The organism is Lysinibacillus sp. NPDC096418 (genome assembly GCF_044762775.1).
GTDB lineage: Bacteria > Bacillota > Bacilli > Bacillales_A > Planococcaceae > Lysinibacillus.
The window spans coordinates 1-57,671 of sequence record NZ_JBIWEY010000020.1; the positions used below are offsets into that span (position 1 = coordinate 1).

At 35.3% G+C, this 57,671-nt stretch carries 52 protein-coding genes and 1 pseudogene (1 of these 53 running past the window's edge); 19 read left to right on the top strand and 34 right to left on the bottom strand.

Annotation, left to right across the window (positions count from 1 at the left end; genetic code table 11):
• Positions 1-121: 121 nt before the first annotated feature.
• From ACIQZG_RS14775 to plsY, 6 genes are all read right to left on the bottom strand, one after another.
• Positions 122-1,294 carry a GerAB/ArcD/ProY family transporter gene (locus ACIQZG_RS14775; RefSeq protein ID WP_402756209.1) on the bottom strand — a complete coding sequence of 391 codons (1,173 nt, stop codon included), beginning with the start codon at positions 1,292-1,294 and terminating at the stop codon, positions 122-124.
• A 54-nt stretch (positions 1,295-1,348) separates the two neighbouring features.
• Positions 1,349-1,585, bottom strand: coding sequence for a hypothetical protein (locus tag ACIQZG_RS14780; RefSeq protein ID WP_402756211.1), 237 nt, complete (start codon positions 1,583-1,585; stop codon positions 1,349-1,351).
• A 6-nt stretch (positions 1,586-1,591) separates the two neighbouring features.
• Entirely contained in the window at positions 1,592-2,788 is a 1,197-nt protein-coding gene (locus ACIQZG_RS14785; RefSeq protein WP_402756213.1) for a Ger(x)C family spore germination protein, read from the bottom strand.
• 30 nt (positions 2,789-2,818) lie between these two features.
• Entirely contained in the window at positions 2,819-4,372 is a 1,554-nt protein-coding gene (locus tag ACIQZG_RS14790; RefSeq protein WP_402756215.1) for a spore germination protein, read from the bottom strand.
• Between the two features lie 128 nt (positions 4,373-4,500).
• Positions 4,501-4,791: a HesB/YadR/YfhF family protein gene (locus ACIQZG_RS14795; RefSeq protein ID WP_402756217.1), complete on the bottom strand. Its 291-nt coding sequence runs from the start codon at positions 4,789-4,791 to the stop codon at positions 4,501-4,503.
• Positions 4,792-4,810: 19 nt separating this feature from the next.
• Positions 4,811-5,413, bottom strand: coding sequence for a glycerol-3-phosphate 1-O-acyltransferase PlsY (gene plsY, locus ACIQZG_RS14800; RefSeq protein WP_402756219.1), 603 nt, complete (start codon positions 5,411-5,413; stop codon positions 4,811-4,813).
• Between the two features lie 346 nt (positions 5,414-5,759).
• Between plsY and parE the strand changes: the two genes are divergently transcribed.
• Positions 5,760-7,736, top strand: coding sequence for a DNA topoisomerase IV subunit B (gene parE, locus ACIQZG_RS14805; protein WP_402756221.1), 1,977 nt, complete (start codon positions 5,760-5,762; stop codon positions 7,734-7,736).
• Positions 7,733-10,162, top strand: coding sequence for a DNA topoisomerase IV subunit A (parC, locus tag ACIQZG_RS14810; RefSeq protein WP_402756223.1), 2,430 nt, complete (start codon positions 7,733-7,735; stop codon positions 10,160-10,162). The genes parE and parC overlap by 4 nt, the downstream gene beginning before the upstream one ends.
• Before the next feature lie 748 nt (positions 10,163-10,910).
• Here the strand turns inward: parC and ACIQZG_RS14815 are convergent.
• The 5 genes from ACIQZG_RS14815 to ACIQZG_RS14835 all read right to left on the bottom strand — a co-directional run bounded on the left by ACIQZG_RS14815 (position 10,911) and on the right by ACIQZG_RS14835 (position 15,330).
• Entirely contained in the window at positions 10,911-11,090 is a 180-nt protein-coding gene (locus ACIQZG_RS14815; protein WP_402756225.1) for a hypothetical protein, read from the bottom strand.
• Between the two features lie 98 nt (positions 11,091-11,188).
• The gene (locus tag ACIQZG_RS14820) at positions 11,189-12,733 is read right to left on the bottom strand and encodes a solute symporter family protein (protein ID WP_402756227.1); all 1,545 of its coding nucleotides are present in this window, start codon (positions 12,731-12,733) and stop codon (positions 11,189-11,191) included.
• Entirely contained in the window at positions 12,730-13,068 is a 339-nt protein-coding gene (locus tag ACIQZG_RS14825; RefSeq protein WP_402756229.1) for a DUF485 domain-containing protein, read from the bottom strand. Before ACIQZG_RS14825 ends, ACIQZG_RS14820 begins: the two co-directional genes overlap by 4 nt.
• Positions 13,069-13,500: 432 nt before the next feature.
• Positions 13,501-15,054, bottom strand: coding sequence for a solute symporter family protein (locus tag ACIQZG_RS14830; protein WP_402756230.1), 1,554 nt, complete (start codon positions 15,052-15,054; stop codon positions 13,501-13,503).
• Entirely contained in the window at positions 15,055-15,330 is a 276-nt protein-coding gene (locus tag ACIQZG_RS14835; RefSeq protein ID WP_402756327.1) for a DUF485 domain-containing protein, read from the bottom strand.
• 640 nt (positions 15,331-15,970) lie between these two features.
• Between ACIQZG_RS14835 and ACIQZG_RS14840 the strand changes: the two genes are divergently transcribed.
• Positions 15,971-16,558: an SCO family protein gene (locus tag ACIQZG_RS14840; protein ID WP_402756232.1), complete on the top strand. Its 588-nt coding sequence runs from the start codon at positions 15,971-15,973 to the stop codon at positions 16,556-16,558.
• 349 nt (positions 16,559-16,907) lie between these two features.
• Here the strand turns inward: ACIQZG_RS14840 and ACIQZG_RS14845 are convergent, their stop codons facing one another.
• Together ACIQZG_RS14845 and ACIQZG_RS14850 are read right to left on the bottom strand one after the other, a co-directional pair.
• The gene (locus ACIQZG_RS14845; RefSeq protein WP_402756234.1) at positions 16,908-17,816 is read right to left on the bottom strand and encodes an ABC transporter ATP-binding protein; all 909 of its coding nucleotides are present in this window, start codon (positions 17,814-17,816) and stop codon (positions 16,908-16,910) included.
• Complete coding sequence (locus ACIQZG_RS14850) at positions 17,816-18,502, bottom strand: ABC transporter permease (protein WP_402756235.1); 687 nt, start codon at positions 18,500-18,502, stop codon at positions 17,816-17,818. Before ACIQZG_RS14850 ends, ACIQZG_RS14845 begins: the two co-directional genes overlap by 1 nt.
• Positions 18,503-18,735: 233 nt before the next feature.
• Here ACIQZG_RS14850 and ACIQZG_RS14855 point away from each other — a divergent pair, with 233 nt between their 5' ends.
• The 4 genes from ACIQZG_RS14855 to ACIQZG_RS14870 all read left to right on the top strand — a co-directional run bounded on the left by ACIQZG_RS14855 (position 18,736) and on the right by ACIQZG_RS14870 (position 22,228).
• Positions 18,736-19,464 (top strand): response regulator transcription factor, encoded by a 729-nt coding sequence (locus ACIQZG_RS14855; RefSeq protein WP_402756236.1) that lies wholly within the window; start codon positions 18,736-18,738, stop codon positions 19,462-19,464.
• Positions 19,464-21,188 (top strand): sensor histidine kinase, encoded by a 1,725-nt coding sequence (locus ACIQZG_RS14860; RefSeq protein WP_402756237.1) that lies wholly within the window; start codon positions 19,464-19,466, stop codon positions 21,186-21,188. The genes ACIQZG_RS14855 and ACIQZG_RS14860 overlap by 1 nt, the downstream gene beginning before the upstream one ends.
• Before the next feature lie 414 nt (positions 21,189-21,602).
• Positions 21,603-21,779 (top strand): site-specific integrase, encoded by a 177-nt coding sequence (locus ACIQZG_RS14865; protein ID WP_402756238.1) that lies wholly within the window; start codon positions 21,603-21,605, stop codon positions 21,777-21,779.
• 224 nt (positions 21,780-22,003) lie between these two features.
• On the top strand, positions 22,004-22,228 hold the full coding sequence (locus tag ACIQZG_RS14870) for a tyrosine-type recombinase/integrase (RefSeq protein WP_402756240.1): 225 nt from the start codon (positions 22,004-22,006) through the stop codon (positions 22,226-22,228).
• Between the two features lie 444 nt (positions 22,229-22,672).
• Here ACIQZG_RS14870 and ACIQZG_RS14875 read toward each other — a convergent pair.
• Positions 22,673-23,463: pseudogene (locus tag ACIQZG_RS14875) on the bottom strand (DUF2935 domain-containing protein).
• 286 nt (positions 23,464-23,749) lie between these two features.
• Here ACIQZG_RS14875 and ACIQZG_RS14880 point away from each other — a divergent pair.
• From ACIQZG_RS14880 to ACIQZG_RS24570, 5 genes are all read left to right on the top strand, one after another.
• A complete protein-coding gene (locus ACIQZG_RS14880; RefSeq protein ID WP_402756242.1) occupies positions 23,750-23,866 on the top strand; it encodes a YjcZ family sporulation protein in 117 nt (38 codons plus the stop codon).
• Between the two features lie 222 nt (positions 23,867-24,088).
• Positions 24,089-24,226 (top strand): YjcZ family sporulation protein, encoded by a 138-nt coding sequence (locus ACIQZG_RS14885; protein ID WP_402756244.1) that lies wholly within the window; start codon positions 24,089-24,091, stop codon positions 24,224-24,226.
• A gap of 557 nt (positions 24,227-24,783) precedes the next feature.
• On the top strand, positions 24,784-24,906 hold the full coding sequence (locus ACIQZG_RS14890) for a YjcZ family sporulation protein (protein ID WP_402756246.1): 123 nt from the start codon (positions 24,784-24,786) through the stop codon (positions 24,904-24,906).
• 220 nt (positions 24,907-25,126) lie between these two features.
• Positions 25,127-25,264, top strand: coding sequence for a YjcZ family sporulation protein (locus tag ACIQZG_RS14895; protein WP_402756248.1), 138 nt, complete (start codon positions 25,127-25,129; stop codon positions 25,262-25,264).
• A gap of 533 nt (positions 25,265-25,797) precedes the next feature.
• The gene (locus ACIQZG_RS24570) at positions 25,798-25,875 is read left to right on the top strand and encodes a hypothetical protein (protein ID WP_483869788.1); all 78 of its coding nucleotides are present in this window, start codon (positions 25,798-25,800) and stop codon (positions 25,873-25,875) included.
• Positions 25,876-26,428: 553 nt separating this feature from the next.
• On the opposite strand, the gene ACIQZG_RS14900 is transcribed toward ACIQZG_RS24570, so the two are convergent.
• The 3 genes from ACIQZG_RS14900 to ACIQZG_RS14910 all read right to left on the bottom strand — a co-directional run bounded on the left by ACIQZG_RS14900 (position 26,429) and on the right by ACIQZG_RS14910 (position 30,304).
• Positions 26,429-26,770: a hypothetical protein gene (locus tag ACIQZG_RS14900; protein ID WP_402756249.1), complete on the bottom strand. Its 342-nt coding sequence runs from the start codon at positions 26,768-26,770 to the stop codon at positions 26,429-26,431.
• A 506-nt stretch (positions 26,771-27,276) separates the two neighbouring features.
• Complete coding sequence (gene bluB, locus ACIQZG_RS14905; RefSeq protein ID WP_402756328.1) at positions 27,277-27,918, bottom strand: 5,6-dimethylbenzimidazole synthase; 642 nt, start codon at positions 27,916-27,918, stop codon at positions 27,277-27,279.
• A 184-nt stretch (positions 27,919-28,102) separates the two neighbouring features.
• A complete protein-coding gene (locus ACIQZG_RS14910) occupies positions 28,103-30,304 on the bottom strand; it encodes a peptidoglycan D,D-transpeptidase FtsI family protein (RefSeq protein ID WP_402756250.1) in 2,202 nt (733 codons plus the stop codon).
• A 1,381-nt stretch (positions 30,305-31,685) separates the two neighbouring features.
• Between ACIQZG_RS14910 and ACIQZG_RS14915 the strand changes: the two genes are divergently transcribed.
• The gene (locus tag ACIQZG_RS14915; RefSeq protein WP_402756251.1) at positions 31,686-31,877 is read left to right on the top strand and encodes a hypothetical protein; all 192 of its coding nucleotides are present in this window, start codon (positions 31,686-31,688) and stop codon (positions 31,875-31,877) included.
• Positions 31,878-32,007: 130 nt separating this feature from the next.
• Here ACIQZG_RS14915 and ACIQZG_RS14920 read toward each other — a convergent pair whose 3' ends face one another.
• From ACIQZG_RS14920 to ACIQZG_RS14965, 10 genes are all read right to left on the bottom strand, one after another.
• A complete protein-coding gene (locus ACIQZG_RS14920) occupies positions 32,008-32,343 on the bottom strand; it encodes a hypothetical protein (protein ID WP_402756253.1) in 336 nt (111 codons plus the stop codon).
• Between the two features lie 413 nt (positions 32,344-32,756).
• Positions 32,757-33,254, bottom strand: coding sequence for a GrpB family protein (locus ACIQZG_RS14925; RefSeq protein ID WP_402756255.1), 498 nt, complete (start codon positions 33,252-33,254; stop codon positions 32,757-32,759).
• A 544-nt stretch (positions 33,255-33,798) separates the two neighbouring features.
• The gene (locus ACIQZG_RS14930; protein ID WP_402756257.1) at positions 33,799-34,188 is read right to left on the bottom strand and encodes a VOC family protein; all 390 of its coding nucleotides are present in this window, start codon (positions 34,186-34,188) and stop codon (positions 33,799-33,801) included.
• Between the two features lie 847 nt (positions 34,189-35,035).
• Entirely contained in the window at positions 35,036-36,265 is a 1,230-nt protein-coding gene (locus ACIQZG_RS14935; protein WP_402756259.1) for an MFS transporter, read from the bottom strand.
• A gap of 863 nt (positions 36,266-37,128) precedes the next feature.
• Positions 37,129-38,835, bottom strand: coding sequence for a putative bifunctional diguanylate cyclase/phosphodiesterase (locus ACIQZG_RS14940; RefSeq protein WP_402756261.1), 1,707 nt, complete (start codon positions 38,833-38,835; stop codon positions 37,129-37,131).
• A gap of 244 nt (positions 38,836-39,079) precedes the next feature.
• Positions 39,080-39,673 carry a P-loop nucleotide/nucleoside kinase family protein gene (locus ACIQZG_RS14945; protein WP_402756262.1) on the bottom strand — a complete coding sequence of 198 codons (594 nt, stop codon included), beginning with the start codon at positions 39,671-39,673 and terminating at the stop codon, positions 39,080-39,082.
• Positions 39,674-39,856: 183 nt separating this feature from the next.
• Entirely contained in the window at positions 39,857-40,027 is a 171-nt protein-coding gene (locus ACIQZG_RS14950) for a transcriptional regulator (RefSeq protein WP_402756264.1), read from the bottom strand.
• A gap of 1 nt (position 40,028) precedes the next feature.
• Complete coding sequence (locus ACIQZG_RS14955; protein ID WP_402756266.1) at positions 40,029-40,184, bottom strand: transcriptional regulator; 156 nt, start codon at positions 40,182-40,184, stop codon at positions 40,029-40,031.
• A gap of 200 nt (positions 40,185-40,384) precedes the next feature.
• Positions 40,385-40,534, bottom strand: coding sequence for a transcriptional regulator (locus tag ACIQZG_RS14960; protein WP_402756268.1), 150 nt, complete (start codon positions 40,532-40,534; stop codon positions 40,385-40,387).
• 152 nt (positions 40,535-40,686) lie between these two features.
• A complete protein-coding gene (locus ACIQZG_RS14965) occupies positions 40,687-41,616 on the bottom strand; it encodes a tyrosine recombinase XerC (RefSeq protein WP_402756270.1) in 930 nt (309 codons plus the stop codon).
• A gap of 1,168 nt (positions 41,617-42,784) precedes the next feature.
• On the opposite strand from ACIQZG_RS14965, the gene ACIQZG_RS14970 reads away from it, so the two are divergent.
• The 3 genes from ACIQZG_RS14970 (at position 42,785) to ACIQZG_RS14980 (ending at position 46,110) form a co-directional block, all read left to right on the top strand.
• On the top strand, positions 42,785-44,275 hold the full coding sequence (locus ACIQZG_RS14970) for a circularly permuted type 2 ATP-grasp protein (RefSeq protein ID WP_402756272.1): 1,491 nt from the start codon (positions 42,785-42,787) through the stop codon (positions 44,273-44,275).
• A complete protein-coding gene (locus ACIQZG_RS14975; RefSeq protein WP_402756274.1) occupies positions 44,229-45,194 on the top strand; it encodes an alpha-E domain-containing protein in 966 nt (321 codons plus the stop codon). Before ACIQZG_RS14970 ends, ACIQZG_RS14975 begins: the two co-directional genes overlap by 47 nt.
• Before the next feature lie 61 nt (positions 45,195-45,255).
• Positions 45,256-46,110 carry a transglutaminase family protein gene (locus tag ACIQZG_RS14980; protein ID WP_402756275.1) on the top strand — a complete coding sequence of 285 codons (855 nt, stop codon included), beginning with the start codon at positions 45,256-45,258 and terminating at the stop codon, positions 46,108-46,110.
• Between the two features lie 44 nt (positions 46,111-46,154).
• On the opposite strand, the gene ACIQZG_RS14985 is transcribed toward ACIQZG_RS14980, so the two are convergent.
• Complete coding sequence (locus ACIQZG_RS14985) at positions 46,155-46,979, bottom strand: tyrosine-type recombinase/integrase (protein WP_402756276.1); 825 nt, start codon at positions 46,977-46,979, stop codon at positions 46,155-46,157.
• Between the two features lie 417 nt (positions 46,980-47,396).
• On the opposite strand from ACIQZG_RS14985, the gene ACIQZG_RS14990 reads away from it, so the two are divergent.
• Positions 47,397-48,191, top strand: a complete 795-nt coding sequence (locus ACIQZG_RS14990) for an enoyl-CoA hydratase/isomerase family protein (protein ID WP_402756278.1) — start codon at positions 47,397-47,399, stop codon at positions 48,189-48,191.
• Positions 48,192-48,240: 49 nt separating this feature from the next.
• Here ACIQZG_RS14990 and ACIQZG_RS14995 read toward each other — a convergent pair whose 3' ends face one another.
• Complete coding sequence (locus tag ACIQZG_RS14995; RefSeq protein WP_402756279.1) at positions 48,241-49,053, bottom strand: nucleoside/nucleotide kinase family protein; 813 nt, start codon at positions 49,051-49,053, stop codon at positions 48,241-48,243.
• Positions 49,054-49,291: 238 nt separating this feature from the next.
• On the opposite strand from ACIQZG_RS14995, the gene ACIQZG_RS15000 reads away from it, so the two are divergent.
• Positions 49,292-50,455 (top strand): aminotransferase class I/II-fold pyridoxal phosphate-dependent enzyme, encoded by a 1,164-nt coding sequence (locus ACIQZG_RS15000; RefSeq protein ID WP_402756281.1) that lies wholly within the window; start codon positions 49,292-49,294, stop codon positions 50,453-50,455.
• A 192-nt stretch (positions 50,456-50,647) separates the two neighbouring features.
• Here the strand turns inward: ACIQZG_RS15000 and ACIQZG_RS15005 are convergent, their stop codons facing one another.
• Positions 50,648-51,850, bottom strand: a complete 1,203-nt coding sequence (locus tag ACIQZG_RS15005) for an AI-2E family transporter (RefSeq protein WP_402756283.1) — start codon at positions 51,848-51,850, stop codon at positions 50,648-50,650.
• 74 nt (positions 51,851-51,924) lie between these two features.
• Complete coding sequence (locus ACIQZG_RS15010) at positions 51,925-52,884, bottom strand: LCP family protein (protein WP_402756285.1); 960 nt, start codon at positions 52,882-52,884, stop codon at positions 51,925-51,927.
• A 191-nt stretch (positions 52,885-53,075) separates the two neighbouring features.
• Here ACIQZG_RS15010 and msrA point away from each other — a divergent pair, with 191 nt between their 5' ends.
• A complete protein-coding gene (msrA, locus tag ACIQZG_RS15015; RefSeq protein WP_402756287.1) occupies positions 53,076-53,597 on the top strand; it encodes a peptide-methionine (S)-S-oxide reductase MsrA in 522 nt (173 codons plus the stop codon).
• A 58-nt stretch (positions 53,598-53,655) separates the two neighbouring features.
• Here msrA and recQ read toward each other — a convergent pair whose 3' ends face one another.
• From recQ to ACIQZG_RS15030, 3 genes are all read right to left on the bottom strand, one after another.
• The gene (recQ, locus tag ACIQZG_RS15020) at positions 53,656-55,419 is read right to left on the bottom strand and encodes a DNA helicase RecQ (protein WP_402756329.1); all 1,764 of its coding nucleotides are present in this window, start codon (positions 55,417-55,419) and stop codon (positions 53,656-53,658) included.
• A gap of 8 nt (positions 55,420-55,427) precedes the next feature.
• Entirely contained in the window at positions 55,428-56,528 is a 1,101-nt protein-coding gene (locus ACIQZG_RS15025) for a S1 family serine peptidase (protein ID WP_402756289.1), read from the bottom strand.
• A gap of 227 nt (positions 56,529-56,755) precedes the next feature.
• Positions 56,756-57,671 carry the 3' portion of an MFS transporter gene (locus tag ACIQZG_RS15030; protein WP_402756291.1) on the bottom strand. The gene runs 281 nt beyond the window's last position, so only the last 916 of its 1,197 coding nucleotides appear in the window; its start codon lies off the right edge, out of view; it ends in the stop codon at positions 56,756-56,758.

Genomic DNA, 57,671 nt, shown 5'->3' on the forward strand with positions numbered 1-57,671 from the left:
CGAACACCCTTGCGTTAAGCTAACTATTACTTCTGCCTTCACAGTTCGGGACTTGCACCCTATAGACTACACCCATGCTAGGCGCACATAAAAACCACCCTTTTTCATAAAAAGGGTGGTTTTACTCTGTTTGACTTTCTTTAATAGTCAGAGATTGCTCAGTCTTATCATTGTCGGAGTTACTTGTTTTTATGGTTGATTCTTTGCCTGGAATTTTTCGGATTTTTGCAACAATTAATAATAGAAGTGGTAGGAAGACAGCAAATATTGAGGAATAAGGTATCCAAATTTCCTTAATAAATATTTCTGAATGGACTATGTTTGGATGAACAATTTGAGAAAGTGCGACTGCAATCATCCCTAGTGGTAAAATCAGTGGCCTGTGATCTTTTATATTGAGTACTTGCCCTAAACCCTTTACTGATGCGTAAAAATAGATGAACGCTCTAATATATATTGTTATAATCCACATAGAGGCCATAATAATCTCAATACGCTGTAGAAAATTTCCTATTGAAATACTTTGAGCCAGTGTATAGCTTGGAAAAGTCCTTAAAGTTGTGTTCGTTGCTCCCAAGACTAAAATAGACAAAGCAATCAATATTATTAATATCAAACCTCCTACCAAAGTACCTATGTAAAATCCTTTTTGAGCTGCTTTTTTTACATTGACGGCAGAGGGAAAAATCATCAATAAAACAACTAACGGGAATGCGGAAGTACTAACGAAAAGTAAAATTCCATAAATAAATGAACCTGTAGTTGCTTCAAAGAGCGGTTGTATATTTTGAATCTTAATATCTGGAGAAATGAAAATAACAAATATAATAAAAAAGAACAAAAAAATAGAAAAAAGTATTTCTGCAGATCGTGCAAAGACTTCTAACCCTAAATAAGTTGCAAACATTATAATAAGCATAAACAATAGCACAAATGCAACTGTAGGAGTCTCAGGCATGACTTCAGTTTGCATAAAATTCCCAATGTAATATAGTAATTCTCCTGAAGATAGAAAAGTAAATAGTGTAAACGCGATAGATACAGCTTTTCCAATAAATTTCCCTAATATTTTTTCATTTGCTTCCACCAGAGATAAATCTGGCGTCGAATTGCCTACTGATATATATAACTTTACTAGTAAAAAGCTTAAGGCAACACTTATGATAGCTACAATCCAAGCATCCTGTTTAGTCACTTGTGCGATGCTTGATGGGATGATTAATATCGTTGAACCTATTGAACAGAGCAATGTAATTATTGTAAATTGACGAGCACTAATAACTTGTTTTTCCATAACTTATCCTCTTTTACTTTCAACTAAATTTCCTTCAATTTTATAGAAGAAGTCTTAAAACTTTAATAATGTTTTTAATAAATCTGCAATAGGCTTAAAAAGAGCGGTTATCCAGTCTAATGGATTAGGAATATTCGCATTTAAACCCTTCGCAATACTTAAGGTTGTTCCAAGAAATAGTAGGATAGAAAATGTCCAAATTGTTTTAGTATCATTTTTTTTTATTAATTTTGGTATTTCGAAGTAAATAATAAGGGCTGAAATAGCTAATATTCCTAATGTTATAAACATTTAAAATTACTCCTCTGATTTATTCGATATTGAATCGTTCGTAGTACCTACTCCAAGTGTACGAACTTTGACTTCAACCTTAACCTCTAACTCTGGAAATAATGTTGTCCATTCATCTTTTATTTTCTTCCATTCTTTAGGGTTTTCACGATGGAGGACTTCACTAAATCCTAAGTTATCCACTTTATATGTTTGTTGTATCGTATGAAGTGCCTGCTCTGCTTTATCCTTAATTAATTGGCTTGTTTTTTCATTAATCATTTGAATTGTTTCTTTCTCAGCTAAATTAATATTACAATCAACTTCTGCAACATTTTGCTCGACATCAATATGGATATTAATTTTTGGTATACCGTTTTCTATTTTGCCTTTCACTTTTGCTTTTGATTTTAATATTTCTGTTGATAGCTCTCCTTCTTTAGGGCAAGAAATCACTTCAATTGTATTCTTAATGTTATTATTCAAATAATTATAACTTTTACTTTCATCTTCAGTTAAAACGCCTATTAATTTATCCTGTTTAAAAACTGCCAGCCCTGTATATTTCAATATGACCGGTGTTTGGATTCTCTCTACATTTGTCTGATCGATGCCTAATTTTTGATTTCCGATTACGTCAATTACTGACAAAACAGGACTTTGTTCTTTACTTCTAAGCTTATTTAATAATTCATCAATGTTGACAGATAAAGTGGACCCCCATGATTTTTCAGAATTCTGAATAGAGCTTGCTATTTTTTGGGCAGGTACTTTTTCTATTGGCGTTAAAACATTCAATACTTCCTTGGCAGTAGTCTGATTGGCTACTATGACATTAAAGTCATTTCTAATTTCATGATCTCTTGCTAAAAAATCTATTGTTGACTCTATTCCCTCGGAAGCTACTTTTTCTCCAAAGACAACCACTTGAAGATGAGAAAAATAGGCCTTCCTTGGAGATAGTGTTGTTGTTCTCCTAATTGCTTCAAATATGGTTTTCCCCTGAGCATGATAGGTAACAACTGGGGCTCGGACACCAGTCGCTCGCTTTGAAGAAATTTCTCCAGGGTCCACTACTTGCACAGATACCTCATATCCATCGTCCACTTTATCCACGCCAAATGCCACAACAATAGCAAGCTCATTTAATTCACGTTTACTCCAACATCCACTCAAGACAAGAGTAAGCAAAGTTAGTAGCATAAATGTTAATACCTTCTTCATATTGGATACCTCATTTTTGTACATGTATGGTTAATTATTATTTTTATTATTTAACGGCTTTTTTCCCCTAATATTGTTTATCTGACTAACTAAGCGTGGTCGCTTTAATAATAATCCACGTGGAAACAGTATTAATGCATCCTTTTGATCATCAGGAACTAATGGTGCAAAAGGACTCATATAAGGAACACCAAAAGAGCGTAAACTGCATAAATGAAGGATTAAAGCCATTACTCCGATCATCACTCCAAATAAACCAAAACCACCTGCTAATAGCATTAAAGGAAAACGCAGGACACGGACTGTGTTAGACAAGCCATAAGCGGGGAAGAGAAAACTACAAATAGCCGTTAATGATACGATGATTACCATTACTGCCGAAACAATACCAGCCTCTACCGCCGCTTGCCCAATAACCAATGTTCCAACAATTGAAATTGCTGGGCCAATTGTTCTCGGCATACGGAGTCCTGCTTCTCTTAAAATTTCAAATGCAATTTCCATAATTATTGCTTCAACAACAGCAGGGAAGGGGACACCTTCTCGCTGTGAGGCGATACTAATCAACATAGCCGTAGGTAACATTTCTTGGTGAAAAGTAGTGATTGCCACATATAGAGAAGGGACAATCAGAGAAATGATTATACCGAAATATCTCAATAGACGTATAAGTGAACTAATTATGAAATTTTGATAATAGTCCTCTGAAGATTGTAAAAAAGATGTGAACAAAGCAGGGACAATAAGAACAAAGGGTGTACCATCCACGAGAATAGCAATTTTTCCTTCTAACAATTCAGCTGCAATGACATCCGGTCGTTCTGAATTGTAAATTGTTGGGAATATCGAATATTTACTATCTTGTATCAACGCTTCAATATAACTACTTTCTAGAATGCCATCTATGTCAATACTGTCTAAACGTTCGAGAACCTCTTTTACAATTTTTTCGTTCGCAATGCCATTAATGTACATAACGGCAATATCTGTTTGCGTTACTTTCCCAATAACCCTCGATTTTATCCAAAGGTTAGGATTTTTAATCTTACGACGTATCATGGCTGTGTTTGTACGAAGTGTTTCTGTAAAAGCTTCTTTAGGACCCCTTACGACTGATTCCGTAGTAGGTTCAGTAATTGCTCGATCCTTAGATTTTTTAGTACTTGTCGAAATTCCTTTTGGTTCACCGTCTAATAAAATGACGGTTTCTCCATTCATGATTGAACTAAACAATGTCGAAAAATCTTCAATATCTTTCACATCACCGACTGTCAAACCAGTATCTTTTAAATATTGGTTGAGTGCTTCTGATTTAACTTCAATCGTCTTATCTAAATCCAACATAAGAGATTCCATTATAAAATCCGATATTGCTGTTTGATCGGCTAAACCATCTGTGTAAACGATTGCCATGGGATGATTCTCTGATTTCCCAATAAAAAACTCCCGTATGACAATATCGTTACTATTACCAACTGCTTCTTTAATGATTTGAATATTTTTTGAAAGAGATTGATTAAGTAAATCCTTCGAAGAGCTTGATGTTGATTGAGAGGTATCGTTATTATTTTTTGAACTACTCACTTAAAAATCCTCCTCCATCTATTCATTGAGCTAATAAGAGGATATACAACTTTTTATCGAGATAAACAAAAAATCGCTAGTAAAACAAAAAGAGATTGTCTCAAAAGCCTGAGACAATCTCTAAATTGCTATTTTGTATAAGCGTAATTTAATTCATCAATGTTACTATCTACATCAATATGTAAATTATGCTCATTAAAAAACCATAAATCTTTTTCGTCAATGTAGTACGTAATGCCATCGACAACCGTTTGAGCACCAATGTCGATTGGCTCCTCGCGTGTCATACCGAGGGAAAAACCTTCGTGGAAAGGACTTAAGCCACCATATCGTGCATAAAAACGAATGTTATCACCTTTTTCAACTTCCATTTCATGCTTAAACCATTCAAGCGCTGCATCAGTTAGTGTAATCTTCATGTTATGATCCTTCCTCACTTTAAATCCATTTCACTTTTGGTTCAGTACCATTTTTAATACGAGCGATGTTTGCGCGATGGCGATAGACAATAAAGCTGAATAGACACGCCACTAAGATTAATAATGCAAAATCACCTGTAACAAAATAATAAACGATTGAATAAATAAGTGCCAGCCCAGAGGCAATGATCGATGTTAAACTAACAATTTTCGTGATTTTTAATGTGATGAAGAACGTAAAGAATAATACGATAAAAAATGGCCAAGAATAGCCAAGTACCACACCGGCAGATGTAGCAACTGCTTTACCACCACGGAAACTCGCAAACACAGGAAACATATGACCGAATACTGCTAAAACGCCAAGAATCATTGGATGAACCGTAGCTTCAGTAAAAAAAGGTAACGACGCCAATAAAACAGCCGCTGTTCCTTTTAAGACATCCATAATTGTTACAATCAGACCTGCTTTTTTTCCTAAAATACGAAAAGTATTCGTAGCGCCTAAGTTACCGCTACCGTGCTCTCGTATATCCATTTTGTAAAAGATTTTTCCAATCCATAACCCAGATGGTATAGAGCCGATTAGATAAGCACATAAAATAATAAAACCATTTATCATTGATAAGCTCCTTTCATTTCACATAAAAATTATCACTTGGTACTAATACTTTGTGATGATTATTTTACACTTTTTCTTTACAATTCACAATGTTATGAAGGAAAATACCTAATCAATCGGGAATTCTTTATCATAAGAGAAAAGCTTTCTTTAAAATATAGGTAAAAAGGGGATTTTGTCAATCTTACTTTCCTTTGGTAGAATAGAAGTCTATCTTTTATTTCTAAGTCAAGGAATAATAATATAAATTTATTTGGGCCTAGTACTGGCTATTGACAACGAATGCTATTATTATTAGGATGAGAACGTTATCAGAACATGCGTTTGTTTTTTGGAGGGGAATCTTTTGGCGAATAAACAGTCACCTAGCGTCTATAATGATGACGCAATTCAAGTTTTAGAAGGATTAGAAGCGGTGCGAAAGCGACCCGGCATGTATATTGGTTCCACAGATGGTCGAGGACTTCATCACCTTGTGTATGAAATTGTAGATAATGCGGTGGATGAAGCACTTGCTGGCTTTGGTTCTCATATCATTGTCACAATACATCAAGACCAAAGTTTAAGCGTTCGAGATTTCGGACGAGGTATGCCAACTGGTATGCACAAAATGGGCAAGCCGACGCCAGAAATAATTTTCACAGTGTTACATGCAGGTGGAAAATTTGGACAAGGCGGTTATAAAACGAGTGGTGGTTTGCACGGTGTAGGTTCATCTGTTGTGAACGCCTTGTCGACATTTTTAGAAGTAACGATTCATCGTGATGGAAAAAAATATAAACAACGTTTTGAAAATGGCGGAAACCCAGCAACAACACTTGAAGTAATCGGTAATACAAAACAAACAGGGACGCTTGTACATTTCTTACCAGATGATACGATCTTCTCTGTGACTAAATTCAACTATGATACGCTTGCAGAACGTTTACGTGAATCTGCATTTTTACTAAAAGGCTTAAGAATTGAATTAATCGATGAACGCGGGGAAGGCAAAGAGGATGTTTTCTTTTATGAAAACGGAATAGAAGCTTTCGTTGCGTATTTGAACGAGGAAAAAGACATACTCCATCCGGTTAAATATGTTGAGGGAACACAGGATGAAATCGAAGTCGAATTTGCTTTCCAGTATAATGATGGTTATTCAGAGACTATTTTATCGTTCGTCAATAACGTACGTACACGAGATGGCGGTACGCATGAAACGGGTGCTAAAACGGCATTAACTCGTGTATTTAATGAATATGCTCGTAAAATTGGCTTATTAAAAGAAAAAGACAAAAATCTTGAAGGTTCGGACATTCGCGAGGGCTTATCAGCAGTTATTTCAGTTCGTATTCCTGAGCATTTACTGCAATTCGAAGGACAAACGAAAAGTAAGCTAGGTACTAGTGAAGCACGTTCAGCAGTCGATTCTGTTGTATCTGAGCAAATTTTATATGTGCTTGAGGAGAATGCTGAGCTATCTGCGTCCCTTGTTCGTAAGGCAATTCGAGCGCAGCAAGTACGTGAAGCGGCTCGTAAAGCACGTGAAGATGCTCGTAACGGTAAGAAAAACAAAAAGGCAAGTACACTCCTGTCAGGTAAGTTAACGCCTGCACAGTCCCGTAATGCAGCTAGAAATGAATTATACTTAGTCGAAGGTGATTCCGCAGGAGGTTCAGCTAAGCAAGGTCGTGACCGTACGTTCCAAGCAATCTTGCCTCTACGCGGAAAAGTAATTAATACTGAAAAGGCGAAGCTTCAGGACATTATGAAAAATGAGGAAATCTCAACAATTATTCACGCAATTGGTGCTGGTGTTGGGACTGATTTTTCTGTAGAAGATTCCGCCTATGATAAAGTTGTCATCATGACCGATGCCGATACAGACGGTGCACATATTCAAGTCTTGCTATTAACATTCTTTTATCGTTATATGCGTCCACTAATTGAGGCAGGAAAAGTCTTCATTGCGCTACCACCGCTATACAAAGTATCTAAGGGTACAGGTAAAAAAGAAGTCATTGAATACGCTTGGACAGAAAATGATTTACAGTCCGCTATTAAAAAAATAGGGAAGGGCTATATACTTCAGCGTTATAAAGGACTTGGTGAGATGAACGCTGATCAATTATGGGATACAACAATGAATCCTGAAACACGTACATTGATTCGTGTAACAATTGAGGACGGTGCTCGTGCTGAACGACGTGTTACAACGTTAATGGGTGACAAAGTAGAGCCACGCCGCAAATGGATCGAAGCAAATGTAAACTTCGGTATGGAGGATGATTCAAATATTCTAGATAATGAATTCATCCAACAAGAGGAGGACCAAGCATGACTAGTACGGAAAAGTATCAAGACTTACCTTTAGAAGAAGTAATGGGTGACCGTTTTGGTCGCTATAGTAAATATATTATTCAAGACCGCGCGTTGCCTGATGCACGTGACGGTCTTAAGCCAGTACAACGCCGCATATTATTTGCGATGTTTACAGAAGGGAATACAAACGAAAAACCTTTCCGTAAATCTGCAAAAACAGTCGGTAACGTAATCGGTAACTACCATCCGCATGGTGATAGTTCAGTATATGAAGCAATGGTGCGTATGAGTCAAGATTGGAAAGCTCGTCATATGCTCATAGAAATGCATGGTAATAACGGTTCGGTCGATGGTGATCCACCGGCAGCAATGCGTTATACAGAAGCGCGACTTTCAGCAATCGCTTCTGAAATGCTTCGTGATATCGGAAAAAATACAGTTGAATTTGTGCCAAATTTTGATGATCAAGATATGGAGCCAACTGTTTTACCATCACGCTTCCCGAATCTCCTTGTGAATGGTTCTACCGGGATCTCAGCAGGGTATGCGACAGATATTCCTCCTCATGCACTAGATGAAGTTCTTGACGCTGTCTTAATGCGCTTAGAGAACCCATCAGCGACTGTTGATGAGCTAATGACGGTTATAAAAGGTCCTGATTTCCCTACAGGCGGGATTATTCAAGGGGTAGACGGCATTAAGAAAGCGTATGAAACAGGTCGTGGTAAAATTATCGTACGTGCACTAGCAAACATTGAACCGCTAAAAGGCGGTAAAGAGCAAATTGTCATTACAGAGTTGCCATATGATGTCAATAAAGCGAATCTCGTGAAAAAGATTGACGAACAGCGTGTCGACAAACGTCTTGACGGCATTGCTGAAATTCGCGATGAATCAGACCGCACAGGCTTACGTGTTGTTATTGAGCTAAAAAAGGATATTCCAGGTCAAGGTATTTTAAACTACTTATATAAAACAACGGATTTACAAGTTGCTTATAACTTTAATATGATTGCAATTCACAATCGTCGACCGACAATGATGACTTTACCATTGCTTTTAGATGCTTATATCGCACACCAAAAGGAAATTGTCACAAATCGTTCTATTTATGATTTACAAAAGGCGAAAGACCGTTCACATATTGTCGATGGTCTTATCAAAGCATTGTCAATTTTAGATGAAGTTATCGCAACAATCCGTTCTTCCAATGATAAACGCGATGCGAAAACCAATTTACAAGTGAAATTTGATTTTACAGAAGTTCAGTCTGAAGCAATTGTTAGCTTGCAGTTATACCGTTTAACAAATACCGATATTACAGAGCTTCGACATGAACAAGATGAACTAAATGCACTCATTACGAAACTTGAAAGCATTTTAAATAGTGAAGCAAAGCTAATTCGTGTCATTAAACAAGAGCTACTAGACATTAAAAAACGCTTTATGCAACCTCGTCGTTCTAAAATCGAACGCGAAATTGAAGAAATCAAAATTACATTAGATGTGCTTGTACCGAGTGAAGAAGTGGTCGTGACAGTGACAAAAGACGGTTACATTAAACGAACGTCTACACGCTCACATGCTGCTTCAAACGGGAAAGATATAGCGATGAAAGAATCGGATTACTTATTGTATGAGGATCACTTAAATACGCAGCACCATTTACTGCTCTTTACGAGCCGAGGAAATTATATTTATCAGCCAGTGCATGAACTGCCTGATATTCGCTGGAAAGATCTAGGTCAACATATTTCAAGTATTGTACCAACGGGAGAAGATGAGTCAATAATAAATGTATATGGCTTCGAAACATTCGATCAACCAAATAAATACATTCTAACAGCAACAAAAGATGGTCAAATTAAACGTTCGCCATTATCAGACTATGCTGTGACACGTTATTCTAAGCCTATTAAAACGATGAATGTTAAAGCCGGTGATGAAATGATTATCGCAGATTTCGTTACGGATGAAGCAGAATTGTTATTAACGACAGATACGGCCTATGCAATTCGTTTCCCAATTGAAGAGTTACCAGTCACTGGTGTCAAAACAGGCGGGGTAAAAGGTATTACGTTAAAAGACGGGGAAGCATTAGTTGGCGTCAATATTCTAAATCCAAACGAAGCAGAATATGTGGTCATCGTAACGCAACGTGGTGCTGTTAAGAAAATGAATGTAGCTGAGGTAGATGCTACAAATCGTGCAAAACGAGGTTTAAAAGTACTTACTGAATTGAAGGCAAATCCACATCGTATTGTAGCTGTTGTAAAAGCAGTTGATGATGAGCAATTGATTGTGGAGACGGAGAAGGGCGTACAAGAGGTTTTAGACGTTAAAACACTAACTCGTGCCGACCGCCATTCAAACGGCTCATTCAAAGTCGACGTAGCCTCTGATGGTGCAATTTCACATGTATTAAAAGAAAAAAAAGAATCATAAACAATTAAGCCCATGTTCCTTTCGAGGACGGGGCTTTTTTTATTAAAAGGTTTTGTAGCATATTTGATAGAGGTCGAGTCTAGATTAAAGTATTTTCGCAGATATTAAAAGTAGCTAGTTTTTTTAATAAGGTCTGTAATTACCATTCCTTAACTAAAATCAGTGTTTTTTATCATTATGGTGGTTTGATGGTAACGGACCTACAGGTGAATTACTCATATGAAGCTTTGTATCTCGTAAACTAGATAAATTCACAGAGATTATACTTTCTTCTTCCATCAATCTAGATAAACAAAATATTTTAAAGCATAAGAAGAACTCGCATCTTCATACTAAAGGAGAGGGCATTCTATATACAAAGCTTGCTTGAACTACTTCGTGATGGTTCAAAACATGTAATCTAGGATTTTGAGTCAAGGCTTGCTAAATTACAAAAAATAAATAAATACATCCCTCAGTTAGACTGGGCAGATCATGCCTAGAAGCGGTTATTTGGGTATTTACTTGAAGTATCTGTTTTTGCAGTTACATACCATCATTTAACTAGCATAGACCTAACAGAAGCTATTTCACTCTCTCTTTGTATGGTTGACTCCTATATGAGTACATTTGAGTCAATATGTTATAACTTAATGACAGTTATTTTAATGAGGGAACTTAGCACGTCTTCAAACAAATAAAACTTGGCATTTAGAATACTGAGGATTCTAAATGCTTGGTTGATAAACGAAAAAACACAACCACTATTTTAATCTTCAAAGTGGTTGTGTTTTTTGTATTTAGTGAAATTATGTTCAATACTCTCTTTTTTAGTTTTTGTAACACGTTCATGTGTACTGAATGGGGAGGATTGACGTTCTTTTTCGACATCCTTACCATTCATTCGCTTAAGATGAAGCCGTTTCTTTTTTGCATTTGATTGTGTCATAAGCCTACCTCCAACTCCTATTTCCAATATATTACCGAATAGAGGAGTAAAAGTAAAACCTCGTAAGGAAAATACCTACGAGGTTTTGGTCATAATAATTAGTGAGAAACGTCTTGTACTGAAATACCAGTGTTTGCTTTAACATCTACTTCACGGTATTTCGCTTCGTCGTTTTCTTTAGAAAGTAATGTACCAATGACACCACCTAAGAAGCCAAGTGGTACAGAGATAAGTGCTGGGTTAGTTAACATAATTAACGGGTCACCAACGAAGATTGCTTTTCCTTCAACTGGATTCCAAACGTTTGGAGATACAGCTACAAGGATTAATGCTGAGATTAAGCCCGTTAACATTGCTGTTACCGCACCAGCTGTGTTGAAGCGTTTCCAGTAAATTGTGTAGATGATTACTGGTAAGTTAGCAGAACCTGCGATACAGAATGCTAGTGATACTAAAAATGCAACGTTTAATGTTTGTGCACCTAATGCAAGTAAGATAGAAACAACAGAAATTGTGATCGAACCGATTCGAGCTGCAAGTACTTGCTCTTTTTCTGATACTTTACCTTTTTTAATAATTTGACCGTAAATATCATGTGATAGGGCAGATGCACCCGATAGTACAAGCCCGGCAACTACCGCCAAAATTGTTGCGAAGGCTACTGCACAAACGAATGAGAATAAGATTTCGCCACCAAGCGCTTGTGCAAGAAGTGGGGCAGCCATATTACCAGCAGCGTTCTCTGCAATAATTTTTTCAGAACCTACGAATGCAGCAGCACCGAAGCCTAAGAAAATTGTAAGAACGTAGAAGATACCTACAATCCAAGTTGCCCAAATTACTGAAGAACGAGCAGTTTTCGCATCTTTTACTGTGAAGAAACGCATTAGGATATGTGGAAGACCCGCAGTACCTAATACTAATGCAATTAACATTGAGATTGTATCAATGCCGTTAGTATACTTAAGACCTGGATTTAAGTATGCTGCACCATGCTCAGTTTCTGTTGCCATTTGTGTGAACATCGTTGAAATACTGAAACCGAACTCTTTTAACACTAAGAATGAGATAATAACAGTACCTAACATTAGAAGTGCAGCTTTGATGATTTGTACCCAAGATGTTGCTGTCATACCACCGAATAATACGTATGTTGTCATCATAACACCTACAAGTAGTACTGCAGCCCAGTATTCAATACCTAAAAGTAATTTAATAAGTGCACCTGCACCAACTAACTGTGCAATCATATAGAACAGTACAATTGTAATTGTACTTAAGGCAGCTGTACCACGAACTTTTGGACTGTTGAAACGTGCTGTGATCATGTCAGCTAATGTGAATTTACCAAGGTTACGTAGTGGCTCTGCTACTATGTATAGCACCACTAAATAAGCTACTAAGTATCCGATAGAGAAGAAGAAGCCATCGAAACCGAATAATGCAACGGCACCAGCAATCCCTAAAAATGATGCTGCTGATAAATAGTCACCAGCAATAGCTAGTCCATTTTGCCAGCCAGTTAAACCACCACCTGCAGTGTAGAAATCACTTGCAGAAGAAGTACGTTTAGATGCCCACCATGTTACTACTAATGTAAGACCTACAATTGCTACGAAGAAAGATAATGCAATAATGCTCATCGGCGGCCACCTCCGTTTTCATATTCAGCGATAATCGCTTTTGCTTCTCTGTCAAAGCTATTTGCTTTCGCTACGTATAAATGCGCTAATCCCCAAGTCATAATGAATAATCCTGCTGAGTAAATCCACACCCAAGTCATTTCCCCAAATGCCTTTTGGTGTAATATTGTTGTGTACGAAGTAAGAATTGGAAGTAACATGTAAGCCGCTAAGAAAAATACTGTTATCGACCAAAGAAACGCTGACTTTTTTCGTACAAGTGCTTTAAACGATTCTTGTTTTGCAATTGCATCGTAATCAATCACGATGTTTTTGCTAGTTTGATTGTTCGCCATAAACATTCCCCATTTTGTGTTTATTTTTACTGCTTCAATACTTGATTTTGCTACTTTAGTGAATTCACATCTTAATTTTATGAGACGGTTCACTAAATTGCAATACATTTTAGAAAAATTATGTAAAAAAAATTTTTAAAAAAATAGACTTTAAACAGAAAATACACAACAAAGCCTAGAAAATAAAGGGTTTTGGAATATTCAGATAAATAAACGAGGCATAGAGAATACTAGGTTCTTGACAAAAAACAAGAAGCTATTTTTGAGAGAAAAGATGTTTTTTTTAGAAAATTTGTGTAAATTATTTTATCTGAAAAAGACAATTTTTGAAGATTTTTTATTTGGAATAGTATTGCTGGATAAATAAATTACCTTGATTTTTGTGTAAATAAATAGAAAAAAACTCGACCTAGGTCGAGTTTTTTTACAAAATCAATGAGAAATATCTGAAACGGATACGCCTGTATTTGCTTTCACGCGAATTTCCTTGTAAATACGATCGGCTTCTTCTTGAGAAACTTTGTTCGTTGATAGTACAGAACCTAAATAACCAGCTATAAAGCCAAGGGGAATTGTAATAATTGCTGGTACCGAAAGTGGCACAAGTGGGTTACCAACGAAAATAGCAGCGCCTTCAACTGGACTCCAAATATTTGGCCCCATTGCCCCTAAAACTAAGCATGATACTAAACCTGTTACCATTGCTGTTACGGCACCAGTAGAGTTGAACTTTTTCCAGTAAATTGTGTAAAGAATAACTGGAAGGTTTGCAGAAGCCCCAATACAGAAGGCAAATGATACTAAGAATGAAACGTTTAGACTTTGTGCAAATAACGCAAGGATGATAGAAACAATTGCAATTGAGATAGATCCAGTACGAGCGGCTAAAACTTGTTGTTTCTCTGTTAATTTACCATCTTTAATAATTTCACCATAAATATCGTGAGAAATCGCAGAAGCCCCTGTTAATACTAAACCAGATACTACAGCTAAAATTGTTGCGAAAGCTACGGCACCGATAAATGCCATCAATACATCGCCACCAAGGTAATTAGCAAGAAGTGGGGCAGCTGTATTACCGGCTTTACTTTCAGCAAGAATATTGTCTAAACCTACAAAATGCATAGCACCAAAACCTAAGAAAATAGTTAATGAGAAGAAAATAGCCGTAATCCAAGTTGTCCAAGAAATAGATGAACGTGCAGTTTTCGCATCTTTAACTGTAAAGAAACGCATTAAAATATGAGGTAAACCAGACGTACCTAATACAAGCGCCATCATCATCGATACAGAGTCAATAGAACTTGTATATTTTAAACCTGGTACTAAAAACTCTTCGCCATGATCTGTCGCGATTGTATCAAACATCTTTACTAAAGAGAAATCGAATTTAATAAGAACTAGTGTTGCAAGTAAGCCGGTGCCAAATAAAAGTAGTGCAGCTTTAATAATTTGAACCCAAGAAGTTGCTGTCATACCACCAAATAATACATAAACAGTCATCATTACACCTACGATTAAAACAGCAATCCAGTACTCAATACCAAATAGTAACTTAATAAGTGCACCTGCACCTACAAGTTGTGCAATCATATAAAGAATAACAATAATAATTGTACCCGCTGCAGCAACGCCACGAATACGTTTTTCATTGAAACGAGCAGTTAACATATCTGCTAATGTAAAACGGCCTAAATTACGCATAGGTTCTGCAATTATATATAGAAGAACTAAGTTTGCTACAACATAACCAACCGAGAAGAAGAAACCATCAAAACCAGTTAATGCAATTGCACCGGACACCCCAAGGAACGCAGCTGCGGATAAATAGTCACCAGCAATCGCAAATCCATTTTGCCAGCCCTTAAGTCCACCGCCTGCAGTATAGAAGTCACTTGCAGAAGAGGTACGTTTCGCTGCAATATATGTGACTATTAATGTTAAACCTACGATTCCTAAGAAGAAACCTACTGTTACTAAATTCATTTATTTTCCGCCTTTCGCATGATACTCCGCAATAACTGCAGCTGCAGCCTTATCAAATGAAGCTGCTTTTTTTATATAGATTGTACAAAGAACAATTGTCATGATGAATAATCCTGCTGAATATACCCAAACCCCTGTGATGCTTCCAATAATTTTTTGTTGTAGTACAGGCTGGAAAGCAAGGATTGGAAGTAAGATGTAAAGAAATAAAAACCCTGCAGTGATCGAGAAAAGGAAAGTATTTTTCTTTTTCACGAATTTGTTGAACGATTCCATAGCTTCAATTGCATTATAGTCAATCGAATGTATGTTTTTGTCTCCACTAATGTTAGCCAATATTATTCCCCCTAAAGTTATATATTTCTGTTTTAAACGGTATATTTCTTTGTTATTCACCGCTATATTCACTTATTTTATGAGGTATAATCCTATAATGCAATACTAAATTTAGAGTTTTTAAAATTTTTTGTCTAATTATGCGGTTGGAAATAACATAGAAATAATAAGGGTTTAACAGAAATATTCCGTTTTAAAGAGAATCTTAATTTTCTTTAGAATAATATTTCGATACTAGTAATGTTAGAATATTTGCGAATTGTTTAGAAAATATAAACTTTAAAGAGAAGATTGATTAAATCACTATTTTGAAATTGGAATAAATGAAAAAGAATAAAGCAAGAATGTATTGTTATATAACAAAAAAATGACTGCTTGGGAAATAACGAAATAAAGGAAAAAAAGGTGAAAAAAAAATTCTAAAACCGTTGATATATATGGGAATTAAAGGATTTAATAAACCCAGCAATATACAATTAAACTATTTTTCGACACAATGTAAATTACATAATCTTGTTTTTAACTACTATTCTATATACAATTAAAAGCGACGAATAATTAAAGGGAAGTGCTCCAATTTATGAAAAAGAAAAATTTGTTGCTAATTATGCTAATTACTGTGGGCAGTTTATTAGCATCCTGTGGAACTTATAAATTCCAAGCAGAGCATGATATTCAAGTAGAGGATTTTACACAAACAAATCAGAATAATGAAGAAGTGACATTAAATACGTTCAAGGGAAAGCCCTGGCTAGCAATGTTTATTTTCACAAATTGTAATTCAATATGTCCGCCAATGACTTATAATATGGCCGAAGTACAAAAGGCACTAATAGACGAGAAAATTGAAGACTATAATATTGTAGCCTTCAGCATTGATCCAGAGGTCGATACACCTGAGGTATTAACTGAGTATTTACATACATATTCAGTAGCTGACGCGAGTAAATGGCAGCTTTTAACGGGCTATAAGCAACAATATATTGAACAATTTGCTAGAAGATCATTCAATTCGCACGTAAGGAATGATCCTAAGACAGATCAAGTTATGCATATGTCGAGTTATTATTTAGTGGATGCGGATGGCGTTGTTGTAAAAGACTATAACGGTACAACAGATGTACCAGTAGATACAATAGTTGCAGATATGAAAGCCTTAACAAAATAAACAAAAACGAACCTATAGATTACTATTTTATTTTCTAGGTTCGTGTTTGATTGTAAAGGGACATCAAAGTCTAAACTACCATTATCCAATAATATCAACATTCTTAAATATATAATTGAGATAGATGCTATTAATGGAGATGTCTAGAAGTCCCTTTTAGCAAAAATCACTTCAATTTTAAAATGCCAAAACGCTGTTAAATCAGCGTTTTGGCATTTTTTTTATTTTGAGTTAAAATCCTCGGACAGCCCATTACAGAGTGAGTGTTTAACGGATTCTTTTATACATCTAGGATATTTCTATAGTTTACTTAAAAGTGAAAGGATATATTTATTCACTCTGTTTATGTTCAATCATTCATAAATATATCTTCTAAGGAAGGACGATTTGTCTGAATATCGAATACATCAGTCTCAAAATTGCATAGAGAATGTACGATTCTGGCAATATCAGATTCATTTTGTATTTCAGCAGTAAGTCGATATTTATCCCAGTATTTAACTGTAGTCCAAGTTTCTATTTCTTCTCGTGCATTACGATACAAAGTATCACTTTTAGGAAATAACTTTATGGTTGTTTCAATACTAGTCTGAAATTGTTGCTGTAACTGTTCAATTGTACCTAGACCTGAAATGATTCCTTTTTTCATAATAGCAACGCGACTACATAGTTTTTCAACCTCATATAAATTATGGGACGTCATAAAAATAGTCTTTTTTTGACTTGCTAATGTACGAATAAATTTTTGCATCTCTAGAGCAGATTCTGGATCCATTCCAGAAGTAGGCTCATCAAGGAAAATAAGTTCTGGATTTCCTATTACAGCTTGTGCTACTCCTAGCTTTTTTTTCATCCCGAAAGAGAATTTTTTTGTTTTGACATGTATAGCGTCCTTTAACCCAACCTGCTCTAATAGATCCATACATTGTTGTCTTGTAACCTTATGCTTTTGTACGCTTGCAAAAAATTGAAGATGTTCAAGAGCTGTATCGTTAGTGTAAAATTCTGTGTAGTCTGGAAGAACACCTACTTTGTGTTTGACACGATCGAGCTGATTATTTGAAACACCTAATATTCGAAATTGCCCACTAGTTGGAAGAACAATCCCTGTAAGCATATTGATGAATGTTGTTTTTCCTGCGCCATTTCTTCCAAGAAAGCCAAAGATTTCTCCTTCTTGTACTTGTAGATTAATCCCACGGACTACTAAATGCTTGTGATAGGATTTTTTTAAATCAATTGTTTCAATAACAGCCATTATAAATCCCTCCTATGAAGACTAAGTATCGAAACCCCAACCATAATGGCTGCAAATAGAAGAACTGTAATCCATCCACTTTTTCCACCTTCAAGCATGTAATGGTATGGAGTTGTATATTTAAAAACTTTTAACCATAATTTCTCCGAGAAAAGGCTCCATAAGCCAAAGGTAGGAATAGAAATACTCAACAATAATCCTACAAACATTGACATCGATCTTTTAGGAATGAGGCATGACATTAACACACAAAGAGCCACAATATACGCTAGCATAACAAATAAGCTAACAAATGTTTTGATATAGAACTGGTGAGAAAAGAATGCGATGATACTAAATGATATTAGCAAACAAACAAACCAGTATGAAAAGATTCCTAATAATTTTCCTATAATAATGGATGATCGAGATGTTTTTGTGACGAGGAATCGAATTGTCCTGCTTTCTGTTTCTCGATTAATTGTGTCATGAAATAAAGAAAAGATAAATAAAAAGCCCATAACATAAATTAGGAACACCAGCCCACTAACGTATCCAGCTTCTGCAAATTTAATGCCGGTAATAAGGCTGCTCTTTGAGACAAAATCTGATAAGTAATATGAAACAGCAATAAAAATTCCAATCGTAATGAATGAAAAGACACTGCTGAACGATTGAATAAATTCTTTTTTCCAAATCGCAATCATTGTAGTTCCTCCTATAGTAGAAAATATCTTTCACGCTTTTCCTAGAGTATACAAGTTAGATTTAACGAAAGCCGAAACGGTAAATTACATTTCAATAAACTTTTAACATCGCAGTTTAAGTTCTGTTTATTTTCAATGGAATAGTGACAAATGCATATGTGTTTATCCATTCATACAATGTATTTAAATGATACAATTAAGACCATGCTTATCGAGAAAGGATAGATTCAAATATGAATTTGCAGGATGTTTTGATTTTACTTGTTGACGATGAACCGGCAATTCGGGACATGTTACAGTTGATTTTAAATAAGGAAGGTTTTAGACAAATTGATAGTGCAAGTACTGCTCAAGAGGCGTTAAATGCGTGCGAAAGGAAGAAATATGACATAATTCTTCTAGATGTAATGCTACCAGATAAAAGTGGATTTGATATTTGTCCATTCCTACGAGTGACAACGGATGCCCCGATATTATTTATAACAGCCAAAAACTCAGATTTAGAGAAATTAACAGGCTTCGCTATGGGCGGGGACGATTATATTACTAAACCCTTTAATCCATTAGAAGTAGTAGCAAGAATGAAGGCGCAACTACGCCGTGTTAAATTACATGATGATGAAAGAACAACGAATATATCTACGAATTCGTATATTTATGATTTTGGTCGCTTTCAAATTAATGAGCGTGCAGGGGAATTAATGGTTGACGGCAATGTAATGCCCTGTCCAGCACAGGTATTTCAATTACTATTATTTTTTTGTAAGCACCCAAATCAAATATTTACAAAAAGTCAATTATATGAGGCTGTATGGGGGGAAAATAGCTTTGGTGATGATAATACTGTCTCGGTCCACATTGGACGCATCAGGGAGCGAATTGAGAAAGATATGAAAGCTCCGCAGTATCTATTAACTATAAGGGGACTTGGCTATAAATTAATCCAAAAAGAGGGTATGTAATGAATCGAATTAGTCGTCGGCTCACCTTTACTTTTATCTCGCAAATTGTTTTTGTGTTGGTAGCCCTGGCAATAGGCACAATCATTTTTTTAGTGTATGTTGGTATGCAATTAGAAAGTGAACCCGAAACACAGCAATTATCGAGTAGCAGCAATAGTGCTTTAAGGCAAACTTTTTTGATAGAGAATGATAATGTAATATTAGAATCTAAAAGCGTCTCTGTTATAGAAAAACGTGAAGAGTGGTTACAAATATTGGACTCTCAAGGTAGAATGTTGGCTTCTTCAAACCTTCCATCGGATGTCCCAATGCGCTATACACCTGGTGAACTAATGGCTTTCTGGCAGAAGAGTTCACCTTTTCCATATGACCTCACTATTAGTCAAGAGACGAAAAGTGGACAAACTTATTTTGTTGTAATTGGTCAAAAGCGTCCTGCGAGACAGCTAGCAGAAAAGTTATCAGTAGAATGGGACGGTCATCACTTATCTCAGCTTGGAGAACAGCTATTACAAGAAAGTAATGGGGCATTACAAATTTTTTCAGCAAGTGGGGAAGTAGTGCGGAATTTTGGAGAAGTCAGTGAACCAATAGAGAAGCTCAATCTTGAAAACGTACTAGGAAATGAGGCGGATAACCTCAGAAATAACGGTAGCCAATACGTTTATTATGATCCAGAGAAACAGCAAACATGGGTTGTTGATCTTACATTGGCGCCTGTAAAAATGGCAGAGGTAGGAGATAATACCTCATTCTATATAGAGAAAGCACTACTAATATATGGAGTAGCTCTTATCATATTTATAGTAGCCATAGCATTTTGGTATGGCAAACAATTTGGACAACCATTTCTTTATATTATTAACTTTATTCAAAGGTTGGCGGATGGTAACTATAATGAACAAACTAAGATGAAATATTATACATTAAATCGTCGAGGGAAGATGAAACGTTCCTATCAATTACTCCGAGAAGTAATTGATTCTCTGTATGGTTTAAAGCAGAAATTAGAACAGAATGAAATGCTTCGTAAACAAATTGAGCAAACCAGTGAAGAATGGATAGTTGGTGTCTCCCATGATCTGAAAACACCATTATCTTCCATTAAAGGATATGCACATGTGCTTGAATCAGCTCCTTACAAATGGTCACAAGAAGAATTTCAAAGAATAGGGAAAACACTAAGAGAGAAATCAACATTTATGTTAGAACTAATTGATGATTTAAGCCTATCTTACCGTCTAAAAAACAATGCATTACCAATGTATTGCAAAAATCAAGATGTAAATGAAGTAACTCGAAGATCAGTTTTACATTTTATTAACGATCCGCAATTTACAACTTATGACTTTTCTTTTTATGATTCTGAAGAGCCAATTTTATATCCTCTTGATATAAAATGGTTTACCCGTATTATTGATAATATGATTTCTAATGCTACTAAGCATAATCCACCAAATACTAAAATTGATATTATTGTTAAGAAAGAACATGATAATAGCTTCGCTGTGATAATTCGAGATAATGGAAATGGGATGGATCAATCAACTTTAGATAAATTATTTGAGCGTTATTATCGAGGTACTAACTCAGAAGAGAATACAATTGGTTCTGGTTTAGGTATGAGCATAGCTAAGCAACTAACATTAGCTCATGGAGGACAAATATTTGTTAAAAGTAATTTAGGAGATGGAACTGAGATTGTATTAAAATTCTATAATTGATGAAGAAAATAATCATTAGATGGAAAAATCAATTTTACAAATTATGCAAAGTTGATTTTTGATAAATTTAATATTATCTTTTCGAAATTATATTCAACTTATTGCTATTGAGTCTTTAGAGTACGACAAGATTAACAATATTAATGAATAACTAAAGACATCAAAGTCTAAACTTTTTTGAAATTGAAGGAAAGTTTAGACTTTAATGTACATTTATTAATTTCGTCTCACTATCTCAAGTATACTTTTAGATGATATATAACTTCCTATAATATATATTATGTAAACTAAAATTATTTGGCGTGAGGGAGGGCTTGGATACGTCAGCACCCCATAATATCTGTACTTTTCGAGTTATACTTGTGAAGTTCCTTATAATTTTCATGTGAACGATAATTCTCCTTTTTTACGATAATGGGTTTTATTTGTACAGATAATAATTATTGTTTAATACGCTATCTGGAGGTTTTATATAAGCAACTACGTGCAGCTATTGATGAATTTGTTTTGAATATTGAAATTGAAAAAAATTACTCGGACAATACGGTTTTAAGTTATGAGTACGATTTACAGCTCTTTTTAGCATTTTAATGGACCGTAGCTGTTCAACTTGTTTAAATGAGATTACCAAGATCCAACTACGTCGCTTTATCCAATATCTATTAGGATCATTAAAACAAAAACCTCGTTCGGTGAACCGAAAAATTTCTTTTTTAAAATCGTTTCCCAAATATTGTTTAAGATAACACTACCTTGCTAATGATTTTACGCACGGGATTGAATCATCGAAAACCGATGATAAACTCCCTGTCTATATGACATTAACGCATCTACAACAGCTATTTAGCTATTTAGAACGCGACCAATCACGTATTTCGATGCGGAATGAGCTAATGTTTAAATTGTTAGCAACAACAGGTCTGAGACGTTCTGAGCTTGTTTCATTAACATGGGAACAAGTTGATAGAAAAATATACTATCTAATTTTTTTATTATTTGAAGTTTTATATTTTCCTTCTAGATTAAAGCAAAATAATTAAAACTTTAGCAATTGTAATTACTAAAGTTCTTTTCTAAATCAACAAGACGTTTAGTAATAAGCCCTATCACTAAATAAAAACAATAAAGCTCTACCTAATACTGATGAAAAATATACCATCCTCTACTCTATTAGTATAAAACAAACACCATAAGAAGAATCGAGAATCAGTACCATGTACCGTTGCCCATCTCGATTGCTCTCATAGCGTTGAAATACCTTGGATTTTTCAATTAATTAACTTTAATTATGTTTCTTATTTTGAAAAGTACCTATTTTTATGTAGGCTGTTTTCGTCTTCTTCTATACCAACAAAAAAAATAAACCCTCTTTATAAATTTTCTTTAGAGGGTTTCTAATTATTATTATTTTCATTCGCCCATTAATAAGGCAAGTTTGGGTTATCCGCTTTGCACTATACGTGACCCCTCGTTGAACGGAGCAGTTAAGATTTTTGTGCTGTAAGATGGGCATCGAATGCATCAATAATGTGTAGAAAATGATCTGCTTCACGGTATACGTGGTCAGCAAGAAGTGCAGGGATATTACTTTTTATTCTACAAGCTTCAATTAAATCTCTTGCTGTTTTCTTGAAATCACGTAAAGCCACAACAGATACTCGATTTTGATCAAGAAATTGGTCTAAGAGCGGTGTTGTTTCTGATTGAGGACGCATATGATCTAAATCTTGTGCCTGGAAAAGAAGTTGATCGAAATCATGACTGAACTCGCGTGCCTGATCCACTAATTTCCTTTCAGAGGGGTCTAACAGGTGACCAATGAATTTCGAATGGTCTGCCATAATCTTTAGGAAAAATACATTTTCTTGAATAATGGCTTCAGGTAATGGAATCAGAATACCTTCATTTAATTCTTTTAATCGCTTCGCAAAATAATATGCTTCACGGCTCGTATGGTCAACTAATAGCGGAATGTTGTTAGAAATTATTTTGCAACTTAAAATTAATCCTAGTACCTTTCGCTTATAAGCCCAAATATATGAGGTTGCTTGGTACACTTGAATGTTGAACTGCCTAATTACTTCAGGGTCTGTTTGTTCATTATAACTATTAGCTTGTTCTTCAATCCGCTCAAAAATAGGTATAAAATTCTTTGCTTCTTGAATAAGTTCTGTCTAATCAGCTGTAAATCCAAGACTTAAAAAAAAGCGTGTTCTTTCATTATCCGTGACCAAAATCGGATCTCTTCTAATGATTGCGTTACAAATGTAGGAATTAGATATTCCTCCTCTTATTGTATTAACGATACTTAATGTATTCAAAGTACATAAAATTAATGTCTTGCTGTATATCTAAGTAGAAAACGAGGTTTTTACTTATCCTCCCGGTTAAACAAGAAAAAAGCTATTTAATCAGCTCTATAATCTTCAAGAAAACATTCCATCGTGAACATAGCTAAGTGGAAAGGAAGCCACAGTGAGCGGTGTTATCAGGTATAACAAGCGAAGATATGAATATCAAGCTAACAAAACAAAAACTCCCTTAACATAAGCAAATTTGTAATGACAAATTCCCTATTTATCCCCTTATATGTCATATGTCTTTTTGTATCTCGATTTCAAGGATTATTCATTCTACTAATTATTGTCGGCGCTAGTTTCATGCATAAATCGTATTAACACATGAAAGTAATTGTGAGGTTAAGGTAACTTAGCCTTACACCTCCCTTTTTTTCGACACCTAGGGTCACTTTCCACCGAGTGACTCTTGTTTTCTTTAATTCTTCAAAATTCGTAACCCGATTCATTCATTTTTTTAGAAAAAGAACAATTGATTGGATGAATCCCCCTACTTATGTCAACAGCAATGCATACAATAAATTAAAGAAAGGAGAGGTTTATATGGGATACTACGGATATTCAGGCAATTTTAATAATTGTTGCACAAGCTACGGTAAGAATAATGGCTCAACATTCGTTTTAATCGTTGTTCTATTTATTCTTCTAATTATTGTCGGCGCAACTTTCATGTCGTATTAATCGTTACAGCTTTTTTAGTGTCAAAAATAAAAGAAGGTACCCTTCATTATTGACGACCATCAATCATCTCCATAACCCCTTCTGCAAACTATCATACTAGTAGCGCCATATTAATCTATCAGCCTTCCATACCCCCTGTTTTAAGCAAAGGGTCGCTCCCAGCCTGGTGACCCTTTTAATATTTTCTTTCCTCATATACGTACTTAGTTCACTCCTCATCTACTGAACATTTTCTTTCAGATATTCAATCAAAATAGTGAAGGATTTTTAAAAGTCCACTTTGGTATATCTATTTAAAGTAACCTTCTAAACCTAATTATTTACGTAAACCTCCGTTAGCTCAAGAAGCGGACTCTCCAATTGAACAATCGCCTTCCTTAGTTAAAATAATAAATCGCTATTTCAACTGAATTTCATGCAGCTCCACACAAAGCCCTATCCTTCTCAAACTATTTACATGATATTATTTTTTTCAAAAAGAAAGATTGATTAGATGAATACCATCTTTCCTTTCTATAGCTTTACATATTATGAATTATAGAAAGGAGGGATTTATTGTGGGAAATGAAAGTTATGGTTCGGACTATGGCAAACGTAATAATTCATCATTCGCTCTAATCGTTGTCCTATTCATTTTACTAATTATTGTTGGCGCTAGCTTCATGCATAAATCGTATTAACACACGATAGTAATTGTAAGATTAAGTTAACTTAGCCTTGCACCTCCCTTTTTTTCGACACCGAGGGTCACTTTCCACCGAGTGACTCTTGTTTTGTTTAATTCCTCAAAATACGTAACCGGTTTCATTCATTTTTTCAGATAAAAACAATTGATTGGATGAATCCCCTACTCATGTCAACGGCAATACATACAATAAATTAAAGAAAGGAGAGGTTTATATGGGATACTACGGATATTCAGGCAATTTTAACAATTGTTGCACAAGCTATGGTAAGAATAATAGCTCAACATTCGTTTTAATCGTTGTTCTATTTATTCTTCTAATTATTGTCGGCGCAACTTTCATGTCGTATTAATCGTTACAGCTTTTTTAGTGTCAGAAAATAAAAGAAGGTTCCCTTCATTATTGACGACCAATAATCATCTCCATAACCCCTTCTGCAAACTATCATACTAGTAGCGCCATATTAATCTATCAGCCTTCCATACCCCTGTTTTAAGCAAAGGGTCGCTACCAGCCTGGTGACCCTTTTAATATTTGCTTTCCTCATATACATACTTAGTTCACTCCTCATCTACTGAACATTTTCTTTCAGATATTCAATCAATATAGTGATGGATTTTTAAAATTCCACTCCTTCTACTTCAACTAAACTTTCGTTAGTTGAAGTAGCGAACTCTGTAATTGAACAATCGCCCCTCGTTATCCATCCAAATAGCTTAAAATCATCGCAACACAATAGAAAATAGAAGATAATTACGTTTGTTACACAAATATCCCGAGTGCGCAAAATTCGAGAAAATCCGTGGCCGAAAGCACGAGAGTCTGTTACTAATTGATGTAACGATTACCGTAAATCCAAATTTAAATGTATGACAATCACACGACATTACAGAATCTATTGAATCAGCAGTACAAAAGCAAAATAATAATGCAGTTACCTTTATTCATATCGAACCTTATTAACCGAAAGATGTAATTATTTGTGAAGACGATTATCATTTCTAACTTTATAAAAATCAAATTGAAGATCTCTTTAAGTTTTATATTGCTATTTTAAAATTCGTAACCTAAAGGCTAATCGTACCTAAGTATGAACAGGCCTAATATACAATAAAAAAAGTTGATAAGGAGAAATACTCCATATCAACTTTTTAACCTTCGTCAAGATATAGTAACAACCATCTACATTTGTCCCACTTATGAATAATTTTTATGAATATTGGTCAAATCTACATTAAACGATAATTAGCATTATTTAAACGAATAATCCCCTTTTAAACGATAAATTATGGGAAGCATCCGATAATTAGAAAGTTGTGACCCAAGTATATATATTATGTAAACTAAAATCAATTGGCGTAGACGAGGGCTTAAATTAGTCAATTCCCCATAATATCTGTACTTTTTGTATATGGACAAGAATGTCCATATACAAAAAGTACTATTGAAGAGAGGAAAAAAGAAATCAATAAATATCAAAAAGCATAAGCTTTTTACGCCTATGCTTTTTCAAAAATTAATGCATCGTTATTCTTTTACAAGCTATTTTTGCTGCTGGAGTTCCAACACCTGCATCAAGTGCTGCATCTACTGATTCTCCCCAAGAACCACTGCTACCCTTTATTTCGTTCCCTGCTTTAAAAACTCCCTCTGCTACAATTTTTACACAATCATAATAGTCTGGGTTAGGATTACTTTCAAGATACTGTGCAGCTAATTCGTCTGCTTTCTTTTGTATTGACACTCGACCTTGTTCAGCCAATGAACTAAAAACACTCTCAGCTTGCCCACCAAAATGTACTATATCGTCGTTAATGTCTCGACCAGTACGATGTATATCTCCCATTTCAGATGACATATTTAGTCCTCCCAATCTTTGAAATTTGAACATGTTTTTAAGTTCACATATATTTTCTCCAACTGAGATGGGTCTTATCCATCAACAACTATTTCTTTTTGGTTTATATAAAAAATTTAACATGTTTTATCCAAACATAATCTAAAGAATCCTTATTTAATGATTTTTCGGATGTCCGTAGATTCATGTCCACGTACACTTTTCGATTTGCACTTCTGAAGTTCCTGTCCAGATAAGAATTATTGTTTATCACGAAATCGGGAGTTTTTATACATGCAACTATATGCTGCCATTGATGTATTTGTTTTATATTAGAGATTTAAAAAATTTCTTGGTTAATACATCATGCGTATTTCATGTCAAATTCTTGCCTTGTCATTCCATAGCAAATACCATCCTTTGGTGAAAATGATATTTCTTAGTTGTCCCTCTTTTAGGTAACTTAACTTCTCATGCAAGTGCATCGATGGCGTATTAAAAGAGCACCCTGATAGATTAATAAGTCTTTAGTTTTGTCCCCATTTGTTTTCGAAAATAAGATGTTCTAAAGAACGTCTTTTTTCCCAATTAGCTAACTCTAAAATGGGCTTTTCCGGGTAATTTTCAGTATAACCGATTGAGATAAGAGCAATGGGATCGATGTGTGGTGGTATCTCTAAAATGTCTCTAATATCATTCTTTTTATAAAAACTTACCCACCCCATCGCAAGTCCTTCAGCACAAGCTGCTAACCACATATTTTGAATGGCACAGGCTGTTGATAAAATATCTGTTTCAGGAATTGAATTTCGTCCTAATACATGTGAACCTCCTCTTGTAGGGTCACATGTAACACAAATGGTTATAGGAGCTTCTTTTAAACCCTCAATTTTCAAATCAAGGAATTTCATTTTTTTTCCTTCATCATAATGAATAGCTAATGCTCGGCTTTCTTTTTCTGCTGCCCAAGCCAATTTTTCTTTAATTTCGTCAGTGGAAATCAAAATAAAGTTCCAAGGTTGCATAAATCCTACTGAAGGTGCATGATGAGCTGCATTTAATATTCTATGTATAATGTTATCAGGAATAGGAGTTGATAAAAAACTTCGAATATCTCTCCTATTATAAATAACTTTATAAATAGATTCTCTTTCTTCATTAGAAAACATAAATTTATCCCCTTTTTTTACAAAAATGTTTATTTTTAATATTAACTGATTTTTCATTATTCTGCCACGTAAGTTGAAGTAAAAATGCACCAAAAGCGGGTTTGGGTGTGTTTGTCCTTATCGTTGTATATCCGCATAAATCTAACGGGACTACGTTGGGCTATAGTAACCCAACGTTCCTCCCTTATTCTTGTTCATCCTCACCAATTTTTTCTTCGGTGATTGCTGGAAGAATTGGTTGTTCCACATTACTTTCAGAAACTTTAGTCGATTCATATTTAGCCTTTAGCTCAAAATACTTATCAAGTGAACGTCTAGCAATGTTATTCGCATGAGGTAAAGGTGTCACAAAGTTTGTTGTTGCCCAAGGAATAACAACAGCATAGGCAATTTCAGGATTTTCGTATGGTGCAAAGCCAACATGTGTTAAGTTTAATGTGTTCGTTCTCCATTTATCTTCTAATGGTCCATAATAAACTACCTCAGCTGTTCCGGTTTTCCCTGCTGCTGTGTACGGTGTATTAGCAAATTGTTTACGAGCAGAACCTAGCGAACCAATATATACACGACGAAGACCTTTTTTTACATGATCAATTTCTTCTGTCGGATTATCGATTCGGTTTAAAATAGTTGGTTCAATAACTATTGCCAATGGGCCAAGTTGTTGTCCATCTTTTGATGGCTCACGTACTTCCTTCACTACATGTGGTTGAATTCGATAGCCACCATTTGCGACTGTCGAAATGTATTGCGCTAATTGTAACGTTGTATAAGTATCATACTGCCCAATCGCTAAATCGAGTGTTTTACCACCCATTGTTGGATCTGATCGACCCATTACTCCACTTACCTCGTTTGGTAAATCAATAGCTGTTTTGACACCTAAGCCAAATTGTGCATAATTATTACGCATTGTTGGGAAAGTATTATCGTTCAAGCGCAATGGCATATTATAACTATATGGCGTGCCATTTAGGAGCAACGCAATTTGAAACATATAAGAGTTGGAAGAGCGTTCAAGCGCCATTAAATCATTCATTGAAATATAGCCCGTTTCGTTGAAAATCGATTTCTTCGGTTCCGTACTCATTAATTTAATTGGTTGATCTCCCAAAGTTGTATTCATTTTAATAACACCTTGGTTATAACCCGTTAATACGGTTGCTGCTTTAACAACCGAACCAGCCTCATAAGCTGTTGTAAATGTGCCATAAGCATAATCTAATATCACATTTTTCCCTGTATCAGGATCCTTCTCAATTTTCTTACCTACCATCGACAAAACATCTCCAGTATTTGGATCCATCATTACTAAAAATGCGCGGTCTAATAAATACGAGCCACCTAATGATTTTAAAGCGAGTAACTCTTCTTCAACAATCTTCTCTGTTTCTGCAAGTAATTCACTATCAAACGTTAGCACTAAATCCTTACCTGGCTCACCCTCATACGTTGTAATTGTATCGATAACTTGCCCTTTTTTATTGGTAATATTTTTAACGACTGACTTTTGACCTTGCAATAGCTCTTCGTATTGCGCTTCAATATAACTTTCGCCTACTCGGTCATTACGCGAGTAATCACGTGCTAGATAATAATCAAGCTTATCATTTGGTATCCCTTTAGCAGGAGTTGTGGTACGCCCTAAAACTGATAGTGGGGACAGTTTCACACGCTTCCAATCCGTAGTCGTATTTACACCCGGTAATTCTGTTAAACGTTCAGATACGCGTGCAAATTCGTCATCCGTTACATTTTCACTTTTAATAATCTGCGGTGATAAATTGTAGCCAGACGCCATTTCACGATAAATGGCTAGCACTTCTAAATCTGCTTCCGTTAGTTGTGCTAACTCCTCGTCTGTAATACGTTCACGGACAAGTTTATATATCGCTGCGTCCGCTTGACTTTGCGTAATATCTTCATTTGTTTCAATTTTTTTCTTTTCTTTTTCCGTTACCTTTTCATAAGCAGCATCATGATTTTTCAAAATCCAAAAGTCTTGTTTATCACGCTGTGTCACACGATTTGTAGGTTGTTCGATTAATGCAGCTAATTTCACTGCGATTTTTAACATTTCATCTGTTTTAGTCGTTTGCATTTTTGTATACGTAATCGCATTTTCTGGTTGATTGTCAACTAGTATACGTCCATAACGGTCATACATGCGTCCCCTTGGCACACTTGTGTTCACTGACACTTCCTTTGGTTCTAAATTTTGCACATAATCTTCACCTTTTACAATTTGCATATAACCAAGTCTAAAAATTAACACTGAAAATATGATAAATATAGTAAAGAAAAGGACATTCATACGAAATGTTAAACTTGAATGATGCTTCGCCTTGACACTCGATGCTCGACTCTTCCCTAGCGTTTTGCGCAAATGGATTCACCTCCTATATATTCAAATTTACGATACTATGTATACCACCCGAATCCTCGTCAGAAAAGCACGGTCTATCGATAGTGTGCATTTACATCTATTTCTCCAGAGAGTAATTTTGCCCTTCACTAAAATTACTTTTGTTTAATATATTTCCTTACAAAATCCTTAAATATTGTTCAAAGCTTTCATTTTATTCATTAGGTGTTCTTGCGCCAACTAAAAGCATAAAAAAGTATCCACCTAATAGACGGACTTCTTATATAATAAATTTCATATATTTTCTCTTTTTTCAATGTATCTTTTTTAATGTGCTATATTATTGGACATTGTACTGTAACCAGATTATTATTTTTCCAGAAATACCTTATAATGATAGTTAAAGGAATATTGATTTCGTTAAAAATTTATATTTACTGTAAATGAGTATTTTTACATATAAAAATTACCATCAAAAAGCAATGACTATTACCTTATGCACTTGAACCTCATTTTTGATCGCTTGTGCACTGTAGATTTGTTCTCCGCTGAAACCGAGACGACCCATGACTTGCTTATAATATGTTTTAATCGGCAACGGTGGCTATAATACGTAAGAATTTGTTCCGTTGTTAGCTTAGAATCTGTACTCAAAAAACAGCGCATATTCTTTGGCTCCATTGATGCTTCCTGTGGCCAACACAGAAGTACTACACCGTTTTCAATATCATTCAAGGCCCCTTCATAACGATACACGCGATACGTTTCTCCACCAACCGTCACGAGATTGGTGTCCCCTTCCCCCCTCCCTTACTTTTATAACGTTCGAAATGAGCATAAGTTCCAATTATAGGCAAAAATTCCATTACAAGTTTAGAAAATCTATTTTTGGATTATCGAGTGCGTTGCATATATTTTAGAAATTCTGTATAAATAGCTTCGATATACTCTTTCAGCTTAAATTGATATTTAACTATTCAATAAAAAGGTTTGTACCAACACTGGAAAATATATAGTAATCCGAGTTTCCTTGACTATCCAATTTTGACTCACTTATTTCTCGCTTATTATATAGAGCGGAAAGAGTTGAGAAAAATGTGGGATTGCTACAGAACCTATACCTGATTGAAAACTAAATAACTGTGTGTCATTCGAAACGTTGAATTGAATATCTCCACCACTGAAACGAATATCAATAAGATATTTTTAATTAGAATCCATAAAATCTACCTACAGTAACATTTTTTGCACTAACCTACACTGTTAGTTTCAAAAAAAAACTATTTTCTCATATTTTGTTATTAAGCTAACTAGGTAGTTTTTAGGGGGATAAATTAGAATTTTAGATAAAATATAGATGGTGTATGGAATGAGCTTATTCAACTGAAGGAGGAGCCGAATTATGAAGTTAATGAAAATAGCATATACAGGATTAGCGGCAAGTGTTTTATTAACGGAATGTACGAAGGAAGAAACTAAAGTTGAAGAAGCAAATTCAGAAGTAACTAAGGTCAATAACGCGAAGGTTTGGAAGGACGTTTCAACTCCTGAAGGTTTCAACAATTATGGAATTGAACCAACATTGGAAGGTTAGATTGCCTATCACGCTGAAATATTGTCAAAACAACCGATGTGAACGAATATCACCCGAGGGCAAATCGAATCTCCAATGAAATGAAATATTTTTGGGTTCAAGGCATGACCTTCAAACAGACTTTGTTTAGCTATTCGTCTTCTACACTAGATGGTCTGATTGTCTTTCCGTTTTTAACCATAGCCCAATGTTCGATCTTGTCTTTTTCATTCAAATATAATAGGTATTCTATATCACTTTTCTCACCATCTAATGGTTTCACTAGATATGTTCTCGTTGCTACCCTCAATGTACCATGTGATTGTCTATCTACTACTTTAACTTTAAAACCTAATTCTAACTCTATTTGTTGAACTTCCTTGGTTCTTTCAGCCGAGTCCCATTTAATTAATCCTACAATCGCTAGAAGTATCATACCTATGCCAATAAACGTAATCCACTTTAAAATACCCCTTTTATTCTTCATCTTTTCCCCCGTCTTCGCTCTAACAGAGCATCTAAACTTATTGTATAATTGCACCCGTTATCCTGATAAGGAACTTCTTTTTTTGATTAGAAACATAACCCACCAAACAAGTAAAAATATGAAACAAATGATTACATAGATAGAATGAGTTCGCCAAATCTTAAAGCCATCCTTCTTTATTTTGCATGAGGCTAACAATATTAAGGAAACCTATCATTCAAAAACCTTCCTTTAAATTCCCATTTCTTTAGCATTTAGACGTTTAACTAGACAAATTGTTCCATATTATACTGGTCTTAAACTCAACGAATATCGAAATACCTTTATGGCAAAGATTCCTTTTTTAATATCACTGATGAGTATTAGAGCAACAATATATACTAAAAGAGCTTAATTAAAAGAACAGCATATACTCACAGTTCATTAAATTCAGGAGTAGCCATTATTTTTTGGAAAAATTCATTTTTGGCTACTCTATATTCATCCATTTCTTTCCCTTCAAATTCTATTTTCAGTTCATCATATTCCACCCTAAAAATATCATTTAGTATTAATACATCGCGAAATTTCCAAAAAAAATCATATTCTGAATCTATAATAGTTAATTGAACTCCTAGAGGAGGTATTGTTGAATCATCTTTAAAAGCTCTAAAACTGTCGGTTTTTACACTGCCTTCATTAAGGTCATATAATTTTGAAAGTGTCTGTACTGCTTTTAAGAATAGTTCGGGAGTAACGCGAACTTGTATATCTAAATCACCTTTTGTAAGGCTATGAGGGACAGCTGTACTTCCAACGTGTTGGACATCAGCTTCTGGCATATGTTCATGAATTAACTTTTTTTGTACTAAGAAAGTTTTCTCTACCTTTTCTTTAAAAAGACTATTTTCAAAAAAATTAACTTGTTCCATACTTACCTCCCTAAAAAATCTTCACGGTTAATTTCGCCCTTTTATTGTACTAACCTGCTGCTTACATAATGAGTTCAAGATAATGGCGCGACTCCTTTTTCGATTAAAAGTGTAAGAATGTTTGAGAAAAAGGCATCTATAATAAACGTTTGGAACTTCCGAATATAATGTTCGTGTTTAATTTGGTTTTCAACGTGTCCAGTCGATGGAAGCATCGCACTTTCGTTGTTTTAATACGTATAATCTTAGTGTTTTTTTATAAATCGTTCGTTAATTTACTTGTGGTAGGATTTTTGCAAACAATCGTCTCAAACTATATATCACTTTAATTCCCTTTTTATGCAAAAAGCTTTAGAAATGCCTAGACATGCTCAAGGTAAAAAGAAAATCATTGCAAAAGTGCCCGTTTAAGACACATATGACCTTAGTTTAACGTACTCCAAAGGATTTGCTCAGCCTTGTTTCGAAACTGAAACAATCCACAATATGATTAGGGGAATTTAATTGCGATTGTAACGGTGGGAACTGCAACTTACTAAAACCTTCAAACTCCCAAAACTGTTTTAATACGATTATTTTCTTCTAGCTTATCCAAGTATTCGAAGAGACCAAGTTGATTTCCCCAAGGGTCAGTGAAAGTCCCCCATTTCGCAGAAACTTCTTCACGGGTATATATCTCAAATTCGTCAATTCCTAATTTTTCTACAAGTCTATCTCTTTCGGTTATTAAATTAGTAACGCCTAAACGTAAAGGTCCACTTGCTTCTGATGGTATTCCTTCAGCAACTTGCAACCAGCAACCAGGGATGACTTCCCATTCTACAAAACCATCATGCGGTACGTAATCAGGTTTTTTGTTTAATAGTGTTTCATACCAGTTGCGTCCTTCTTTAAAATCAGTAACACGAACTTGAATAGTTATTTCAAAAATCATTTATTCCCCTCCCATAATTGTCCATATTATATGTATTCAATAACTAAAGATGGTTCTCCTTCTTGTTAAACTAAGCTGTTCCGTAAGTTGAATAGCAACCGTCTTTGAGGAAACATCAGCAACAAAATACAAAGTTAATCCCACTTCTATGTACTGAGGTCATTAACAGTAATATATAACCAACCTTTGAAATTTCCTGTAGTATACTTTCGATTGTTTAATACGCTTCGCTCGTTTTGTCATACATTTGTGAATTAGCATAATGGACCGTCGTGTAGAGTCTTCAATAAGCCTAATCCTCATCACAGTGTATCGAAAACGGTATTCCAAATGGTAATCGGACCAATCTTTTTTATTAAATATTATTGTAAAAAATCCCCACTCTCCCATACTGTCTTGTAAAAAAACAGTTTCAATCCGATTGGTTACTAAAACGCCAGGATCATTGATTTTCCAATGATCCTGGCGTTTCATTTTTCTATTGAATATGTACCATCATATTTAAGTGTTCAGCAACGTCGTTTATTGTTCTTTTAAGGGCAACTAGCTTGATTTATATAATCAAAATAGATTTTAAAAAATCGGAATTCTAATAAGAGTTATTAAATTCATCTTGGAATCTTTCTTATCTATCTCATATAAGCCCTTTTATAAGGTCTAAAAGATATTAGTCAAATACGAGGTTTGGAGTTGCCTTCAGCCTTCTATTTGAAAAATGTGTAACATGCACTACATAATCATTACCATGTTTTACAACTAGTAATCAAAGTTCGATTTAAAGGGCTTAAATGCGTCTTGTAAATAATTACATAACAAGCGTTTTTTGCACTCAAAATAACTTCATTATTTATGACAGCTGCTTTGGGGTGCGAATCAATAATACCATACCTAAAATTCCTATAATAGGTCCGATGGCAAGAATCGAGAACACCCATTTCCACCCTATTATGTTCTCTACAACTGGAATTAAATATATTGAAATCACTGTTATTAAAAAACCTACAGCCATTTGGAATGTTAGTGCAGTTCCTACATACTCAGGCTTTGCATAATCAGTAACCATTGCAGAAAACTGTGCAGAATCAGCTATTACAGATATTCCCCAAATTACTGCAATAATTATTGTGATCCAAATTGAATGTCCAAATGTAAATCCAATACATATTGAAGAAACCGCACTAACAATCATAGCTAACATAGCAAGTCTCTCTTTTCCTATTTTATCTGCAAACAGTCCTCCAAATATAGAACCAATAGCACCTGAAATTCCTATTGTTACAAATGACAACAAAGTACTTATCTCTTGAAAATTTGTGCCTTGTAAAGCTATTTTAAAGCTTTCTGCTAAAAACAACGGAATCCAAGTCCACATCGCATATAATTCCCACATATGACCAAAATACCCGCAGTTAGCTAACATTACGGGTTTGTTTTTGAGTACTAGGTTGATAGAGTCAAAAGACAAATTAGGTTTCTTTTTAGTTAACATCGGTGCATCTGGAAGTATAAATTGCATAATTACTGCTGCTATTAAAGCTAGTAATGAACTAATAAGGATTACCATCTTCCAACTAACATTAGATGTAAACAACAACAACAAATGTGGCGATGAGGAACCTAATGTCAGAGCGCCGATTAACACTCCTACACTAAACCCACGTCTATTTTGAAACCAAATTGATACTAATTTCACTGCAGTCGGATAAATACCTGCCATTGTTACGCCTGTTAAAAAACGTAAGAATAAGGCTATTCCTATGGTAGAACTTAGAGTAAATAAAGCATTTACAACAGCCCCAATTATGCATGAAATCACAACAAATTTTCTAGGATTAAAACGATCTGCAAGCCCTAACAAAAAGGAAATGATTGCGCCGAAAATAAAACCTATCTGAACGGAGGTTGTCAACCAAGAACCTTCTACAGAATTCATCCCCCACTCTAGTTTTAATTGAGGAAGGACCGCAGAAGCACTAAACCATAAACTTAAGGCAAATAGTTCTGCAAGAGCTATCCAAAATAATGCTTTCCAACGATTAGTCGTTTTATTTTTAGAACTCATATTAAACATAAGCATATTAGTCTTCTCCTTTCACTTTTTTAACAATTGTCCGTTTTTTTACCATCAAAACACTATTTTTTATAGAAAACTTTAAATGAGCAAAATTAGTTACTAATATTTTCACACAGCTAGGTAGTGCTTGTAGCGGCGGCGAATGTTTTTCCGTACGAAAGCGAAGCGGCAGCAGCGCGAGACTCTAGCAGGAATAGCATGAGAAGTAAGACGCAACAAACCACGCATAGCGAGGGTTACGATATGCCTGCGGAAAGCTCTTATACATTAACAGAATGGAAATAATTGTTTTGAAAATTTCTTATTGTTAGTAGAAAAGATATAAAATATATGTTTACTAAAGAGAAAAAACAAAAATGTCAATAAAATGAAAATAATATAGATTGATTATATAACATAAAATACCTATTTAACCTTAATAATAAATTCCTGAAAAATTTTTCTTAATCTGTGGAGTAGTTTAGATAAAAATAGTAAAAAGAACACAAATGAAAAACTCATTTGTGTTCTTTCGATTTAACCCATTCAGTCACCTTTTTTAGCAATTCGGTGAGATGACTTTTGAATATAATGTTCGTTTTTTATTTAATTGAAAGTGTATCTGGCTGATGGAAACATCGCATTTCCACCTCTCGAATACGAATAATCGGTAGTTAGTTGCGCGTTATTGTTCGTTAATTATCCTGTGTCAGGAATTTTGAAAACAAACTTCAATACTTAAATCCCTCACTGTTTAAACGAGCAAGCCCTTATGAACGATAAATTATAGGACGCTTCCAATAATTAAACAAATTCAATAAATATATATATTATGTAAACTAAGTGTGCCATGAAATTAAGGCTCAAAATTAGAGGAGCCTTGTTTTTTAATGTGAATCTACTTTTTCCAAAATGTTCATTGTAAAATCTTCTGCAGATAATGGCTTGCTAAAATAATAGCCTTGAACATATTCGCATCCGTATTTACGTAAAACATTCAATTCAGCCTCGTTCTCAACGCCTTCAGCAACAACTTTTAACTCCATTGCGTGAGCTAATGAAATAATGGCTGAAATCATAGCAATTCCAGACTTTCCTGAAATGATATCTTGCACAAATGCTCTGTCAATTTTTAAAACATCTACAGGGAATTTTTTTAAATAATTCAGAGATGCATAGCCAGTCCCAAAGTCATCAATCGATATTGTAATACCAAGAGCCTTTAATTCCCCAATTGTTTGAATCAATTTTTCTGTATAATCAAGCATACTCATTTCAGTGATTTCTATTTCTAATGTACTTGGGTCAATCTTAGTTTCAGCAATGACATCTCGCACCATATCTACAAAGCCATCTGCGCTAATATGAATCGGTGAAATATTGACAGCAACTTGTAAATTCAAACCATATACTTTGTTCCAATGATGAGTTTGTATACTAGCCTTTCTTAGTACCCATACCCCAATATCATTGATTAGACCACATTCCTCTGCAAATGGAATAAAGCGATCTGGTGGCAGGTGACCTAAATCAGAATCATACCAGCGTAATAACGCCTCCATACCTACTATCGCACCCGTTTTCAAGTCTATTTTTGGTTGGTAATGGAGCTCTAATAAATCTTTTTTTAATGCTTGATGTAATTTTGTTTCGAGCATAAGCCATTTATCATTATCATCATCCATGTTTGGTAAATATAATTTATAATAATTGCCACGTGTAGTTTTCGCAGCATACATAGCGATATCAGCATTTTTTAATAACTCTTCAATAGAATTAGCTTGATCTGGGAAAACACATATCCCAATGCTAATACTCGCGTAAAATTCATATGTATCGATAATGAAACTTTCATGAAAAATCGAAAGAATTTCTTTAGCCATTTCGTCAATACGACTGGTATCATTTAAAATAAAAACAAATTCATCACTGTTATGACGATAGAATGAGTTCGAAGTGAAATCGATACTCCGTAAACGATTGGCCATTTCAACTAGGAACATGTCCCCAATAATATGTCCAAGCCCATCATTAATGTGCTTGAAACGATTTACATCAATAAAAAACAATGCAAATTTCTCACCATTGCGTCTTGATTGATGAAATTCATATTCTAGTCGTTGTTCTAACTTACGACGGTTTGGTAAGCCCGTTAACTCATCGTGGTAAGCAATATGTGTAATTTTCTTAATATCTTTTTGTGCTGTAATATCTACACGAATGGCAATGTATTGATACGGTTTATCGTTTTCATCCATGAAAGGAATGATCGTAGTTTTCACCCAGTAAAGACTACCATCTTTCGCACGATTACATACCTCTCCGTTCCACATTTCACCTTTACCTATTGTTTTCCACATCTCTCTAAAAAATGACTTCTGATGGAAACCTGAATTTAATAACCTATGATCTTGCCCTACTAATTCTTCTCGTTTGTATTTGGAAATCTTACAGAAATGATCATTTACAAATGTAATTCTCCCCGTACGGTCTGTAATAGCCACAATAATCGAACTATTTAATGCTGAAAATATATCCTGTAACTCTTTCAAGCTATAATTAGCCTGATTGAAACTGCTAGGCGCTATATTCATAGTAATCAGTCTCCGTTCATTAAAATAAAAAGCTATTTTAGTGCTTTCGTTTTACTATTATGTAGGCAAAAAGCTCCGTAATAAATCCACACTTTTATGTAACTTCATTATAGTCTTAGAAATACAGTAAATTCAACCCAAATTTATAGTTGGATTTAATCATTTTTTCACTCAACTTTTAGAAAAGAAAACAGATTGATCAAAAATGAATTTTTGACCAATCTGTTTTTATAATGTATAAAATTTATAGTGTTTTAATAAGGTTATTTACTTTAATATCATATAGAATTGGGAGTGCATCACTATTATCAAAACTCAGGTTTGTGTAATCCCTATCATTCCATGTGATTTTCATAGCAGCAACTTGTTTAAGATAAGCATCCCAATTGTTTAATTTCCATGTATCTCGTAGCTCGTTACGAGTAATTAAACGATTTAATAATGTTTGTTTATCAACAGTTACCATAACAACTTTGAGATCCGCAATTGCTCGGATTTTCATAATGTCTGGATTCATTTGTAGCCAATTCTCATCTTGAATCTCTAGCTCAAATCCTGCAGTTAAAACGACACTATTTCCTAGTTCAAGGTTTTCAAGTGCTAAGGCTAAAATTGTTTTGTATTCTAATGGTCTCACTGTACTTAAGTAAAAATCGGACTCTCGATCGTGCTTATTTTTAGTAGGAGAACATTCTTCGAGATATTGTTCTGTCAAACTAATCGTAGCCGTGTCCTTATCGATATATGTATATTTCTTTTCTTTTGCGATTAACTTCCCCACTGCACTTTTTCCTACGCCAGCCTCCCCGATGACGATAATAATACTTGGTCGTACCATGCTATAGACCCCCTTTTATTGGTGAATTACCTACTTATACTACCACACGTTGTAGTTAAAAGAACTAGCTTGCGTCGGAAATAATCCATTTATCATTTGTAAATCTCGATTGCATTAGTTCGTTTTGCACATAATGAAAAATGCCCTACTGTCATAGTTGGCAGTAAGGCATTTCACAATCGATTAATACAGTTCATATTCAATTTGACCTCCTATTAAAATCGCTTGTTCATTGTATGCATCTAATTGCTCTTGTGATAAATTCAAAAGATAATAATGGAAATTAATAGGCTCCAACCCGTGCTTTTCGCACATTTTACGGTAAAACTCATAGCCTTCTCGATAATCAGTCATCTTAATAACTCCCCTTCACACGTAATGCAGCTTCATTGTAATACTCCAATTGTTCTTGCGATAACTGATTCACGTAATAATAGAAGTTTATCGGCTCCAAATCGAATTGTTCGCATTTCTCTAGATAAAAATCAAAGCCATCTCGGTAATGTGACATAAGGTTTCCTCATTTCTTTGTACTATAACAGTTTTTGTTTCGTATAAATAATATATAACAGTTAAGTGGAAAAGTCAATAAATAGTCAGAAATTTCTTACTGAACAATAAATGCCCAGTCCATTATAGTTATAATGGCTGGGCATTTATAAAATAATCACATCGGCGTCCGTAATAATCACTTCCTTTTAGACAATATCATTATAGACCTAATTGCTTTGCTTGCATGTTATATGCCGACAGTTGTTCTTGTGATAATTGGATTACATAGTAGCGGAACGATATTGGCTCCATACCATAACGCTCACACATCTCACAATAAAATTCATAACCATCTCGATACTTTGACATGAAAATTCCTCCTCGGTTTTATCTGTATTATAACAGATTTATTAATTTCTTTATAATATATAACAGATTTATTTATAAGTCAATTGTTTTAGTGCAATTTTCTGAATAATAAAACACAAAAGAAAAAACGACTGCAAGTTCTCCGCAGTCGCCTATCTTACAATATTAAATGGATTGTTTTCAATTACATGTTGTAATGCTTCGTCCTCAATATGTGTATAAATTTGAGTCGTTGCCACACTAGAGTGCCCTAAAATATGCTGTAAACTACGTATGTCAGCCCCAGCCTTGTACATCATTGTTGCAGATGTATGACGCAGCTTATGTGGTGTTAAATGATCCTTTTCTAAGCCGGATTGCTTGTTAATTCGCTTGACGATTTTAGCAACGGTTTGACGCGTTAACCGTGTGCCTTTTTGCGAAACGAATAATGGATCTTCTCCATCCCCCCTAAACGTATGTTTCCCACTTTGTTCATAATCCGATAGTGCCTGCACACAGCTGTCATTTATATATACTGTACGCTCTTTATTTCCTTTCCCAACAACTGTTAAATAGCGCCCTTGAATAGATGACTTATTTAAATTACATAACTCGGTTACACGTATGCCAAGATTTAAAAAGAACATCATCATGCAATAATTACGTGGGGATGCACTATTAGGCTGTATTCCGTCGATAAACTGCGTCGCTTCCTCTAAATTCATATAAATCGGCTTCTTACGTCCAATTTTAGGTGTTTCAAGTTCATCGGCTGGATTTTCTTCGATTAGTCGACGTTTCCCCTTTATGTATTTAAAAAACGATTTTAACGTTGCGACTTTACGTGCTCTTGCTGATGCAGAATTATTGCGCTGCACCTCGCAATACTCCATAAACAAATACAAATCTTCTAACGTAATTTCACGGATTTCTTCTATTTTAATAGTAGAAATATCAATTTCCGAAATGCGCTCTATTTCTAAATCATTTTGCATGGCCAAGTGAAAGCGGAAAAAAAGCGTTAAATCATATTCATATTCTTTTCTCGTACGATGGGACTTCCCTTTAATCGTCGTTAAGTACACTAGAAAATCTTTCATAATTTTTGGGAGTTGTGTCTTTTGCAAAAAAATCACCTCTATATACTCTATTTTACCACGAAAAAAGGTTCCCAAATATAAATTTGGGAACTTTATTGTAAAAAAAATGCCCTTTTCCACGACAAAGAACATACGTTCGTTATATACTAAAAAGAAAAAGACTATTTTCTCTTCTCTCAAAAAATAGTCTTTCTAGTCGTATTACCATAAGAAATAATATATCACGCCTAATACATAGATTCCCTTCACTATGTGGAAAAGAATTGCAAATCGTTTCGCATCACTAATATCTGATTTCATTACTCTATAAATAGTCCTTGATAAAAATACAACACTAGATATCAACATTAAATATTTCATAACCTCATGTAAGACAGAATCCCTTGCTATGAAATTGGTTATAACAGTAAGTAACATCGTAATTGCAAAGATACTAATGATCCATAAATTTGGTCTCGCTTTAATGTTTCGTTTCACTTAAGTTTTCATCTCCCCAAGTAAGACATTGGACATGCGAAAAGTTATAAATAGTCAGTGAAATAATTGCATAAATAAAATATAACGCTTCTATAATAATTTTAAATTTTCTACTCAATTTATATAATTTTATATTTTCAGGAATATTTTTATGTTTCGATGAATATTTAAATCTATTAACACAAAATTATAAGCATTTAATACATTACTGTGAAACGATTCGAAAAACAAGAAGACGGATAACCATGCACCTCGAATCGTCTCACAGCTAATGTGGGATTATTTGGTTATTATCATATCTTTTACAATAATAGCATATGAATCATTCAATTGTTTACTAATTTCTGAATTGACAATTAATTTCTGTAGTTTTAATGGCTACTATTTCACAAGGAAATTGCTTATGTAATGGAAAATGTTTAATCCCCTTAAAATGGAAGCGTGATTGTAATAACCGTTGGGTGATCTTAAATGTAACTAATTAAATTTGATAATCTCCCCTTCTTTACCAAAGAACCGTTGTTTCTGAAAAATCATACTTCGGTTAATTTTCCTATCAGCTAAACATATCTTCACTTTTAATGTATGTAATATCTCCTCATCCGTTAAACCGAATTTTGACAGTTTCTTCAATATATATTCTTTCCTTTTGCTAGTACTTTTTATATTTCATAAATTGGAGGCGATTCACGTGATTAAATTATACGAATCTGGTTTGTTTTTTGATGAAATGTTAGATGGTCATCAACCAAAGCCACACTACCAATCTTTCTATCGTAAATTAAGTGCATTTTCAAGGGAACAGCTTGAAGAAAAGCATCAGCAAGCACAGTCAAGCTTCCTCAGGCAAGGTATTACGTTTACAGTATACGGAGCACAAGGTGGTACCGAACGGGCAATGCCTTTTGATTTTGTCCCAATCATTATTCCGCATGAACAGTGGAAAATGATTGAAGCGGGTATGAAACAGCGTGTTGAAGCCTTGAATCGGTTTTTACATGATGTGTATCATGAGCAATTGATTATACAAGATGGCGTTATTCCAAGATTACTTGTTGAAAATAATCCTTACTATTATAGGGAGTTACTTGGCGTTCAAGTACCAATAAATAATCATATCTTCTTAGCAGGCATTGATTTAATTCGTGATGAAAATGGTGTTTATCGTGTACTTGAAGATAATCTACGTAACCCCTCTGGCATGTCGTATGTATTTCAAAACCGCTATGTAATGAAGGAAGTATATCCAGAATTCTTCTCAAGACATACGATTCATTCATTGGAAAAACAGATGGTGCAAATGCAAAAGGCATTACTTGCCCACCGTCCACGGAATTTAGAGGAACATTTAGAACCCAAGGCAGTTTTATTAACGGCTGGCATGTACAATTCAGCCTATTATGATCATGTTTTCTTAGCGCAGCAATTGAATATTCAGTTGGTCGAAGGACGAGATCTAGTAGTGCAAGATGATAAAGTGTTTATGAAAACAATTTATGGATTAGAATGCGTAGATATAATCTATCGCAGAATTGATGACGACTTCTTGGATCCAACAGTATTTCGGGAAGATTCATTACTAGGCGTTGCAAATATTATTGATGCCTACAAAGCTGGAAATGTAGCTATACTTAATGCCATTGGTAATGGAGTAGCCGATGATAAAGCCATGTATGCATATGTACCCGATATGATTCGTTACTATTTAAAAGAAGAGCCGATTTTAGAAAATGTTACGACCTATCTTTTAAGTGATGAAACACAGTTAGCGTGGGTTCTAGAGCATTTAGAAGAGCTTGTTATCAAAAATGTGGGTGCTTCAGGGGGCTATGATATGCTCATTGGTCCGCATGCTTGTAAAGAAGAAATCGCTATCTTCCGCGAGAAAATATTACAAAATCCACATCAATATATTGCCCAGCCAACAATTCAATTGTCGCGTGCCCCTGCTTATCAGGATGGGCGATTCTACCCTTGTCATATAGACCTTCGTGTGTACGTTATGAAGGGCGATGAAACATACGTCTTACCTGGTGGTTTATCACGTGTTGCTTTAAAAGAGGGATCTCTCGTCGTCAACTCTTCACAAGGTGGAGGTGCAAAAGATACATGGATATTAAAGGAGGAATTGGAGCATGCTGAGCAGAGTAGCGGATGCGCTGTATTGGATGGCAAGGTATAGTGAACGAACAGAAAACAATGCACATATATTACAAGTACAGCTCTTAAATATGCTAGAGCAATCTGGCAAGGAAAATGAGTATATTGATCATTGGGAATCAATTTTAGATATTTGTGCTTCAAAGGAAGAATATGCGTCAATAAACGGAAATATAAGGGTTAGTTTGCTGATTGATTACTTATTGTTTTCTGAAACAAATAGTAATGCGTTGCTTACTACTTTATGTGCCGTTCGTGAAAACGCACGTATTTCACGAGACAGCATCCCTATTGAATTATGGGAGCTGCAAAATGCCTTCTATTTATATTTACAACAGGAGATTATTGACCGAGAGAAGACATTTCCATTAATTTCCCTCAATTATTTTTTGCAAAATGTAAGAAAGACTTCAATGACAGTTACAGGGCTAATTGAGGGCTCCATGGATCGTGATTTACCCTTTTACCTAATACAAGTTGGGAAATGGCTAGAACGCGCAGAAAAAGCGATTCGAATGGCTCTCATCACACTTGAACATCAGCAGCAATTAAATGTTTCTTTACAAGAAGCAGACGGTGGATTTTTACTCGATTTATCGAGAGCAACAGAATCATATTTACGTAAACATCGAGAAACGAATCTCACTTCCGTCATTCAATATTTATTGCATGATGAACATTTCCCTCGTTCTGTAGTATTTTGCTTAAAAAAAATAGAGGAGGCATTAATGAATATCGAAAAAGATCATTTATCTGTACGTTTTCTAGAACTAAACAATCAATTAAAATCTTTATTATTCTCTATCATAAAATTGGATTTATTGCCGATTACTATAGAGGAAGCTATATTTTTAATGGAGGAAAGATTGTGCCAATGCACAGATTTTAATCTGGCATTTGCGACAATTTATCATTTATATGAACCCATCGAACAGCCTTGAAAGGAACAATGTACAAGTCCCTTTCAAAACGCTAGTCAATAGCCGGAAGGAAGCGGACACGATGAAGTTTGAGGTAAAACATACGAATATTTTTCAGTATGAATCAGAAGTTGATCAAAGTTTAAATACGATTCGCTTAAAGCCACGTGGTGATGAACGTCAACGGCTACTATCTTATCGTATTGCGATTTCACCCACTTCACTTACTCGTGAACATTTAGACATTTGGGGTAATACGGTTGGCACTTTTTACATTCCAGAGCAGCACCAGGAACTTGAAATAAAATCTACATCAATCGTTAGTATTCAACGGGCACCATTCATTCAGCGCATCCATTATTCGCCGGAAATGCAGACGATTTTCCATTCACAATTGTTTTATGAGCACTATTTACCATATATTAAGAAAACAAGTTTTACGTATATGACAGAACACCAGTTAGATGAAGTCTATCATGCAATTGGTCATGCAGAAAATCCAGTACTCTTTTCGCTTAATTTAATGCAATATTTGTATTCTACTTTTGAGTATGATCCAGGTGCAACAGACGTGACGACAACAGCCAGTCAGGCATTTGACTTGAAACGGGGGGTTTGTCAGGATTTTTCACATGTAATGCTAGCTGTATTACGAGCAAAAGGCATCCCCGCTCGTTATGTCAGTGGCTATTTATATGTTGATGAAAATTCAGCATTGATTGGCGATATTGCAACGCATGCCTGGGTAGAAGTTATGATCCCTGGTATCGGTTGGATTGGTTTAGATCCAACCAATAATGTTGAAGTGTTAGAAAATCACATCATTCTATGTATTGGACGTGATTATACAGATGTTAGCCCCGTAGAAGGCGTCTATACAGGTGGAAAACATGATTTAACAGTCAAAGTAAGTGTCAAGGCATTGAATTATCTATAGAAAAATGCAGATGTTAGCAACTTCATGCCAACATCTGCATTTTTTTAATCAAATCGTTCGCCTCTTTCGGTAAGTACCCATTTACGTGCATACCCCATTTGCTGCAAAATACTTTCGATTGAACTTTCACTCTGAAAAGCTTTTTGCATGACAGTGTACCTTATATCCGTCGCACGAACAGCCTCTCCAATATCCTTTGAAACTGTTTGAAAAATACGTTCTATTGTTTTTGTTGAGACAGGTTTCATCTGGGTTGCCTCACTCACCCAAATCCACTCTCCAATTGGTTCTTTGTTTATTGCCACCGTTGCTTCCTGATAATAATGCAACATTTCAAATAAAACAGACGATATTTTCAACGTGCGACGACCATTATTATTTGAAAGATAAATATGACTTTCCTGTTCTTTAATATCGGACCATTTCATGTGAACAAGTTCAGAGGGTTTACATCCTGTTTCCAATAGCATTTGTATGATACAGCCGTTACGTCTTGCTAGCCATGCATGTTCTTCGTTTTTTGCATATTGAAAATAAGTTGGCCATACATCTGAAATTTTGACCAATTGTTCCTTTGTCAGAATTTTTAAAGATTGCTTCACTCTTTTTTTAGGTTTTAAAATCGCCTCGTAATCAAAGGGTTCCACCCACTCACGCAAAAAAACAAAGTCCACAAAACTTCGAAGTGTAGCAATTTTATGATTATATGTATTGAAATTTTCGTATGTCTCTTTTAAATATTTATTATAGTTAGATAACAACTCCTTAAATTGATCATCTAACTGGTAGATATTCTTTTCACTAGCAAAAACCAAAAACTGTTGCCCAACTAAATTGTATTGCTTTTTAGTGGCTGCACTCTTTTTCAAAGAAGTTAGCAATAACAAATAACTATTCCAAGCATTCTGTAGCGATACCATCAAGACCCCTCCTTGTTTACTGAGCGTGATATAACTACATTTTATACTATTTTTGATGCGTAAGTAGTCTTAAATCTTTATAAATTATAACGTCGGATAATCTGTTGCTATCTTACATTTACCGCTTCTAGCGTTGAAAATGCCCTTTCTACGCCTAAAGAACAAATGTTCTCTGCGTAGTTTCTCACATATTTTCCTTTATTACAATAGTAATTTACAAAACAACTGTACTAATACAATTTCTTAAAACTACCCTTTTTTCTGTATACCATGCCGTATTTACTTGAAGATTCGCATAATTTAATGTTTATTTACGTTTGTGTTATATAATATAACTATCATTTTAATGTAGGGGGCATTTTTATTATGCAAGTAAGAACGACGAGACTTGAAGCAGAAGATGCAAAGATCATTTATCAAGAAACAGCTGGGCTAGCGATTATTACAATTCATCGTCCGCAGGCGAAAAACGCATTAACAGCAAATATGTGGGATCAATTAGCGAAAATTGCGCTTCAAGTTCTAGATAATCCGAAAAACAAGGTGCTAATTTTACGAGGTTCAGGCGAAAACTTTACAGCAGGTTCAGACATTAAGGAATTCAACTCGATTTCATTGGAAAAAGCTGAAGAAGCTTTTGTCCATATGGAAAAGACGATTTCGACAATTGAGCGTTTACCGATTCCGACGATTGGCGTCATTAACGGACCTGCGATGGGTGCTGGTTTAGAACTAGCGTTAGCATGTGATATCCGTATAGGCTCTGAAAAAACCAAATTAGGGATTCCTGTTGGCAAGTTAGGGATTACGTTAAACAATAAATTTGCACAGCGTTTAGTACAGCTTGTTGGCCCTTCTACAACAAAGGATTTAGTGTTCACTGGTCGCATGTTTAAAGCAGAAGAGGCTTTTAAACTAGGAATGTTAAATTATTTAGTCGCTGAAAAAGACTTAAATAAATATATGATTCGTATGGGTAAGCTCGTAGCCGGTATGTCTCCCGACTCTTTACTCGCAGTAAAACAATCAGTTCAAGAATGTGTAGATAGTGTGCCGAAGCTATGGGAAGGTTCTTCACCGTTTGTTGGTAGCGATTTTACGGAAGGTTGCCGGGCCTTTGTGGAAAAGCGCCAGCCAACATTTACGCGAAAGCCACAATAAAAAACATGTACTCTCTTCGTAGGTAAACGAATTGAGTACATGTTTTTTTCTATTTTCGTTTCTTTGCAACTGACTTTATGTGAATATTAATAGCATCTAACTCAAAACCAAAATGTAGATAAAACGATTGTTGAACCGCTTCTTGCATGCTTTTAAGTTTATCTTGTAATTGATAGTCTATCGGCGCTATTAGCTGCACAGTAATATTTGTTTTCACATGCTCCTCCATTAAAAACTGCACATGCTCGACTTTGTTGACGATGGCTTCTTGCGCACAGCAATGCGTAAGAAGCTGTACATACACTTGTTTTTCAATATCAATATATTCTTGCTGAAAGTCGGGTCGTACAATAGTTGTTTCACCTATTTTCTCGCGTTTTGGTGAGAATATCTCTTTCCCTCGCTGAACCAGTCTCTTAAAAAAGTTTTGTTCCACTTGTCTGTAAGGTACTGGCATGACATGCTTCCCTTGTGTCCCACGTACAAACCGTGCTTTTTGTATTTCTTTCTGAGTACGTATATCTTCCACATAATAAAAAGTATCAATAGGTCCAATTTCTAGTCTTTGTGCAATGTTTTTCGTCATTTTATCGGACGTACCAATTAGTAATATGGATTGGACCTTATATGTATCTAGTGCCTTTTTGACATCCTCACAATGTTTATCTTCTGAAAAGATAGCACGACGTACAGCCGTAATTGTATTTTTCTCAAACTTTGCTGAAATGCCGGCGACTTTTACGCCATTAACGATTAGCAAACCATCGTCAATAATAGCTTCTAGCCCGACCTTATGTGCAAACACCAAGGCACTTGTACTTTTCCCTGTTCCACTTGGACCACTTAAAGAACAAACTCTCATTTACCCCTTCTCCCCTCATATAGGTTTATGATAGCAGAATTTATAGTGATTTTTTTCAAAATTTAAGAGGTTATTTATTTTTTTATGTTACCTTAATAAAAATTGGTTACTTTTCTAGGCAGACATCTTCTCCATAAGATAAATATATTCTTTTTTTAGTATAACTTACCCTTTCCGCGCTTTAGTATGATAAAATGTTTACTACTATTCTGTTATGTAATTTAAGGAGTGTACTATTTTGAATATCGTACCATCTAAAAAAATGTCTTTATTTGCACCAGCAATTTTTGGTGATTTGAAAAAATTTGCAAAACAACAACAAGAAAAAGGCATGGCTATGATTGATTTAAGTTTAGGTAGCCCTGACCTTCCACCTCATGACAAAATCCGTGAACATTTATCACATAGAGCAAGTCTTGCTGAATCATATGGCTACACATTAACGGGCACACAGCGTTTTTATGAAGCCGTTAGCCGCTACTATAAACGCAGAAGCAATGTCGATTTAGACCCCGCTACTGAAATCATCCAAACAATGGGCTCGCAAGAAGGCTTAGTACATTTACCAATGGCTTTTTGTGATCCTGGAGATATCGTTCTATCAACAAACCCAGCATATGTTGCCTATGATGCGGGTATCAATTTAGCTGGCGCAACGCCTTACTATATGCCACAAACAGCTGCTAACAACTACTTACCAGATTTAGACGCTGTCCCTGAAGAGATTGCACATAAAGCAAAACTACTTATTTTAAACTTACCAGGGAATCCTGTTCCTGCAATGCCTTCATTAGACTATTTTGCAAAAGTAATCGACTTTGCGAAAAAGTACAATGTAATCGTCCTACATGATGCAGCATACTCAGAGTTTTACTTTACAGGCGATGGTCCAATTAGCTTCTTAGCCGCTCCAGGTGCGAAAGAGGTCGGTATGGAGATTAACTCCCTATCAAAAAGCTTTAGCTTAGCTGGTACACGTATCGCCTATATTGCCGGAAATGCTGAAATGATTGCTATTTTGAAACAATTAAAATCTAATTTAGATTTTGGAATTTTTGAACCGATTCAAGACGCTGCTGTTATGGCTTTAGATAACGCAGAAGAAATTACATCAAGCTTACGCACAACGTTCTCAGAACGCCATAAAACACTCATGAGCGGCTTAAGTGACATTGGCTGGGAAGTAGCTCCATCTGATGGTGGAATGTTTGTGTGGGCTAAATATCCGTATGATATAGATTGTACAGATTTTGCTTTTAAACTGATTGAAAAGGTCGGTATCGTTACTGTTCCAGGAACAGCATTTGGTACGGCAGGTCAAGGATATCTTCGATTAGCACTTGTCCAACCTAAAGAAGTGTTACAAGAAGCTGTAGACCGTTTAAAAGGCTTAAAAATTTAGCCATAAAAGCATGTGAGATTAATTTCACATGCTTTTTTTACATCGTTTTTCAAATATATACTCTATCTATTCTATTAAATATATATCCATATAACGTGAAAGCCCGCATCTCCATCTGAAGATACGGGCTTTTTATAATTAAATTAAATGTCAACCATGTTTAAGCATTAAAGAAAAGCTGCTTCTTTCTGCTTAAATATCGTATTTTTGAACACTCTCGTCCTCATAACGATTGTAACGCTGTTTAAATAGCTTAAATAGATGTGTAACAAGTACTTTTAAAATGGCATAGCCGGGTATCCCTAAAATAACTCCTGGTACACCGAATAATGAACCCGATGTTAAAAGTACGAAGATTATTGAAATCGGGTGAATGCTCAGTGATTTACCCATGATTTGTGGCGAAATAAATTTCCCTTCAATTAGCTGCACAACAGTCCAGACAATCGCTAGTTTGACTAACATAAACGGCGATGTTACGAGTGCAATAACTGCAGCTGGTGTAATCGCAATTACCGGTCCTAAGTACGGCACTACGCTTGTAATCATCGCAAGAAAACCTAACAATAACGCATATTCCATACCAATAATTAAGAAACCAATTGTCACCATTGCACCAATACACATTGAAACTAGAATTTGCCCTTGAATATAGGAACTAATTTGTTTATCCATATCATGCATTACTTCATGAATACCCTTACGCATACGTGGTGGACAAATTTTCAATACAAACTTCGGTAATTTTTCGCCATCTTTTAATAAATAGAATAAAATAAATGGCACAGTAACAAGTGATAACACAATACCTGTTAACGTTGAAACAAGGCCCGTAATACCCGTAGCAACACCTTGTGCTAAGCTCGCCACCGTATCCCTCACCGTGTCCACCATATCTTCGGTAAAATCTGTGACCACTTTATTGTAATCGAAGTCATATTTATCTAGATACTCGGTAATACGAGAGCTATTAATAAAGTCGACCGTGTTTTGCGATAATGCCTTAAAATAAACAGGGAATTCTTGCACTAAGTTCGTAAATTGATCGCGTAAAAATGGATAAACGAGTAACACTAATAATGTCACTAATCCAATAACGCCTATAAATAAAATGAGAATGCCCCAAATTCGCGGTATTCGCCAGTTTTCTAGTACACCTAGTAACGGACGTAGTAAGTAGTACGCGATCACCGCTAGCACCCCTGGTAAAATCACAACCTCAAATAATACTTGAAGCGGGGTGAATATGAAGGACACCCTATCATACATATAAATAACACATGCAAGTAATACTAAAACAATAAGTGTAAATAATAAATTTTTCCCGCCTAGAAAACGGATAAATTTTGTTGAGAAAAGTTTCGTCTCTTCTCTCGGTTTTTTTTCTTGCTCCATACTCTCACCCCAATACAATTGCTCTTTACAACACTACCTTTATATTACAGGATAATCCTGCCTTTTGCGAAGCATCACTCTAAAGAAATGCCTAAAAAATCACGTAAAAAATCTTTGTTCATTTCTTTGTCAATAACTATTGATGAACCTGCGTGGCTAAAGTTCTTGAAAGTATAGCTTCCCTCTATCGGCACAGTTGCCTTCTCAATCGTAACTTTTCCTTTCGACAACATTTTTACGACTTGCAGAATTTCGCCAGCAGTTGAATAATCGGTTGTTACATAGCCTTGAGCAGCTCCGACAAATTTCGGTAAATGCAAAATGTTTTGAGGTGCTAAAATTTCATTCTTTAACGCTTCAATTACTTTTTGCTGACGAGCTACTCGACCGAAGTCACCTTCTGCATCTTGACGGAAACGAGCATAGCCAAGTAATTCTTGTCCATTTAAATTATGCACACCTTGAGTCAACGTCACGCCAATTTTCTCAGACATATCTTTCTCTACCTCAATTTCGACACCATTCGGAGCCAAAATATCAACGAGGGATTCAAAGTTTTTAAAATCTATAAGTGCATAATGATGAATCGGAAATCCAAACATATTACCTAACGTATCCTTAAGTAATTGAACGCCTCCTAAATAGTAAGCCGTATTTAGTTTATATGATTGATGGCCTGGGATGTCTGCATAAATATCTCGCATAAATGATACAAGCTTTATATCATTCGTATCCTTATTCCAAGAAAGAAGCATCATCGTATCCGTTCGAGATTTTTCCTCACCTCTTGTATCAATACCAAGTAATAAGTAGTTTTCAATATTGCCTACAACTTTATCACCGGTGAAGTCCTCTTGCGCTACTTTCGTGCCACTAGCAAGCTCTAAACCGCTTCGATACTGCATGACCGAATATACAGCCAACATGATGACACATAGTAGTAAAAATGTGAACAACGCTCGTCCTTTTCTAAACCGTCGTTTCCTTGGACGTTCTAGACGTTGCGAACGTCGAGTATATTCTGGCTCTTCCATAACTGTAACTCCTCTATATTTTTTATAGTTATATAACGATTGATAGCAAGTTAAGTTTCATTTTTCTAAACAAAGTTAGATTTTTGATACTCTAATTCAACGTAATTATATATCTATCCGTTATTCTACACCTAAATTACTTAAATGGAGAAAAAATGCTATAATTTTTCACAAGAGAAAGGATTGATTTTATGATAGAAAAAGCTGCGTTTGCAGGTGGATGTTTTTGGTGTATGGTGAAGCCATTTGTTGAATGGGACGGAATACATAAGGTGACATCTGGCTATATGGGCGGACATGTAATAAATCCTACATATGAAGATGTAAAACAAGGTACTTCTGGACATTTAGAAGTTGTCGAAATTGAATTTGATTCTACAATCTTTAGTTATGAAAAATTACTTGATATTTACTGGATGCAAATAGATCCAACTGACGCGTTTGGACAATTCCATGACCGCGGTGATTCTTATTCAACTGCAATTTTCACGTATACAGAAGAACAAAAACGTTTAGCAGAAGCATCGAAAGAAAAACTTGCGACAAGTGGTCGCTTCGATAAACCTATTGTAACCATAATTCGCGATGCTCAAAACTTTTACCCTGCAGAAAATTATCATCAAGACTACTACAAAAAAGAGCCGATTCATTATCGAGAAGACCGTGCTAAATCTGGGCGAGATGAGTTTATCGCTAAGCACTGGGAGAAGTAGCAATATAAAAAACCTTCGTAAATGCTATTTTACGAAGGTTTGTTTTTTGTATTTACTTTTATTCATCTGAAAAAGCATGCATAGCTTCAAAGAAACGATTACCGTATTTCTCGAATTTCACTTCCCCAATACCGCTAACAAAACGCAGCTCTTCAAGTTTAGCTGGCTTTTTATCACATAATTCACGTAATGTCTTATCCGAAAAAATAACAAATGGAGGCACTTTTTCTTCATCAGCAATTTCTTTACGTAGCTGTCTTAGATGCTCAAACAGCGGATCATTTTCTGCAAGTTTACGCACAGTAACTGCCTGCTTACGCATTACTGACTGCTCTCCCATTAAGACAGCCTTTCCTTGCTCTGATACATAAATGGTCGGAAAGGTACCGTGCTTTACAGCTAGTAAACCTTCGGCAATTAAAAATTCAATAAAATTCGATACATCCTTCACGGACTGTCCTTTTAAAATGCCGTACGTCGATAATCTCATAAAGCCAAAATCAAGCACCTTTTGATTTTTTGAGCCGACTAACACCTGTGCAATCATCGTTTTCCCAAACTTTTGCCCCATGCGAACAACACATGCTAATACCTTTTGAGCTTCAGTCGTCACATCCTTGACTTCACGTCCATCATTACAGTTACTACAACGGCCACAAGGCTCACCAGGTTCTTCACCGAAATACGTTAAAATAGCATTTTGTAGGCATCCTTCCGTATGACAGTAATCAGTCATCGTTTGTAACTTCGCTAATTCTTGTGAAATCCGTGTTTCATCCTGTGTTTGCTCGATTAAAAATCGTTGTGTCTGCACATCTCCAGATGCATACAGCAATAGACAGGCACTCGGTAAGCCATCCCGTCCTGCACGTCCCGCTTCCTGATAATAGCTCTCCATATTACGCGGCATTTGATAATGAATAATAAAGCGCACGTTACTGGCATCTATACCCATTCCAAACGCATTTGTAGCAACCATAATACGTGCTTCATTTTTCAAAAAACGGTCTTGCTCTGACATACGCATTTCCTCAGGTAAGCCAGCATGATATTTAGCGACTGATACCCCAAATCGAGATAATAACTCATATAGACTATCTACAGCTTTTCGTGTCGCTGCGTAAATAATCCCAACCTCATTTTTATTTTTCTCCACATAATTTTTAATAAATCGTTCCTTATTCTCACCAATCAATACAGAAAAGGCTAAATTTTCACGTGCAAAGCCAGTAATGACTGTAGATTTCTCATCAATACTTAGCAACTGGCGAATATCATCACAAACAGCTGGTGTTGCTGTTGCTGTCAGCGCAAGGATAGTCGGCTTCTGCGGCCATAACGTAAAGAGTTTTTGAATCGAACGATAGCTCGGTCGGAAATCGTGTCCCCACTGCGAAATACAATGTGCCTCGTCTACAGCTATAAGTGGCACATGTAAATAAGAAAGTGCCTGTAAAAATTGCGTGCTCTCTAATCGCTCTGGCGCTATATATAAAAGCTTAAGATAACCAGCACTCGCTAACTGCATCGTTTCGTTAACTTCTTGTACCGATAAAGTACTGTTTATATAAGCCGCGGGTATATTGGCCGCACGTAACGACTCGACCTGATCCTGCATAAGTGAGATTAACGGTGAAATGACGATCGTTAAACCATCTAGCATAAGTGCGGGAATTTGATAACAAATTGATTTCCCTCCACCAGTTGGCATCACACAAAGGCTTGACTGAGTGTTTAGTGTTTGCTCAATTACTTGCGCTTGTCCTGTACGAAAAGCATCATAACCGAAATGATGCTGTAACATTTGTCTTGCTTGTTCCATCATAGTTCTCACTCCTCAGCCGTTAAACGAATCATTTTATATTCGCCTTCAGCATTTTTGAAGATTTCATAAGTAATTGTTGTATTCGCTAGCGCTTCCTGCCCTGCTGCATTCGTTAAAACATACTCGGTTTTTGCTCGTGCAACGATATTTTTCCCCTTCATATCAATACTTTTTACCTTAGTGTTCGAAAAATGGATTTTTGCATTTTTTGATTTATAATAAGCTACCATACTATTTAGTGTGCCTTGTAAATCCTCTGCACCTGTAAGATTCTCCATAACTGTCGCATCATTTTCTATTACTGCGGCTTTTAAATGCTCTTGGAATAAATCAATGAATATTTTTACTTCATCAGCATTATAAGCAAATATATCTTTTCCAAATGTTTTTACTGACTGTTTTACCGCTTCCTTGTCTCCTCCTTCAATATACGAATACAAGTTTTTCGATTGTGCTAGACGATTAGTTGCACTCATCCCCTCGGCAATCCATTCATCAATTAATGGCACAACATCCTGAAGTGGCAATATGTATGGCTCTGCAACACCTTGCTGTTTACGATTAAAATAGATCCCAACAATTTCTCCATTCGCTTCATTCATTACAGGACTACCAAGAGGTAACTTTTCACCCGCCTCAACATAATATGCCGCGACTCTATCTGCATATTTTTCAATTGTACTTGGTTGTCCATTCACATAGACTGATAAATTATTCAGTTCCCCTTTGTAAACATTTGGTACGTTTACATCCGTTTTGTATTTCACCTGTAAAATCGCGATATTATGAGCTGTAGACATATAATGTACATCTGCTTGCACTAATTTTTCATTACTTAATTGAACAAGCGCACTCGGTTTTGATGCAACGAGCGCTCCATTAGTCACTATATATAGCGCTGAATCTTCTTTTTTCACAATTATTCCTGCACCTACACCATTTTCTCCAATGATCTTCACTTCTGGTACAATTTTTTCTGCTTGTTTAGCAATCTGCTCTGTTTTTACTTCCTTTTTTTGATTATTTAGCATTTCAGCAACTGTTTGATTGCCACACCCTGCTAAAATCAATGCTGTTGCACCAAGTACTACTAATTTCTTTCGCATTCCTTCACCAAAACTTTCTTATAAACTTCTATTCATACTTCCTATCATATACAAGGAATTCATCTGTTTCAAGTTTACATAATATTATTATATTTGCTAATGATATTTCGATTCTTTTCTACCGAATCTTTCCTCCTATATTTCCGTTCTATTCTTGCTCATTCTCAATACAAATTGCTCAAAAAAATTACGACGAGCATAATTTTCCGTAAAAAAAAGACATGCTATTATTTTGCAGCATGCCTCTTACTTTTCTTTAGCACTAATACTGTGCCAATAATGCCTAACATTAAGATGATATAAATTACGTATGTTATATTGTGATTAGCTGTTTTATCATAAAAATAACCAACAACCAATGGTAGTAATGCACTCATCATAAAGCCGCCAGACAATACCATTGAAGACCAACTATTCGCCTCCTCAGAATTTGTCGCTTCATCAAGTGGTAGTAATAACCCAATTGGAAACAAACCACTTAATACTAAGCCAATAATGAAAACAGCAATCCATAACATGAATCCTGTACCTACCCATAATAACGCAAAACCAACTACACCTAGGATACCTAAGCCGAGTGCCCATGCAATACGATTTGGCCATTTTTCCATCAGTAATGTTATACCAATATTACCTGCCATTTGCACAAGTGCCATGAATGTTAGGACTGAGCTTGCCAGTATTAGTGAAAATCCTTTGTCTTGTAACATTGCTGGTAACCAAGCCATCAAAGCAAAGAACAAAGAAGTTTGTAAACCTAGAAATAGTAAAATTACCCATGCACGACCGTTTTTCCACGGATTTCGAACTGTTCCTTGCATCGTTGCTTTTGCATTTTGCATTTCAACCTGTTCATTAGGTATTGCAAATTGCCAAATAACTACCGCTGCAATTGCAAGCACTGTCCAACTACCAATTGCAATTGTCAAACTTTTATCGAAAGCATTATAAATTGGAACAGTCAACCCAGCACTTAACATTGCCCCAGTACCGATACCAAAGGAGTACACACCGACAACTGTCGTAAATCGGCTTGGAAACTTTTCTTTAATATAAGCATTTATTATTGGACCAATTACCCCTATCGCAAAACCAGCTGCAAAGCTTGTTACAACTAGTAATAAGTAGCTTTCTGTTATAAAA

Coding starts and splice junctions, on each gene's coding strand:
- ACIQZG_RS14775 (WP_402756209.1), bottom strand. CDS start 1,294: ATGGAAAAACAAGTTATTAGTGCTCGTCAATTTACAATAATTACATTG.
- ACIQZG_RS14780 (WP_402756211.1), bottom strand. CDS start 1,585: ATGTTTATAACATTAGGAATATTAGCTATTTCAGCCCTTATTATTTAC.
- ACIQZG_RS14785 (WP_402756213.1), bottom strand. CDS start 2,788: ATGAAGAAGGTATTAACATTTATGCTACTAACTTTGCTTACTCTTGTC.
- ACIQZG_RS14795 (WP_402756217.1), bottom strand. CDS start 4,791: ATGAAGATTACACTAACTGATGCAGCGCTTGAATGGTTTAAGCATGAA.
- plsY (WP_402756219.1), bottom strand. CDS start 5,413: ATGATAAATGGTTTTATTATTTTATGTGCTTATCTAATCGGCTCTATA.
- parC (WP_402756223.1), top strand. CDS start 7,733: ATGACTAGTACGGAAAAGTATCAAGACTTACCTTTAGAAGAAGTAATG.
- ACIQZG_RS14815 (WP_402756225.1), bottom strand. CDS start 11,090: ATGACACAATCAAATGCAAAAAAGAAACGGCTTCATCTTAAGCGAATG.
- ACIQZG_RS14820 (WP_402756227.1), bottom strand. CDS start 12,733: ATGAGCATTATTGCATTATCTTTCTTCGTAGCAATTGTAGGTCTTACA.
- ACIQZG_RS14825 (WP_402756229.1), bottom strand. CDS start 13,068: ATGGCGAACAATCAAACTAGCAAAAACATCGTGATTGATTACGATGCA.
- ACIQZG_RS14830 (WP_402756230.1), bottom strand. CDS start 15,054: ATGAATTTAGTAACAGTAGGTTTCTTCTTAGGAATCGTAGGTTTAACA.
- ACIQZG_RS14835 (WP_402756327.1), bottom strand. CDS start 15,330: ATGGAATCGTTCAACAAATTCGTGAAAAAGAAAAATACTTTCCTTTTC.
- ACIQZG_RS14840 (WP_402756232.1), top strand. CDS start 15,971: ATGAAAAAGAAAAATTTGTTGCTAATTATGCTAATTACTGTGGGCAGT.
- ACIQZG_RS14845 (WP_402756234.1), bottom strand. CDS start 17,816: ATGGCTGTTATTGAAACAATTGATTTAAAAAAATCCTATCACAAGCAT.
- ACIQZG_RS14850 (WP_402756235.1), bottom strand. CDS start 18,502: ATGATTGCGATTTGGAAAAAAGAATTTATTCAATCGTTCAGCAGTGTC.
- ACIQZG_RS14855 (WP_402756236.1), top strand. CDS start 18,736: ATGAATTTGCAGGATGTTTTGATTTTACTTGTTGACGATGAACCGGCA.
- ACIQZG_RS14860 (WP_402756237.1), top strand. CDS start 19,464: ATGAATCGAATTAGTCGTCGGCTCACCTTTACTTTTATCTCGCAAATT.
- ACIQZG_RS14865 (WP_402756238.1), top strand. CDS start 21,603: ATGGGTTTTATTTGTACAGATAATAATTATTGTTTAATACGCTATCTG.
- ACIQZG_RS14870 (WP_402756240.1), top strand. CDS start 22,004: ATGACATTAACGCATCTACAACAGCTATTTAGCTATTTAGAACGCGAC.
- ACIQZG_RS14880 (WP_402756242.1), top strand. CDS start 23,750: ATGACAAATTCCCTATTTATCCCCTTATATGTCATATGTCTTTTTGTA.
- ACIQZG_RS14885 (WP_402756244.1), top strand. CDS start 24,089: ATGGGATACTACGGATATTCAGGCAATTTTAATAATTGTTGCACAAGC.
- ACIQZG_RS14895 (WP_402756248.1), top strand. CDS start 25,127: ATGGGATACTACGGATATTCAGGCAATTTTAACAATTGTTGCACAAGC.
- ACIQZG_RS14900 (WP_402756249.1), bottom strand. CDS start 26,770: ATGTCATCTGAAATGGGAGATATACATCGTACTGGTCGAGACATTAAC.
- bluB (WP_402756328.1), bottom strand. CDS start 27,918: ATGTTTTCTAATGAAGAAAGAGAATCTATTTATAAAGTTATTTATAAT.
- ACIQZG_RS14915 (WP_402756251.1), top strand. CDS start 31,686: ATGAAGTTAATGAAAATAGCATATACAGGATTAGCGGCAAGTGTTTTA.
- ACIQZG_RS14920 (WP_402756253.1), bottom strand. CDS start 32,343: ATGAAGAATAAAAGGGGTATTTTAAAGTGGATTACGTTTATTGGCATA.
- ACIQZG_RS14925 (WP_402756255.1), bottom strand. CDS start 33,254: ATGGAACAAGTTAATTTTTTTGAAAATAGTCTTTTTAAAGAAAAGGTA.
- ACIQZG_RS14930 (WP_402756257.1), bottom strand. CDS start 34,188: ATGATTTTTGAAATAACTATTCAAGTTCGTGTTACTGATTTTAAAGAA.
- ACIQZG_RS14935 (WP_402756259.1), bottom strand. CDS start 36,265: ATGCTTATGTTTAATATGAGTTCTAAAAATAAAACGACTAATCGTTGG.
- ACIQZG_RS14940 (WP_402756261.1), bottom strand. CDS start 38,835: ATGAATATAGCGCCTAGCAGTTTCAATCAGGCTAATTATAGCTTGAAA.
- ACIQZG_RS14945 (WP_402756262.1), bottom strand. CDS start 39,673: ATGGTACGACCAAGTATTATTATCGTCATCGGGGAGGCTGGCGTAGGA.
- ACIQZG_RS14950 (WP_402756264.1), bottom strand. CDS start 40,027: ATGACTGATTATCGAGAAGGCTATGAGTTTTACCGTAAAATGTGCGAA.
- ACIQZG_RS14955 (WP_402756266.1), bottom strand. CDS start 40,184: ATGTCACATTACCGAGATGGCTTTGATTTTTATCTAGAGAAATGCGAA.
- ACIQZG_RS14960 (WP_402756268.1), bottom strand. CDS start 40,534: ATGTCAAAGTATCGAGATGGTTATGAATTTTATTGTGAGATGTGTGAG.
- ACIQZG_RS14965 (WP_402756270.1), bottom strand. CDS start 41,616: ATGAAAGATTTTCTAGTGTACTTAACGACGATTAAAGGGAAGTCCCAT.
- ACIQZG_RS14975 (WP_402756274.1), top strand. CDS start 44,229: ATGCTGAGCAGAGTAGCGGATGCGCTGTATTGGATGGCAAGGTATAGT.
- ACIQZG_RS14980 (WP_402756275.1), top strand. CDS start 45,256: ATGAAGTTTGAGGTAAAACATACGAATATTTTTCAGTATGAATCAGAA.
- ACIQZG_RS14990 (WP_402756278.1), top strand. CDS start 47,397: ATGCAAGTAAGAACGACGAGACTTGAAGCAGAAGATGCAAAGATCATT.
- ACIQZG_RS14995 (WP_402756279.1), bottom strand. CDS start 49,053: ATGAGAGTTTGTTCTTTAAGTGGTCCAAGTGGAACAGGGAAAAGTACA.
- ACIQZG_RS15005 (WP_402756283.1), bottom strand. CDS start 51,850: ATGGAGCAAGAAAAAAAACCGAGAGAAGAGACGAAACTTTTCTCAACA.
- ACIQZG_RS15010 (WP_402756285.1), bottom strand. CDS start 52,884: ATGGAAGAGCCAGAATATACTCGACGTTCGCAACGTCTAGAACGTCCA.
- msrA (WP_402756287.1), top strand. CDS start 53,076: ATGATAGAAAAAGCTGCGTTTGCAGGTGGATGTTTTTGGTGTATGGTG.
- recQ (WP_402756329.1), bottom strand. CDS start 55,419: ATGGAACAAGCAAGACAAATGTTACAGCATCATTTCGGTTATGATGCT.
- ACIQZG_RS15025 (WP_402756289.1), bottom strand. CDS start 56,528: ATGCGAAAGAAATTAGTAGTACTTGGTGCAACAGCATTGATTTTAGCA.